We start from the raw sequence: 57,671 nt of genomic DNA, 5'->3' as shown, positions 1-57,671 counted from the left end.
AAGGTTATATTAAGCGCTATACAGAATTAGGAGTTGACGGCTATTGGATAGATTCTTTTGGAAGTTACAATGTAAATGAAAGTCTAGGCATTGATGATGTTCCTAGTACCTTTGATGAAAAAAATGAATTTGTACAAATGATTCGAAAAACAGCTCCCTACGCCACAATAACAACCAACTATGCGAAAGATTATTTTACAGACAGCGAGGGAGATTACTTAAAAGTTGATACGGATGAAATTAAGGAAGATGGTACTGAAGTTGACGGAAATGAAGATGACTATAAAATTATAAAAATGACTGCTATGGATCCATGGTCAGATTTTACGGCAGGACATATAACCCCTTTAGCTACTGGAGCACCACCAAATTCATGGGCCTATGAAGAATTTACTGTAACAGCCATTGAAGAATCTTCGCTGAGCTCATATGAAGACACCAAACAAACTGTAAAACATCTATTTTTACCTATAAGAGCAACTTGGTCTAGTGAAAGATCTGACTTAAGGTTTGATGAAGAACAAGCTTATCGCTTTGTCAAAAGAATTACGGATGCCGGAGGATCAGTCACTTTTTCAAACACTACTGACACAGATGGTACTACCGCAGAAGACGAAGTACCCATACTCACATTTATTGACCAACAACTTGCTATTGATGCGGATCCTACTGTTTACGAACGCCCTAATGGTGCATATCTTGTAGGAGAAGATCCCGTTCTAAGTAAACAATTGTATAAAATAGAAAATTCAATTACGAGCATTCAACCCAACCCCGTAAAAAATTATTTTAAACTATCTAAAGAATTTAGGACTGTCTCTATTTACTCAATTACAGGTGAAAAACTATTGGAGTTTTCAGGAAATCAAAGTACTTATAGCGTTTCAAATCTTTCTTCTGGAGTTTATATTATAAAGGCTTATGATGCTGAAGGAAATAGAGAGCTCACTAGATTTCTAAAAAAGTAATCTGTTTATAGTATATATAATTCTCGAAGGAGACTTCGAGGAGTTGCTATTCAGAATGAACTTATCGGAATAGCCCTATCATTTCAAATTTTTGTACTTTAAAAATGTACGAATATTTACAGAATTACTTATTTGGAATTGTATTTGAAATCTATACGCATAGTTATGAATTAACCTATTCATCTGGAGCTGATTCTAAATAAAAAAACAAAGTAATACCTCATCCTATTTCTCTAACTGTTATACTTTTTATCATTTTAACTATAATAGTTGGAGAATAAGATGCTGCAATTTGAACGAAACAACAAACAGTATAGTTACACTCACCTAAAAAACTCACTACACAATACTTAACAAGAAAAAGAACGTTTTCCTTGTTCTATCATTTTTCATAATAAAGCAAAAATTAGTTGGATTTGAGCAATCAAATCTTCCTAAAAAAAAGAGAGATTCGATATAAAACATAGAACTTTGTAACTAAACCAAATCTCTATAATGAAGAATCAATTTTCTCTATTAATAAGTCTTCTAAGTTTTTTATTTTGTTTTTCTCAAAATAATCTAACGACTGTTAATCAAGATTCTTTCGACAATTACACCAACTCCTACAACTATACCTACTGGAACAACAATTGGAAATCGTCAATTACCGGAGACAGAAGTTTTACGAATTATTCAAGTAGCTATTCTCTAAACATCAACTATGACAAACTCTCTATAAACAGTTTGCTTGTCAATGATCAAGGCTTGTCTAGAAAAGAAGGATTCTCTCTATTAAATTCAGCCATTTTTCCTAGTAATTACAAAGGCGATATTGATTATAAAATTCTTCAAAATGGAGCTGTTGCTTATGACAAAAGCAGTACCCCAACAAATTCTGGAACTCGTGACAGCCAAATGGCAGAATATGGCGTTTGGACTACTAGACGATTTGTAAGCACTAATTTTAATGGAACTCCACCAGTAAATACTTACCATACGGGCATTGATTTCACCAATTGGCACAATCGTTTTAAAATTACCTTTCACCTAAAACCTACCGAAAATATAACTAACGGACAATTGCAATTGTCTTTTACTATCCCTGCAGAATACACGCAATATTACAATTCTGGACAACTACACGCCTATGCATTAAACAACAAAGGTTTTGTTGTAAAAGGAGGTGTCAATGCCGAATCTGTAAGTATCAGCGGAAATAAAATTACGGTAACAAACACACAACAAAATTTAATCGCAGATACCGCTTACCAAATAAGTATCGTATGTGCTGTATTCACGGATAATTTAGACAGTCAATACACAGAAGCTTTTCAAGATGAACAAGAAATAAGCATCACCGCATCGCAAACAACTCCTGTTAATCAAGAAGTAACAGCTATTTCTTATGACGCCAATGAAGCGATACATTATATTGACATTCCTAGGTATGGCATGGGGTATAATAATTGCGCAACAACAGAGCAATTACAGAGTATTGATTTGGTATTTACGAATGCTACTTCCAAAGAAAAAAGGACAAAACTATGTTTCAGACAACTTCCTGCCATTAACGTCGTTGGTTTTAACTCTATCATTTGCAATAAAAACGGAGATCCTTCAGGCTTACCTTTACAGGTTTCTAAAAATTGGCACGATGGTACCTCACAATTTTATTCCGGAGCTTGGATTAAAGAATATACCGAAATAATTATTCCTGCAAACACAACACTTAGTCTAGTTTATAAAAGAACGGGGGCTAAATGGGGAGAAACATATTCGGCATCTTCCCATCAATTATCAGTTGTTGGATCTGGAGTACCTAGAGGAGGATGGTTAGAAGCTGCCTTAGGGAGCTTTGGTGAAAACATGACCCACTCACCGGATTATGAATTTGGAAATACTATAGGTGCAGATCTTCGTCCTTTTTTAGTCACCAATGAAGCTTATGGCGGAACTTCTAAAGAATGCGGTTGGACAGGTAATGTTGGTGGAATTGATTTTCTTATTTATGAAGATGGTACGGGAACTCGAAATTACCATGCACAGGTTAAAACAGACTTTAAAGCCTACTCTCCAAATTTAACTGAGACCTCTATATCAGCAGTATCCGAAGATCAAAAACTAAAATTTGACTATACTTTTTACTTAAACAGATCTGATGACTTTACCCGACTCTATTACAAAATAACTGTTGAAGCTCTTGAAAACACGGCATTTAATCGATTTGATATTTTTCAGCTAGGTGGCGATTTTTACAATGTTCACAATGCCCAAAGTATTGTTTATGGAAATGACACAGGACTAATAGGACAATTTACCCCTACAAATAACGGATCTAACAATTATACAACAAGCGAAATTGCCCTAACAGGAGAAAACCCATGGTTATGGGCTGGTGATGGATTGTACTACAATGGTGCAGACAGTGGTATTGAGATTGATACCAATAACGGAATGATTATTAGAAATTATACGGCAAGTTTTAATGGGACTGTAAATAATACTCCTTATTTAATGGAAAGATCGAGTTCTAAAGGTTTTTCAGCTAATCAAGGAACCAACCCAACATCCTATTGTTTGGTAACACCCCCAGAAATCACCTCTTTTATAGCAGGAGATAAAATAGAATTAGTCGTAGAAGTTGCTGTATTGCCCAAACAAGAAATAGACTATTATGGTCCAAACCAAAACTTTTCAAATGCATTGGCCACTTATGGAAATTCATACGAAGTACTTTACAGAGAAGCTCTTGGGAATAAAATAACCGCAGCATCTTCAACAAATACAATTAACAGCACTTATCCCCTTACTATTGAAACTTTCAATAATACAGCACAAGTTACTCTTACAGGTGGTAGAGGCTATGTTCCTATTGTGTTTTCTGGACTTAGTTCTGTAAGCAATCCAATTCTATGGAAATCCTACAATAATTGTTGGGAACTTGTTGACCAATCTTTACACGGAAAAGATTTTTGGCAAGTAAATTACAATCCCGAAACTGAATTATTCGATTTGGTGTACAACGTAAATCAAGATATTACGGGTGATGGAACAGCTGTAATTAAATACTACTTAGGCACTACCCCACCCCAGACAACCGTAGTGGTGCAATCTAGAATTGATGATGAGGCATGGACTACAAATGCCAATTTAGAAGTTAACACAGATACTATTAACAAAATAACTTTTGGGCCTGCTCTTAAAGAACATGGAATTAGCACGCAAGGTACAAATGAGAATTGGCAATGGGCTGGACCTAATAATTTTACTAAAACAGGAAGAGCTGTTGTATTAACACCCATAACAAAAAATGACTTCGGAGCCTATACCGTAACCTATACCGATGCTTACAATTGTACTAATACAGCAACCTATACCATTTCAGAAGCACCTAAATTAGGTATTACCAAAATAGAAAAATCTAATTTTACGCTTGCACCTATTCCAGTAAAAACTCATTTATTTTTATCTGAAGAAAATTTAAAAACTGAGATTGTAGCTGTAAAAATCTATACTACTTTAGGACAAGTTGTAAAACTTTATGGAGCGGAACATGAATTTAATGTCTCAGATTTAGCTTCAGGTACCTATATCTTTAGTGCTACTTTTCAAGATGGAACAATCGGCAAGGTTCATTTTGTAAAAACGAAATAGCGAGCTCTCTTTTATTGAAACGTATCCATATCAATCTAAAAAACGTGCTTTTATACTCTTTATTTTTCAATAAAAAAATCACATATCCTAATTTTTAGTACAACCTGTTTTTCTTATAAATGAGAAAAACAAGAACCTAATTGCATGATTACAGAACCCTGAAAGTTCCATATTTAAATAGTTTTGTAAACGAACTCGCCTTTTTTCAATTGTACATATTCTAAAAAAAGAATCTGGGTAGCTTGCTAACAAACATAAATTTTAAATCATGAATAAAATATACCTTTTCACCATTTTTCTATTCATCTCGTTTGGGAACAAAGCCATTGCGCAAGAATTCATACAGGGTTCCTGGGGCGTTCGTCTCATCGTTAGTGGTGGTACTAAATTAAATGTTGATGCAGCGAAAAATAATTCGACAGCAAATGATAATGGTTGGGTTGCAGGTGCACAGGAAATTGTAGACAACCTTCCTTCTGTAGGGCATGTAATTACTAATTTTACACACCCTGCTCATGCTTACCTTTATACGCTAAGAACCAATCCTAATGTGGACATTGCCAACGAAATTCACCCCGATTTTGTTCCTTCTCTTGAAAATGAAAAAATCATTTTAGATGTAATTAATACCTTAAAAAACGGAGGAAAAAAAGTGATTCTTTACCTTGCTATTGACGGACCACCTAAAGGAGAAGGTACAGCTCAAAAAGATGAATACGAAGCCGCTTGGGCTAACTATTATAACAATTCTGAATTTAATGGAGATGAAGGTGCGGCTTGGCGAGATTTAATGAAAGGTTTTGCAGAAAGATTTAAAGGATTGGCAGATGGCTATTGGTTGGATCATATAAACGATTGCCCGGGAGGAGTTACGAGTTTTATAGACATGTTAAAAGATGTAGATCCAACCGTAAATATTTGTGCGAATGGTGTTGAGTTTAGAGTAGAAGATCTCCAAAGTTATTTTCAATATTCTGATGGAACGTTTATGGAAATTGAAACAGACGGATTAAACGATCCAGATCCAACAACCTATAAATTAAAAACATATAATTTTTACTCTCCACACGTAGAATATACGGCAGGTCATCCAACTCCTATGGAACATGGTGCACCACCTAATTCTTGGGCTTATGAAGAATTTACATTTCCAGAAATCATTGCTGCAACCACACATTTTAATCCTGAAACAGATATTGTAAAGCACGCTTGGGTTCCCATGAGAAATAACTGGACAAGTACTAGTTTTCCATTGCTATTTGATGTGGAGCAAGCCTATAGATTTGTACGTACTTTAACGGATGCAAACTGTGCTATTACATGGGCTAATGCTAAAACAAATGGTAAAATTATACCCGAAGAAATGGAGATCATGAAGGAAATAGATGCAAGGTTAAGAACATCTCCAATGCCCGATTATATTCCTTACGTAAGACCTGAAGGCTCACTATTAGTTAAAGACACGGAAAAGAGTCTTTATCAAGTTATCTTTGCTCCCAATTATTCCCTAAAAACGCTTGAAGATAATGATTTTACCATAGGAGCTCTTGCTAGTTCTGGATTGCCAGTTAGCACGACTAGTTCAAATACATCTGTTGCTACCATCGTAGCTAACAAAATTCATATTGTTGGAACTGGTACTACAACCATAACTTACAAACAAACAGGGAATTCTAAATATGCTAAAGCCGTAGATGTTACAAGATCCTTAACGGTTGTGGAAGAACTTAGTGCAATTAGTCCTCAAGTTGTAGTTTCCTCAGTTAAAGAAGAGCAAAAATTTGTGATTAATGCAATACCAGATCGTACTATTATTCCAGGAACTTTAGGAATATTTACGGATAATGCTACAAGTTATATTCAACTAAGAGGAACTAATACCCTATCTGATGATATCAATGGTAAAGTGGAATTTTATGTGCAGGCTACTTCAGGTAACAAGAAAGGCACAATAGGTTTTGATGTTAAAACCATAGCAGGAACTCAAGCAACGTTTACGGTTACAGTTGAAGGTTTGACTCCGCAAGTATACAATGTGGTACATACGAACATAGATCTACTAACAAAATCAGGAACCCCCTATGATGAATTTCGTCTTGACTTTACAAATACGGTTAACTTCAGTATGATTCCTACCAAAGTTTCTATAGAAATTAACGATATAGATAAAGCGAATGCAACCACTGTCACTGCCGCTAGATTTTATAATTTTTATTATACAAACCTCGATGAATTATCTGTTACACCTATTATTAAAAACAACCTGACCTATAAAATCAGTCCAAACCCAATACAAAACAGTTTTACTATAATTAAAGGTTCTAACGAAATAATTAAAAGCTTGGAAATTTTTAATAGGAGAGGAGTACTGGTTAAATCATACAAAGATGTGCACAATGAATATAATATAAGTGACTTGACTTCTGGTTTCTATTTAGCTATTGTAAAAACAGAAAATCAAATTACGGTAGTAAAATTAATTAAAGAATAAGGTTTACAACGGAAATGAACTGATAGCGGCGTATAGATTGTTTACTAAAACTACTACAGACCTAAAAAAAAGACAAAACCCTTTTAGCTTTCTCAAAAAACAATAAGATAGCTTGTCCTAATTTCCATACAACAAGTATTTCAAGCACTACCTCCTTCTGTTTGGCAACAAAGGCGGCGGCTCTCCTTTAAAAGGATTGAATCTAGAAAGTGATGTAGCCTCCATACCTACTGCCCTAACAACAGCTCTATCTCCATAGCGTTCTCGCATTTTATCCATGGCTTGGTATAAGTTGAGAATTTTCTCGTCATCATCAAACAAATCTATTTGAAAACCTCCTTCTACCAAATGGCTAAACTTTACACCTATCAATCGTACCAGCATTCGTCTTTCATATAATTTCTTATACAATTCTTTGACCACAGGAATAATTTTATGATCGGCAGAGCTATAGGGAATTCTTTTTTGAACCGTATGCGTTTGAAAATCGGAATAACGAATTTTAAATGTGACGCAAGAGGTTAACTTATTACCTCTACGCAATTGATAAATTAAATTTTCTGTCATAGCCACCAAAATACTTTCCAACTTTACAATATCTGTTGTGTCTTTATCAAAAGTTCTTTCTGTAGAAATGGACTTTCGTTCTCTGTATTGCACCACCGGACTGTTGTCAATACCATTTGCTTTTTTCCATATTGCAACCCCCGATTTGCCAAATACTCTAGCCATCATATCCATGGGCATTTCCTGTACTGTTCTTATTCTTTTTATTCCCAAATCGCATAGAGCACGGTAGGTAACCTCACCAACCATAGGTATTTTTTTTACTGACAAAGGAGATAAAAAAGGAATTTCTGTTCCCTTATTCACTTTAATTTCATTATTTGGCTTAGCCTCTCCTGTTGCAATTTTAGAAACTGTTTTATTTACCGAGAGTCCAAAAGAAATAGGCAAACCCGTTTCTTTTATAATTCGTTGTCGCAATTCTGAAGCTAACTGATGGCATCCAAAAAACTGATCCATTCCTGTAAGATCTATATAAAATTCATCTACCGATGTTTTTTCATACAAAGGAACCGCTTCCTTTACCACATCCATAACCAACTGAGAATATTTTGTGTAAATCCCAGAATTCCCTCGTAAAACAATTGCCTCAGGACACAACTGTCTTGCCATTCGCATAGGCATTGCCGAATGAATACCAAAAGTTCTGGCTTCATAACTACAAGAAGCCACAACTCCCCTGTCAGAAGTCCCGCCAATAAGAATAGGCTTTCCATTTAGGCGACTGTCTAACAAACGCTCACAAGACACAAAAAAAGTATCCAAATCCATATGTACAATTGACCGTTCCATTAACGTACTTTTTTAGGTTTAGGTCGCTGTGCTTTTCTACTATCCGCATAACGAGGATCTTCAATAATTGCCAAACGTTCCATGCTACTAACCTCTATAGAAACACAGTCAAACTCTACAATAACTTTTCCTATTAATCGATAAATTCCTTTGCCCCTAAAAGGAAATTTTTCTGCCACAGGTGGAAAATGTACCGTATCTAAAAAGTCGCCATCGATGTCTAAAAAAGTTCCAAAAAACATGTATTTCCCATTCGATGTTTTTGTGTTTTTTACCGTAACTAAATAGCCTTCAATGCAGACATTTCTTTTGGTAAAACGATGGAGATTTTTCGCTCTAAAAGAAGTAGACAACTCTTCTACCAACAAATCAAAAGGAGAACACAAAGGATAGCCTAACAATTCTATTTGGTCAAAAGCATCTTCTAACTTTGAGGATACTAATTTTGGCGTTTCATAATTAATTTTTTCTGTCTCAAACAAGGTGGCATACACCTCTTCAAAAACTACCTTTTTAATTTTCATATGGGCTTCCCACAATAATTCTCGTTTAGGAATTCCGGTAAAACGAAAAGCATTTATTTTGATTAAAATTCGTATTTGCTCCATAGAAATAGGGACCCGCTCAATAAAATCATCCAAACTTTTAAAAACACCTTTAGCTCTTTCTTCTAAAATTCGTTCTCTAGTTTTAAATTCTAAGGACTGTAAAAAGACAAAGCCTATAAAAATATTTTTACCGTAAATCACCGTACTATCTTGACTTCTATTTACACAAGGAGCATGAATGACACCTCCGTGCATTCTGGCCTCATGTACATATAATTCTGTTGCATAGAACCCTCCAAAATTATTAATTGTTGCCACCATATATTCCAAAGGATAATAGGCCTTTAAAAACAAACTTTGATAACTTTCTACCGCATAAGAAGCCGAATGTCCCTTGGCAAAAGCATAGCCCGCAAAACTTTCTATTTGCACCCAAATTTCTTGAACCAATTGTGCGGATTTACCAGATTGTAAACAATTTTTAAAAAATTGGTCTTTTACTTTAGAAAACGCTTCTCTAGAACGAAATTTCCCTGACATAGCACGTCGCAATACATCTGACTCGTCTAAACTTAGGCCACCAAAATGGTGCGCTACTTTTATCACATCTTCCTGGTACACCATAACACCAAAAGTTTCTGGCATAATTTGCAACATGATTGGGTGTGCTTCTTTTCTTCTTTCAGGAAAACGGTAACGCAAAATATATTCTCGCATCATTCCTGATTTTGCTACTCCAGGACGAATCACAGAACTGGCCGCTACCAAGCCCAAATAATTATCTACCTGCAATTTCTTCAACAACATACGCATGGCAGGCGATTCCACATAAAAACAACCTATGGCCTTGGCATTCCTCAACAAATCTTTTATTTTTTCATCCTCTTTAAATCGCTGAATATCATGAATGTCTATTTCTGGTTCTTCTGGGTGATTTTGACGTACTATTGTTACGGCATCTTTAATTTTTCCAAGTCCACGCTGACTTAAAATATCGAATTTATACAACTGGCTGTTTTCAGCAACCACCATATCAAATTGCGTTGTAGGATATCCTTTTGGAGGTAGAAAAGTAGCCACATAATGATGCACTGGTTTTTCAGATATTAATATGCCCCCTGCATGAATTCCTAAATAATTTGGAAAACCTTGTATATACCGACTGTAAATTAGTACCAATTGCGAAAGACGGTCTAATTTTTCATAGGTATACCTATGTTGGCATAAAGCATCTATTTCTGATTTTGGCAAACCAAATACTTTTCCTAATTCGCGTACTGAAGCTTTGTGTTTAAAGGTATTGTAAACAGCTATTAAAGCTGTGTTTTTAAAACGTTCAAAAATAAATCGAGTAATATCATCTCTATCTTTCCACGAGAAATCCAAATCAAAATCTGGTGGTGTTTTTCGATGTAAATTGATAAAGCGCTCAAAATACAAATCCAACTCCACAGGATCTACATCTGTAATTCGAAGTAAATAAGCCAAAATACTATTCGCGCCACTTCCTCTTCCTACATAAAAATAACCTTTGGAACGAGCATATTTTAAAATCTTCCAATTGATTAAGAAATACGAAACAAAACCTTTTCTCTTTACAATTTTTAATTCCTTTTCTATTCTCGTTAAAATGGCTGTATCTACTTCTTTAAAACGATACGAAATTCCGTCATATGCTAATTTTCGCAACAACCTAAAATCCAAATTTTCATTTACTGTATACGCTTTTTGATTGCTTGTCCCCTCTTCAGAAAACTCGAAATTAATACCACAGACTGCCAATATTTTTTCTGTGTTTTTTACAATTTCAGGATATTCAGAAAATAAGGCTTTTAATGTTTTTATAGGAAGAAGCATATCCACCTCACTACCCTGTTCTGACACTGGCAACTTGCTTAACAAGGTGTTATTGGCAACGGCACGCAACAAACGATGTGTATTAAATCCTTTTTTATTTTCAAAAGAAACCGTTTGTAGCACTACCATCTTAGATAGCAAATGTGTACTTTTTAAAAACTTTAAAGTGTGTAAATCCTCTTTTCGAACACCGATAAATTCATGAGCCTCCAATTCAAAACCTTCATAGTTTTGAAAAGGATAAATCACCAGCGTATCTTTTATCTTTTTTGCTCGCTTCGGAATTTCAAAAACAGCCGCGTGTAAAAATTCTGACAAGTATGCATTGATCTTTTCAAAACCAAAATTATTCTTTGCCAATAGCACAAACTCTTGCCGCGCTCCATTCCTAAAATCAACGCCTAAAATGGGTTTTATATTATTCTTTTTAGCCAAATTCACCAACTCTAAACTAGCAGAAGTACTATTAATATCGGTAAAAGCCATTGCCTTTACACCTAACTCTTTTGCTAGTAATAACAAGCGCTCCGGAGCTATTGTTCCGTATCGTAAACTAAAGTAAGTATGTGCATTCAAAAACATTTTACAAAATTAGCTACAAATAATAGTTTTTATTGCTTACGTTTGTAGTATTATGAATAATATCGCAAAAAACATCCGACACCTACGAAAAATAAAAAGCTTAACACAAGAGCAACTATCAGAAGAACTGGGTATTACTCGTTCCAAAGTTGGCTCTTATGAAGAAGGTCGCTCTGATCCTCCAATAGATATGCTCGTCACTTTTTCTAGTTATTTCAAACTTCCAATAGATGTTTTAATTAAGAATGATTTGACCTATGCTTCAGATACTTCCTTTATAGAAATTGGTAACCAGCGTGTTTTATTTCCTATTACCGTTGATGCTGATAATGAAGATTTAATTGAAATAGTACCTATAAAAGCCTCTGCTGGTTATTTATTAGGCTACAACGACCCCGAATATATAGAGCAGTTAGATAAAATAAAATTGCCTTTTTTACCTACAGGAAAACACAGAGCCTTTCCTATTAAAGGAGATTCTATGTCGCCTATGAAAAATGGTTCCTATGTTGTTGCAAAATTTTTAGAAGACATTAGAGATATTAAAAACGGTACCTCTTACATCATCGTTACTTTAAATGATGGTATGACCTACAAACGTGTGTATAATAAAATTGAAGAAAACAAAACCCTGCTATTGGTTCCTGACAACAAAAACTATGATTCCTACGAAGTCCCTTTAACGGAAGTTTTAGAAGTTTGGGAATTTACTTGTAGCATCAATACCCAAGAATATGACGAGCGTGATTTAAAAATAAGCAGCATCGCTTTGATGCTAAATCAGTTGGGAGTTGAATTAAAAGAACTTAAAAAAATGGTTTCATGAAATATGCTATTGTCGATATAGAAACCAACGGAGGTGTAAAAATTACAGAGATTAGTATTTTTGTTTTTGACGGAGAAAAGGTTATAGATGAATACACTACTTTAATTAATCCGGAATGTAATATCCCTGCTTTTATCACCAATCTTACCGGAATAACCAATACTATGGTAAAAGAGGCTCCTAAATTTTATGAGGTAGCCAAAGATATTTTTGAAGCAACTGAAGATTGCGTATTTGTTGCACACAATGTCAATTTTGATTATAATATTATTTCAAAAGAATTTAAAGAATTAGGTCTTTCTTACAAACGTAAAAAATTATGTACCGTCCGTTTGTCTAGAAAATTATTACCTGGTAGAAAATCTTATAGCCTAGGCAAGCTTTGCCTCTCTGAAGGAATCCCTTTAGTTGACAGACACCGTGCACGTGGTGATGCAGAAGCTACCACCATCTTATTTGAAAAATTGCTTAAGGCAGACAATGGTTCTGTTATTGCCTCTTTTTTAAATCCTCGTTCAAGAGAAGCTACTTTACCTCCACTGCTTCCCAAAAAAGTATTTGACAATTTACCCGAAAAAGAAGGTGTTTATTACTTTAAAAATGAAGACAAAGAAATTATCTATGTCGGCAAAGCCAACAATATAAAACAGCGTGTACTCAGTCATTTTTACGACAAAAAGAAGAAAGAAATTTCTATGTGCATGGCCACTGCAGATATCGATTTTACCGAGACAGGAAGTGAACTTTTAGCCTTGCTATTAGAATCTTCAGAAATAAAAAAACATTTTCCCAAATACAACCGGGCACAACGTAGAACCAAAGAAGGTATTGGCCTTTTTTATTATGAAGACAGAAAAGGGGTTTTGCATTTGGCATGGAATCAATTAAAAAATGTACCCAATCCTATTGTAAAATTTTATAGCGCTGCTGAAGCACGTACATTTGTAGAAAAGCTATGTGAAAGTCATGAGCTTTGTCCCAAATACTGCAACTTACAAACCAATGTTTCTAGCTGTTTTCATTATCAAATAAAACAATGCAAAGGAGTTTGCAGAGAAGAAGAAACAATTGAAAACTACAACAAGCGCGTCAAAGAAGCAATTCAATCCTTGCGTTTTTCAACCGAAAATTTCATTATTAAAGAATCTGGAAGAAAAACAAATGAATTCGCCTATGCCTTAATTTTAAAAGGCTCTTATATGGGTTTTGGCTATTTAGAAGATTCTACCAAAAATAGATCTACAGATACTTATTTAGAAGCCATACAACATCAAAAGGACAATAAAGATGTAAATAGAATAATTACGAGTTACTTAAAAAACAACAGCACAAATTTAATGGCTTTGGAATAGAAGAGCCCATAACTATGTATTTACTAAGTAACAAAATATTTATAAAAAGGATGAGCCCGATTAAAAATCGGGCTCATCCTTTTTTAGCAACTACTGCTATTAAACCTAATTATGAACAGTATTTTTTCGCCATTTTTATTCAACAACAATTTTCTTTGTAATTTGTCCCTGATTCGTATACACCCTAACCAAATATATACCACTTGCCATAAAATCTACAGCAGTTCGTATCTCTTCTTGTTCAGGAATTGAACTATTTCCTAGAATTTTTGCACCCACCATAGAATAAATTTCAAAGCCAAGAATCTTTGCTTCTTTACTATGAATCACTAATTGTTTAGTGCTTCTTTCCGTATATACAAGCATACTTTCTAACAATACATTCGTACCAATACCCAGTGTGCTTTTATGTTTAAAAAGAAGATTGAACCTGTCGGAATAAATTCCTTTTTCTAAATTCAAAGAAACCGTATTGTCTAGATCATAAATTCTTCCATTCAATAAATCTACCATATACACATCATAATCCTCCATTTCTACCTCTTCATCAATCATCAACTTAACAGTTTGAGCACTGTTTACATTAACACCTAAAGGAACTTGCATCTTGTCTTGAAGTCCATCAACACCGGCAATGACTAGGTTTACCTCTATTTGTGGAATATCCCAATAAACATCCGTTGTTTGAATATCGAAAGTAGCACTATCATAACCACTGTCATAATTTTCAGTTGTATTTCCTTCTTTAAAATTAATTCCCAACTGTCTATGAATCCCTACATTGTTGTCATTTGTATAATCAAAACCTAGTTTTAAATTAGGAAGTGTTGGTGACAAACTAGTTGATTTATTCTTCTTTTTAGACTTAAAGAAAACCTCACTTATTGCTTCTGTATCTACTCTTTGACTATTTTGAAATTTTAACACCCCGCCTTTACTTGAAGGAGCTGAAACAAAGAAACCTTGTCCAACAGGAACATATTCAGGGGGTGCCGTATAGGATGCAATACCAAATCCTGCCGTTCCTTCCGTAGCAGTATATGCATTCGCCGCTACTCCCATACCTGAGTTTCGCTGAGAATAACCACCTAAATATCCAAATTTACCATGTCCCTCAACACTTCCTTCCGTAGTGCTTTCTCCTGTGTGTTCCCAAAAATAAATTGTTCCATCAATAACTTCACTGTTTTCACTTATAAAAGTATCGGCCGACAAAGCACTTGGGTAAGGATTCCCTAATAAAGAAGTGGTATTTGCCACAATTGTCTTTGAAATAAGTCCATCATTAGGTGTACCTGCAAAAGTAAAATACTGAGGTACCCTTCCTGTACTTTTCATTGTAAAGCCTTCCGCAATATTTATTGTACCATCTTCCTTTTTCTGAACCCAATCATCTCTTGAGGATCCATTAAAATACGTATAAATCCAGTAACCAGCAATCAAAGCCTCACCACTACCCCCTACTTCTCCATTCAACGAAGCAATACTTCCATCATAGGTTTTAAAGCCAATAGGAGTAGCTACAGAAGCCTCAGTGGTTCTTAACGTACCATCAAACATTACATCCTCAACCTTAAAATTTGTGTTTCCAAGGGTTTCAATAACAGGTGACGACCAATAGTGGTAACGATATGGATTTGGAACACTCGCTTTTTGATCTCTATACACTTTTCCATTTCCTTGAACATTAGACAAACCTGTGTGAGATTGAATCAACTCTCCTTCACCAACCAATCTTATTTCTCCATCTAAAATAAATTCACCTTCAATTTCTAAAAATTTATCATCACTAATCACTAATTTTGAATCTTCTCGAACCCAAGCACAGCCAACATTGGCACTTTGAGTCATAAAAGCATTTGTCAATGAAGATTCGGCATCAATAACTAACACTTTATCTCCATCTGCAGCTGAGTTTACATCATCTGTAGCAGGTGCATCCAAAGCTCTTGAACCTCCTACCCATTCACTAGAATCTCCATTCCAAAAAATACCATTGATTTCACAAAAAGTAAAATACTTCGTCCCATCAAAATCAACAGTAGCTGATTTGTGCGAAACACCATTTATTGATTTACCATCTATCAAAGGAATGTATTTTACATTCGTTGTAAATGTAGGGTTATCTGCTATTTTTAATACTTTAACGGTATTTTCCGTATCTAACACGGTTTCAAAAACAAATCCAATCCCATTATCCTCAATAACTGCCAATTCAACTTCACCTATAGAACCCGTTTCAACAACTTTCCAAACTCTATCCATTTGTTGTTCTGGTGAGCATAAAAGAGATTTAGAAGAAGTACTTGTCAAAGATGCTCCATTATTACCCCACATTAAAAAAGATTGATTGCTGTTGATGTTGTTTGCATTCAAAATGTTTGAATTAGCAATACTTCCCATACCAATCGTGACAATAGCATCAGAATTAATTGATTTAGATTGTTTTTGCAACAAAGCCATATTATCATCTCTACCTACTCCAGCAACATCGTTATGATAGGCTGTATTACTTGCGTAATCCCAAACTACCGTAGACAAATCTTCAAGTAAATAATTTCCCTGGATAACATCAGGATTACTACCTCCAAAATTATCATCTCCATCAGAATCCGTTTTATCTAAGGTAATTCCATACTTAATTGCCAAATAAGATTGAATTTGCTGTTGTTTGTTTTTATCAGGTACCTCATCAGAAATAATAATTTCTGCTATTTCACCATTAAATAAATTACTGCCAGCTGTTTGCGCTCCAATAAACATTGTCTGATTATTCCCTCCTTCAGTGGCTGTGCTAGTTTCTGTATGAACCGTTAAACCATTTTTTGAAATAAGCCTAGAATTTCCAGTTGGAGTAATGGAAGCATTATTAGAAGCTCCAAACGTATACATGCCAAATTCATTGTTCGTTACCACACTCCCTGTATCATTTGTTGTACTTCCTGCGTGCTGAAAATTTATGTTACTATTTATGGTTCCGGTAGTTAAATTCATCGCTAACCTATCGCTATCATCTTCTGCCTCACTAAAAACATACTTACTTTGATTTACATCGGATTTAATAACTGCATACGACCAAATTTCCGTATACTCCGCATTGCCTAAAACACTTGTTGTAATTTGCATATAATCATTAGCACCATCAAACTGAATGGTAGGATTAAAGTTTACTCCTATATCCACCTTTGTTGGTCTTGCACTTCCTGAGGCCGTAGCATCTTCAGTTCCGCTTTGATCATCCCAACCACTAACATTTGTAGTTCCCGTCACTTCCTTATCTGCTCGTAACCATAAAATAGTTCCTTCAGTACTAACAGGAGGTGGGTCATTATTTACATCTCTATAATCTACATCATTTGCTCCATCGGTATTTGGCAAATCTAAAGAAGGATCATTTATTTGATCATTGACATCGGAATCATTGACTTCACTTCCTTCAAAATTATCATCCAGTCCATCTCCATCCGTATCTGTACCACTTAAAGTATTGTCCAGATCTCCATTTTCTGAAATATCCGCCACACCATCATTATCAGAATCACTATCTAAATAATCAGGAATCGCATCATTAGCACTGTCCGTATTTACTAAATTAGAAAAAATATCCGTACCTGTAGTTCCGCCAGGTACAACAGTATCATAATTATCATCCAATCCATCACCGTCATCATCTCTCATACTTAAGCCAATACCACTTGGTGCAATATAGCCTACAGTAGGCTGTGCCTCAATATTATCAGGAATCCCATCATTATCAGAATCAATATCTAAATAATCAGGAATTCCATCTGAATCACTATCTAAATCCGAACCTACGCCTTCATCCGTATCTAAAATACCATCATTATCGTCATCAACATCCGTTGCATTCGGAACTCCATCTCCATCTGTATCTAAATCAGAACTGGTATCTCTATAATCTAAATCTCCCAAAGCATTGGCATCGCCATCACTATCTGTTAATTCTGTTAAAGGAGAAGTAATATTATTATGGGGATTGTAACCTACTAAATCGGCATCGTATTTATCTATCAGTCCGTCATTATCACTATCCGCAGTACTTGAACCATTTAAAGTATCCGCTAAGCCACTTTCATTTGTATCAAGAATTGCATCTCCATCCGTATCTGTAGATCGAAAATCATAAGCTCCCGATCCCGTAAAATTATTAGGATCTATAGCAGTCACAGATGTGTACCCATCATTGTTTTCATATGCAGAATCTACTCCATTTGTTCCATAAACAAAATTTGGTACGATATAACCTTGTGTTGATTGTCCTTCAATATTATCAGGAATACCATCATTATCAGAATCAATATCTAAATGATCATCAATAGAATCTCCATCAGAATTAGTTCCAGTAACAATAGAAGTCGTTTCACTAACGTCTTCATATACCTCAAATAAACCAAAAGTATTTACACTTCCTGAAGGAGCTATATAAGTCCCTGATTGTCCCTCAATATAATCTAGTATTCCATCATTATCAGAATCTAAATCATACGCATCTGCTACACCATCGCCGTCTGTATCTCCTCCACAAGGATTGTTAAAACTTTGATACGAAACATTATCAATTCTTACATTTCCTGAATTTCTTACAGACAATGTCAATCGAATAAATCTACTATCTAAAGTTAAGGTATAATTGTAAATTTTATCTGTATCAATAGGATCACTTGTAAACGATATAGATTGCGTATTGCTAAAATCTATTGCATTGGTTGATTGCTCAATATCCAAAACATTGGCAATATGATCTGTTTGAGCTTCAATTTGAATAATCGTCCCTGAAACAACATTTAAGCCTAGATCTAAAACAAGATAATCATTTGTATTATTTAAATTTGCTCGAGAATTATCGGAACCAATACTAGCAGTAGCTCCTGCACCAGCAATAGAATTTTCAGCTTTTACCACCAATGCATTGCCAGCTGCAACAGAAACAGAAAAACATTCTTGACTGTCTAACAAACCATCATTGTCATCATCAATATCGGTAATATCAGGAACACCATCACCATCTGTATCTATACCATCTACATCATCACGATAATCTACATCTCCACCTGAGTTTACATCAACATCGGTATCAGGCAATGTAAAAGATGGATCATCTAGTAAGGCATTCGAATCAAATGCAAAACCACTTCGATCAAAATTATCATCCAACCCATCATTGTCATCGTCATTTCCGCTTAAAGAATCTGACATTCCATTTTCCAAAATATCATTCACTCCATCCGCATCCGAATCAACATCTCTAAAGTCAGGTTCACTATCTCCATCCGTATTCGTCAATAACAATCCTGAAGAGCTATAATTATCCGTAAAATCGTATGCATCATCTAAACCGTTTACACCTACCACCCCTGAAGGTGTCACATAGCCCAAAGTTCCTTGCGCTTCCACATTGTCAGGAATACCATCGTTATCCGAATCAATATCTAAATAATCATCAATAGTGTCACTATCTCCATTATACGGATCAATTCCATTAGAACCACCTGCTCCACCACTAACAGTATCGTCATAAGCATCATCTAACCCATCTCCATCTGTATCCGTTCCTGTGGGAGCAGAAAAACCAGCTGTCGATTGAGCTTCCACATTGTCTGTAATTCCATCATTGTCTGAATCTAAATCTAAACTATCTGGAACACCATCTCCATCTGAATCTAAACAAGCCGCCAAATCAAAACTAGAAAAACTCACATTATCAATTTGAATAGCCCCAGACCCATTATCTGTCTGCATCAAAATTCTGACATAGCGGGCACTTGCTGTTAAAATATAAGTCTTGTTATAGTTTGTATTTTTTGAAGCAAAAGTATAAGTTGAAGCTGCCGCAGGAAAAGTGGTCCCATCAATAGATTCTTCTACAGACATTACATGGCTCCCATCATTATTCCTTCTAGACTTAAAAGTAATTGTTTCACCAGAAGGAACAATATGCCCCAAATCAACAATCAACACATCAGAAACACTATTTAAAGATGCTCTTACATTATCATCTCCAACAGCACCATAAGCATTTCCTATACTTACAGCTGTAAGCACACCAGCTGCATTACCTGCTGGAATTGTTGTACCCGGACATTCGACAGTATCTAAAATCCCATCATTATCATCATCTATATCATCTGCGTCAGGAATTAAGTCACCATCCGTATCTGGTCCATTTACATTGTCACGGTAATCAACCTCATCATCCGTTCCACTATCTGTATTAATTAAATCATCGGCAGGTACATTAATATCGTCATTTACATCTAATACTCCCGTCGCAAAATTTGTTGTTACAGTATCAAAAGCATTGTCAAGTCCATCACCATCCGAATCGACTCCTGTCAAACTATCTGCTCTAGTTGTGCCTCCGTCCTTATCATTTTCTAAAATATCATTGACACCATCTCCATCTGAATCTGAATCTCTATAATCAGGAGTACCATCTGCATCTGTATCAATTAAAGTAATTCCTGAAGGCGCAAAGGTGTCTGCATTTTCATAAATATTATAAACACCATTTTCCCCTACAGTATCCATTCCAGAAGGTGTTTCATAACCTGCTGTTGTTTGTGCTTCCACATTATCAGGAATCCCATCATCATCCGAATCTATGTCAAGAAAATCGGGTCCATCATTTACATTCCCATCAGTTTCATGACCGATTAATAAAGAAGTTAAGTCATCTCCGTCTTCAAAAACCTCATACAAACCATTCGTATTGACAGAACCAGTAGCAGAAATAAAACTGCCGTCAGTTGGTGCTACAGATTGTGCTTCTATCGTATCTAATATTCCGTCATTATCCGCATCTAAATCCAAATGATTTGGAATCCCGTCACCATCAAAATCAAAAACATCTGGAACTCCATCCCCATTAAGATCTGCTAAATCACTAAATCCAGAAGGAAATTTATCTAAATAATTGGGAATTCCATCAGCATCTTCATCTCCACTAGGATCCGTCCATTGTCCATGAGGGTCCGTTAATTCATTAATATCAAGAATCCCATCATTATCATCATCAATATCTTCATTATCATCAACACCATCACCATCTGTATCTAAGATTTCCAAAGCTTCCACACCATTGGCAATAGAAATATTAACACATTGCAATCGTTCCGATCTATTATCATCAGTAGCCGAACCGTAGCCCGAATCATCACCTGGCAATAAGGTAAAGACTGCCTCACCAGAACCAGCCGTGTTACTATCATCAAAAATAAATACAAAGGTAGTTTTAGACCAAACATCTCTTTGTAAAACTTCTAAAGACTGAATAGGATAGCCTTCAATTTGATATTCAAAAAAATCTTCTAATTCTCCTGCATAGTATAGTCCTCCATTCAAATCAGCTACCGATCCATCATTTTCAGAAATACTTGTCATGGTATACATGGTCAACTTATACAACTTCCCATCCACAAGTCCAGTAATGGTGGTTTTTACTGATTCTTGACTATAATCTTGACCGACATCTCTTAAGGTAATCCAAGTGGACTGACCTGTTGGTGGTAAATCCAACTGCGTTCCTCCTAGCTCTATGTCCCAACTTGCTGTATGACCAATATTATTACCTGGCGCTCCACCGCCTGTAGTAGTCCTATTTGAAATATCAGGCGTACCTGTAGCAATACTCCAACCATCTGGAGCACATTCCCCACAAATGCCATCTCCTCTAGTAGAACCAGCAATTGTAGCTTGTGAATAAATTAGATGACAAGAAAATAGCAAAGCACATAACAAGAGTGCTTTTACGTTTTTTGGTTTATATTTAAAAAGCTGATTACAAACACTTTTAATCATTACAGAATCTTTCAAATTAAGAGGGGTAGTTTTAATTTATGAAATACAAAAATACAAAATCTCTTGCTTATATAAAGAGTTCCTTTCCTTTCAGCCCATATTAAGCTATTGAAAATCAATGATTTTATAAAGAAGCCAAATCACTTAAAAGGGCAATTAATCAGTCATATGGTAACTTGCACTCTTATTTTATTTTTATTTCTTTTAGTTTGATAATTCAAAATTAAATCTAAATTTTGCCCCCACATACTTCATAACAAAACCTCGAATAAAGTAAGTGTACCTAAAAGTCATCAACAAAAAAAATGAGCCCGATTAAAAAATCGAGCTCATCTTATTTATTATTATTGTGAATCCATTTTAGAAAAAAAATCGCTTTCCGATAATTATTCAACAACAATTTTCCTTGTAATTTGTCCCTGATTCGTATACACCCTAACCACGTATATTCCACTCGCAATAAAATCTATAGAAGTCTGTACTTTGCCTAGATATGGAATTGAATTTTTTCCTAGAATTTTTGCACCCACCATAGAATAAATTTCAAAGCCAAGAATCTTTGCTTCTTTACTATGAATAATTAGTTCCTTCTGTTTATTAGCATAGACAATCATGTTTTCCGATAAAAAATTATCTTCTACGCTCAAAGCATCTACATTTTTAAACAAAAGATTAAATCGATCCGTATACGATCCTTTTGCTAAATCTAATTCTAATTTAGTTTCTAAATTAAATATTTGCCCCGTAAATAAATCTACCAAACTAACATCATAATCATCCAAATTATTTTTTTCATCAACTCCAATAGTCACTGGCAGATCTGAATCTATAACAAAGCTAAACGGTACTTGTAATTTTGTTCCAATTTCTTCAACTCCTGCAATAATTAAATTTGTTTCAATTTCTGGAAAACTCCAATATACATCGGTAGCTTGTAAATCAAAAATAGCGCTATCATACCCACTATCATAAACAGACATTGAATTCCCTTGTTTAAAATTAAGTCCTAACTGCCTATGTATACTTATATCATTTTCATTTACATAATCAAAACCTACTTTAAACGTTGGAATGGCTACATCTGTCGCTTGTTTCTTCTTTTTCCCTGATTTAAACAACACGTTATCCGTACTAGCCGCTCTATGAGAATTTTTAAAGGTTAGCATACCTCCTTTGTTGGCCGGTGCAGAAACAAAAAATCCTTGTCCTACCGCAACATACTGTGAAGGTTCTTTATAAGTAGCGTCTCCAAATCCAGCAGTTCCATCTGTTGAAGAGTACACACTTGCCGCAACCCCCATGGCTAAATTTCGCTGAGAATAACCACCTTTATACCCATACTTACCATGACCTTCAACACTTCCTTGTGTTGTTTCTTCACCAGTATGCTCCCAAAAATACAAAGTAGCATCAATGGCCCCATCATTGTCTTCTAAAAACTCACTCGCATTTAAAACACTAGGATAAGGGTTTCCTAATAAGGATGTTGTATTAGCTGTTATTGTTTTTGAAATCGTTCCATCATTAGGTGTACCTACAAAAGTAAATCCTTGTGGACTTCTACCTGTACTTTTCATAATAAAACCTTCACCCGTATTAATACTTCCATTGTCTAATTTTTGAACCCAATCCTCTCTACTAGATCCATTGAAATAGGTGTAAATCCAGTAATTTGCAATGGTAATAGGATCCGTAGTATCGCCATTTAAAGAACTAACATTTCCGTTATAAGAAACAAAATTGATCTCTTTTTCTAATGAATTTTCTGAAGTAGGTGTTGTTCCATCATTAAGAACTTCATTTACTTTGTAACTAATATTTCCCAAAGCATTTACAACCGGTGAACTCCAGTAATGATATCTATAAGTATTAGGTACTGAAGCTTTTTGATCTCTATAGACCTTTCCATTTCCACTTACTTTAGAAACTGTTGTGTGCGATTGAATCAGTTGCGCATCTCCAACCAAACGAATTTCTCCTTCCAAATACAAATCATCTTGCATCTCTAAATAAAGCGCATCATTAACAACTAATTTAGAATTCGGTTTTACCCATGTACAAGAAACATTGGCACTAGCCGTGATAATAGCATTTGTTTGAGAAGATTCAGCATCAATCACCAATACTTTACCTCCATCTATCCCATCCACTAAATCCGTGGAAGGTGCTCCGGCATTCCCTGCTCCTCCTGTCCAAGTAGCAGCATCTCCATTCCAAAAAATACCTAGAACTTCTGTGTATGTAAAATACTTGGTTCCATCAAAATCAAAATCTGCTACATAATGAGCAACTCCATTAATGGTTCTGGTTGTTACGGCAATATGCTTTACATTAACCGTAAAATTGGAATCATCTGCTACCTTTAGTAAAATAACCTCACTAGTAGGTGTTGTTAATGCGGCATCTATAGTTGATTTTATTGCGGCTACCTCAACACGCCCCACAGATCCTGTCTCCACTATTTTCCAAACCCTATCCAATTGTAATTCGTCTTCACAAAGAAGTGTTGAAACAGTGGTGTTTGTATTATTTACCGTTACTCCATTATGCCCCCACATTAAAAAAGATGCATTCGTTACCGTATTACTATTGTTCGCATTGTTTACTTCTATTGCATTCAAACCAATGGTTACTATTGAAGTACTGTTTATCGACTTTGATTGTTTTTGATTTAAGAACTTCCCGTCATCACGTCCAATACCCGCTACATCATTATGATAAGCACTATTAGAAGATTGATCCCAAACAATTAAATCGGGACTTCCATCAATTACATAATCTCCCTCTCCAATACTATTGTCGTTATTGGTAACATCCAAAGTTATTCCATATTTTATCGCTAAATAAGAATGTATTTCTTGCTGTTCATTACTTGTAGGAACTGTATTAAACACCATAACTTCCGCTATCTGACCGTTAAAAAAGTTAGCCCCATTAGGATCTGAACCAATAAAAGTAGCACTGTTATTTCCGCTAAAACTTCCATTATTCGTATTTGAACTATTTAGCTCTTCTCCATCCCTATAAATAGCATTTCTAGTTCCAGATGGTGTACTTGTTCCTGTACTAGAACCTCCATTCCAAATATTAAAAGTATTGGTAGAACTTCCCCAAGTATTCGATAGCGTTCCACCTGATGGTGTTTGATAAGACAATTGACTACTTGTATTTGGAGCTTGTAAAGAAACACTTCCTCCTGATACACTATTTGAAAACAGGTAAGAAGCATTGGAAGCTGAAGTAGAACTACTTACTCCATACACCCATAAATGACTGTAAGTAGAATTTCCTAATATACCGTTTCCGCCTATTTCTAAATCCTCACTAGAACTCTCTATAAATTCAATAGTCGGATTAAAGTTCAAACCATCAGTGGCAGTACCATCTCCTAATTTTTCTGGTCCATTACCGGTATTTGTTGCATCAAATCCTGAGCCAGATTGATCTGCCCAATTGGTAACCGTTCCTGAACCTGTTACTCCAATATCTGCACGAAGCCATAAAATATTACCTGTAACCGAAGGTGGTGCTCTATCATCGTCAATATCTCTATAATCTACATCATTGTATTCTGCAGCATCTGGTTGTGCTCCATCTGTGGTATTTACATCTGAATCCAAATCGGGTAAATCTGTTGCCGGATCATCGATATCATCATTTACATCGGCATCTATTAAAACACCTTCAAAAGCGTCATCATAACCATCTCCATCTGTATCAGTTCCCGATAAACTATTGGCATTTCCATTCTCTAAAATATCATCAATACCATCCCCATCGGAATCGGAATCTAAATAATCGGGTAAAGCATCTGAATTATTTCCTGTTATGTCGTCTGTATTTACAGCAGTTAGCCCTCCCAAATAAGCAGAATTCACTCCATTATTAGCTAAGTACGTAGCTGCGTCATCATTGTTAGGGGCAATATAGCCAACTGTTAATTGCGCCTCCACATTATCAGGAATACCATCGTCATCAGAATCAATATCTAATGAGTTTTTTATTCCGTCTGAATCTGCATCTGCAGCGGCATCTTCAACAGTATCCAAAATACCATCATTATCATCATCTAAATCTAGATCATCTGTTACTCCATCACCATCAGTATCGGGTACAGAGCTTACATCTCTATAATCTACATCACCTGTTGATCCTCCATCAGAATCGGCATCTAAAAGATCATTTACAGGATCATCTATTTCATCATTTACATCATAACTTTCTCCAGCTGTATAATCAGATCCTTCATAAATATCTAACAATCCATCTCCATCAGAATCTGCTGTTCCGCTAGCTCCATTTGGTAACGAAATACTCTCGTCTGTATCACTAGTTCCGTCTCCATCTGTATCTGTATTTCTGTAATCAGCCTCTGTAGCACCATTAAAATTATAAGGTGACAATCCTGTTGCTGTAAAAGTACCGTTACTTTGGTAAGCACTGTCCACACCATTTAAACCAACATTTCCAGTTGGCGCATCGTAGCCTTGAGTTGACTGTGCTTCCACATTATCAGGAATTCCGTCATTATCTGAATCTATATCTAAATAATCCGGTAGGGTATCTGAATTTGTAAGTGCTCCATCTGTATTTGTAAGATTAGTTAATCCAATAGAATTCGCAGAAGTCGTTGTTCCTGAATTTGTATTGCTATCATACGCATCATCCAAACCATCATTATCCGAATCAACTCCTGATTTGGCAGTATATCCAGCTGTACTTTGAGCTTCTATATTATCCAAAATACCATCCCCATCAGAATCCATATCCAATGAATTGATAATACCATCTCCATCAAAATCATTATTACAATCTAAGTATGTTAAAATTTGAGCTTCTATAATCTCAATTCTACCACCAGCTCTTACAGTCATTTCAATTTGAATATATCTTGTATCCGTTGATAATGTATAATCAAAATTCGTTACACTAGAATTAGTCGCGATATCGGCTCTTTCAACAAGTTCTGGGTTGGTACCACCACCAAGTGATACAGTAGAATTTGATAATTGCGCAATACGTATTGTTCTATCATTATTATTAGTATTTCTCCATAAAGTAAACCTTACATCCACACCAGAAGGAATTACACTTCCCAAATCAACGACAATATATTCTCCAACACGATTCAATTGTATTCCATTATCCGCATCAAGGTTTCCATCATTGATTAATGTTAGTGCACCTCCTGTACCAGAGCTTGCCACAACTGGCCCCGAAGCCGCTGTTGGAATTGTTAAACAGCTAGCTTCATCTTCTACAGTATCTAATATTCCATCATTATCATCATCAATATCTATTGTATCAACGATACCGTCACCATCTGTATCTTGACCAAGAAGTGTATCTCTGTAATCAACATCACCACCCGTACTTACATCCGCATCCGCATCAATCAAACCACCTGTTTCTGGATCTGAAATATCGTCATTTACATCAAAGATACCTGTTCCAGAAGTATCTACATTGTCATATCCATCATCCAATCCATCTCCATCTGTATCAGTTCCTGTAAAACTAGGTGTTCCTGTTCTACCTTCAGCAGCATCATTCGTTCCATCTCCATCTGCATCAACTTCTCTATAATCATAATCGCCTCCAGCCCCAACATCTCCATCCGTATCAACAAGCGTTAAAGATAAACCGACCGAGCTATAGGAGTCTGTAGCATCATAAGCGCTGTCCAAACCATTAACCCCAGGCATACCCGTTGGAGCCACATAACCTGTGGTTGTTTGTGCTTCTATATTATCAGGAATTCCATCATTATCCGAATCAATATCCAAATAATCTGGAATTGTATCTGAGTTCGTTAATCCACCATCTGAATTCGTAGGGTTGCTAATTCCTATGGATGTCCCTTCTGTAGTCGTTCCAGAATTGGTGTCGCTATCATAAGCATCATCCAAACCATCATTATCCGAATCAACTCCTGATTTGGCAGTATATCCAGCTGTACTTTGAGCTTCAACATTATCAGGAATACCATCATTATCTGAATCTATATCTAAATAATCAGGAACTCCATCTCCATCTGTGTCGGTGGATGAAGCACATATAGGAACAACCGTAACCGTATCTAAACCAACATCTTTATGCCAAGTTGTCCCCCCTGAACCTTGTGTAATTACAAGTCTAAACCTTGTCGAATTTCCACTTATTAATCCTGTTAAATCTACTGTTTTTTGAATCCAAGCAAATGTGGCATTTTGAGCTAAACCTTGTTGATCTAACACTTCTGCATTACCTCTAGGTACCCAACCTGCTCCGTTTTCATTAGATTCTAACTGTATCGTTCCATTATTACCATCTCCTCTATATCCAAAGTAGTAACTAAACATAAAACTGCTTGCACTTGCATCAAAATTCACATCTAATTCTGCAGTAAATACATCTCCATTAACACCAGATGAAGACATTTCAGTATACACATAGCCTGCATCTCCTTGTCCGGTATTTGGACCAACACCACTTGAGCTAGTATCATTATTATCCCAAGACCATTGGCGAGCTGTGTTGGCAGTTTGTAGACCCGTTTGACCTGAAGGAGAGCTAAAATTCCAATTAGTTTCAGCATCTGCCAAGTTTGTAAAATTATATGTTGTAGTCGATCCACAACTAACAGCACCTTCATTTATATCTAAAATCCCATCATTATCATCATCAATATCAACAATATCAGGGACCCCATCTCCATCGGAATCAAGTCCTGTAACATCATCTCTATAATCAACATCTCCACCAGAATTTACATCACTATCTGCATCTGGCAAATCGGTTGCCGGAGTTGTTATGCTATCATTTACATCGTAATTAGAGTTGTCTGAATCAAAATTATTATCCAATCCATCTCCATCCGTATCCGAACCACTTAAAACATTGCCTTGGCCATTTTCATTGATATCTGTAGTACCATCATTATCAGAATCTGTATCTCTATAATCAGGTGAACCATCGGTATCTGTATCTGTAATTGTTATTCCTGTTGGAGAATACGTATCTACATTTTCATAAGCTGCATCTAATCCATTTTCTCCTACATTTCCAGTCGGAGCCGTATAATCCAATGTAGTTTGTGCTTCTACATTATCAGGTATACCATCATCATCTGTGTCAATGTCTAAATAATCTGGAGTTGTGTCATCATTTGTTTGTCCAGAATCAAAAATAGTTGGGGTGAAATTCGGTGTTCCAGAATCGGTTCCTGCCACAGATTCATAAATATCATAATATCCATTCGTACCAACACTCCCCGAAGGAGCCGTATAACCAGCATTGGTTTGCGCTTCTACATTGTCTAAAATCCCGTCATTATCACTGTCTAAATCCAAATGATTGGCTATACCATCTCCATCAAAGTCATAAACATCTGGCAAACCGTTACCATCATTATCTTGATAACTTGTGGTTGAATTATCTGTTCCTGTTCCATTATCAAAAATATCTAAATAGTTTGGCACACCATCACCATCTTCATCTCCATTTGGATCATTACCATCACTTTCCTCAGTATCTAAAATCCCATCATTGTCATCATCAATATCTATAAAATCATCAATACCATCTCCATCCGTATCCAAAATTTCTATCGCATTGATATCATCTACTGAGAAATGCAGTAGTTCAAAATAGACAGCACGATCATTGCCTGTTTCACTACCTTGATTGACATCAGCATCATCATTAGGGAAAATAGTCAAATCTACACTTCCTGGCGAAGCAATTGTTCCATTATCCGCCACGAATACAATGGTAACCTTTGCCCATTGATCTTGGTAGGTGGATGAATTGATATCAACATTTACTCTTGCATTCGTTCCTACCTGATACCCAAAATTATCCATATAGGCCCCTCCGTAATACTCGCCTCCTATAGTTCCGGATTTAGCGGACATTACCCAAACAGTCAATTTATACAGTTTCCCTTCAATTAAATCTGATATAACCGTTGTAACACTTTCGTCTATTTGTGTATTGAAATTCCCAACATCTCTCATCGTAATCCAATACACATCATTTGTTGGAGGTAACGGAAGTGGTGCATTCGCCCAAGGAGCTCCTCCACCTAAAGTTCCTTGTCCACCCGCATTGTTTCTATCAGAAATATCGGGGGTTCCTCCAATATCCTCCCATCCTTCTGGGGCACAAGTACCACAAGTACCCGCTACCTCACCTACTGGAGGATTGTCTGTACCAGGAATAGATTGAGAATAAATAGATTTGTTCGAAAGAACAACAAACAAAACAAAGAGGCTTATAACTTTAAAACTATTCTTTTTAAGATTTACAAAATGGAGAAGAAAGCTGATTGACCTATAATTTTTCATAAAATACGGGGTAGAACATTTAACAATTCACGAAAATACAAAATCTCTAACTTATATGTTTACTAATTTTAACATTAGGACTTAAATTTTCAACAGTACAATAAACTGTTTTGTTCATAAGCCGTTGTTTTTAGTTAACAACTATTCAAACGTATAAACAACTCGGCTCTTATTTTATTTTTATTTTTGTGCCTTCAAATTCCTAACTAAATAATAGTTTTTATTAATGAGAACAGATTCATTTGTATCAAGACATATAGGACCTCGTCAAAATGACATCCTTGAAATGTTAAATACTGTAGGCGTAGAAAGCATAGAAGAGTTGGTCAAAAAAACAATTCCATCTGATATCCTACTCAGTAAAAACCTTGACTTATCCAAAGCCATGAGCGAGCAAGAGTATTTATCGCACATTCATGAACTTTCTATAAAAAACAAACTGTTTAAAAATTATATTGGTTTAGGATACCACCCAACCATTACTCCTTCTGTTATTCAAAGAAATATTTTAGAGAGTCCAGGTTGGTACACTGCCTACACTCCTTACCAAGCAGAAATTGCACAAGGACGTTTGGAAGCTTTGCTAAACTACCAAACCATGGTCACCGAATTGACCGGAATGGAATTAGCCAATGCTTCTTTATTAGATGAAGGAACTGCTGCTGCTGAAGCTATGATTATGTTGTACAATACTAGATCTAGAGCTCAAAAAAAGAACAATTCAATGCAATTTTTTGTATCTGAAAATGTACTTCCACAAACCTTAGCTATTTTACATACACGAGCTACCCCTTTAAATATTGAATTACTTATTGGTGATTATAGTACCATTCAATTAGATGAAACTTTTTTTGGTGCCTTGTTACAATATCCAGGTAAAAACGGACAAGTTTTAGATTATTCAGAATTTGTAAAAAATGCCAACGAAAAAGAAATAAGAGTTGCTGTGGCAGCCGACTTATTAAGTTTGGCTATTTTAACACCTCCTGGAGAATGGGGAGCTGATGTAGTTGTTGGAACAACCCAACGTTTTGGTATTCCAATGGGGTATGGCGGTCCACATGCTGCTTATTTTGCCACGAAAGAAGCTTACAAAAGAAATATTCCGGGGCGTATTATTGGTGTTACCAAAGATATGAATGGCAACAGAGCTTTGCGAATGGCTTTGCAAACTCGCGAGCAACATATCAAAAGAGAAAAAGCTACTTCCAATATATGTACTGCACAAGTCTTATTAGCCGTTATGGCTGCGATGTATGGCGTATACCACGGACCTAATGGTTTAAAATACATTGCTAACAAAATTCATCAATTAACCTACACATTACATGATGCATTGACAAAGCTTGGTATTCATCAAATTAACAATACCTTTTTCGATACCATTAATGTAATTGTTCAGGATAGTGAAAAAGTTAAGTTTAATGCTGAATTATTGAATGTTAACTTCTTTTATACAGCAAAAAACACAATTAGTATTTCTTTAAATGAAACAACAACGTTAAAAGATGTGAATGAAATTGTTAAAATACTTGCCAAAGCAGCAGGCAAAGTTTTTACAGAAATCACTTCTATTAATCCACAAATTACAATCCCTCAAAATCTTTCAAGAACTTCTACATTCTTGACAAACCCTGTTTTTAATAGCCATCATTCTGAAACAGAAATGATGCGTTATATTAAAAAATTAGAAAGAAAAGATTTATCCTTGAATCATTCTATGATTTCTCTTGGCTCATGTACGATGAAATTGAATGCCGCTTCAGAAATGCTTCCTTTAAGTTGGGCAAATTGGGCAAATATTCATCCATTTGCGCCTATAGAGCAAGCTGCAGGATACCAAGAAGTTTTTAGACAGCTAGAAGCGGACTTGAATATAATCACAGGCTTCCATGCAACTTCCCTACAACCTAACTCAGGGGCACAAGGAGAATATGCTGGTTTGTTGGTTATAAAAGCCTATCATGAAGCGAGAGGTGATGCACATAGAAACATTTGTTTAATTCCTTCTTCAGCCCACGGAACCAATCCAGCTTCTGCGATTATGGCCGGAATGAAAGTAGTGGTTACGAAAGCCACTCCTGAAGGAAATATTGATTTCGAAGATTTAAAAGAAAAAGCTTTATTACACAAAGACAAGCTTTCTTGTTTAATGGTTACCTATCCATCTACACATGGCGTGTTTGAAAGTGGAATTAAAGAAATTACACAACTTATTCACGATAATGGTGGACAAGTATATATGGATGGTGCAAATATGAATGCACAGGTAGGCTTAACAAACCCAGCTACTATTGGTGCCGATGTTTGTCACTTAAACTTGCACAAAACATTTGCCATTCCTCATGGTGGCGGTGGTCCTGGAGTTGGACCTATCTGTGTTGTAAAGCATTTAGCTCCTTTTCTACCTTCCAATCCTGTAATTTCAACTGGAGGAGAATCTGCAATTACCGCAGTCTCTTCTGCTCCATGGGGATCTGCATTGGTATTGCTTATTTCTTATGGATATATAAAAATGTTAGGTGCCAAAGGGTTGAAATCCGCTACTGAAATAGCAATCTTAAATGCAAACTACATCAAAAACAAACTTGAAACGAGCTATGATATTTTGTATACAGGCGAAAATGGTTTTTGTGCCCATGAAATGATTGTTGATTTTAGAGACTACAAACAAAAGGGTATTGAAGTCGTTGATGTAGCGAAACGTCTTATGGATTATGGCTACCATGCTCCTACTGTTTCTTTTCCTGTAGCAGGAACTTTAATGATTGAACCCACAGAAAGCGAAAGCAAGCCTGAATTGGATAATTTTATAGCTGCCTTATTAAGTATCAAAAATGAAATTGACGCTATAGAACAACACGACGCAACATCGATTTTAAAAAACGCTCCACATACGCAACAAATGCTAACCGCAGATGTTTGGGAACAAAATTACACAAGAAAAGAAGCAGCTTTTCCAATGGAATCTATTGCGGAAAATAAATTTTGGCCAACCGTTAGACGAGTTGACGATGCCTTTGGGGATCGTAATTTAATTTGCTCATGTACACCAATTGAAGATTATATGTAACTACTGGAATGCATGTTTAATACTGAGCATGGCCATTCCTATATCTATATAAAATACAGGTAGATATTATCAATAACCAAAAAAGCCAAACAAAAATGTTTGGCTTTTTGGATTTTAAACGCCAAAAATTATCATATTGAAAGTTATGCGCATACATTAGAAAAAAAGTACACTGAATACTGTAATTTTTATTCCTAATATGTTATTTTTGCGGTCATACTTTGAATATACATTAAAATTCATCATGAAAGAAATTACAAAAGAAACCTACATCAAGTGGTACGAGGATATGTTATTTTGGAGAAAGTTTGAAGACAAACTAGCTGCAGTATACATCCAACAAAAAGTAAGAGGATTTTTACATTTATACAACGGTCAAGAAGCTATTTTAGCTGGAGCATTACATGTAATGGACTTAAGTAAAGATAAGATGATCACGGCTTACAGAAATCACGTACAGCCAATTGGTATGGGAGTGGATCCTAAAAGAGTGATGGCAGAATTGTATGGAAAAGTAACAGGAACTTCTCATGGTATGGGAGGATCTATGCATATCTTCTCTAAAGAAAAAGGATTTTATGGTGGACATGGAATTGTTGGTGGACAAATACCTTTAGGTGCTGGAATGGCATTTGGAGATAAATACCACAATACTGGAGCCGTAACTATTTGTTGTTTTGGTGATGGAGCTGCACGTCAAGGTTCATTACACGAAACTTTTAACATGGCAATGTTATGGAAATTACCTGTAGTGTTTATTGTTGAAAACAATGGATATGCAATGGGAACTTCTGTAGAACGTACTGCCAATCATGATGATATTTGGAAATTAGGTTTAGGATATGAAATGCCTTCTGGACCCGTTGACGCGATGAATCCAATCAAAGTAGCAGAAGCTATGGACGAAGCAATGGAAAGAGCTCGTAGAGGTGATGGACCAACTTTCTTAGAAATGAAAACTTATAGATATAGAGGTCACTCTATGTCAGATGCACAGCACTACAGAACAAAAGATGAAGTTGCTGAATACAAAAAAATTGATCCAATTACTCAGGTTTTAGATGTTATTAAAGAAAATAGCTATTTGACTGAAGAAGAAATCAAAGCAATTGACAAGGACGTAAAAAAACGAGTTTTAGAATGCGAAAAATTTGCAGACGAATCTCCATATCCAGAGGTGAATCAATTGTATGACGTAGTTTACGATCAAGAAGATTACCCTTTTATCAAACCTCTTAACAAAGACAATTAATTTAGAAAGAGATTTATTTAAAACTCCATCTAATTACATAATATATAATTCAGAAAAAATATGGCACAAATTATAACAATGCCCCGTTTAAGTGATACAATGACAGAAGGTGTCGTTGCGAAATGGCTAATCGCTGTTGGTGATAAAATTGAAGAAGGAGATATCCTTGCTGAAATTGAAACTGACAAAGCAACCATGGAATTTGAATCTTTTAACGAAGGCTATTTATTACATATTGGATTGCAAGAAGGAGAAACGGCTCCTGTAGATTCTTTGTTAGCAATTATTGGTGATGAAGGTGAAGATTTTTCAGCTTTATTAGCTGGAGGCGCTACAGAAGTAGCTGCAAGTGAAGAAGCTCCTGCCGTTGTTGAAGAAACTGCCGCTCCTGCTGAAGCTGCACCAGCAACTCCTGCATTTGTAGTTCCTGATAATATTACAGTGGTTACCATGCCTCGCTTAAGTGACACCATGACTGATGGTACGGTTGCTGCTTGGTTAAAACAAGTTGGTGACGAAATTACAGAAGGAGATATTCTTGCTGAAATTGAAACTGACAAAGCGACTATGGAATTTGAATCTTTTAACGAAGGTACTTTATTGTATGTTGGTTTAAAAGAAGGTGAAACTGCTCCTGTAGATTCTTTATTAGCAATTATTGGTGAAGCGGGTACAGATGTTTCTGCTGTCGTTTCTAATTTCGGTTCTGCTCCTGCTGCTGCAGAAGCACCAAAAGCTGAAACTACTAAAACGGAAACTCCAAAGGCTGCCGCTCCTGAAAAGAAAGCTGCTCCTAAACAAGCAACAGGTACAACTGCTAGTCCGACAAAAACGGTTAGCAATATTCAGTCTCAAAACGGAAGAATTGTTGCTTCTCCATTAGCAAAAGCTCTAGCGGAAGAAAAAGGAATCAACTTGGCAAAAGTTGTGGGTACTGGTGAAGGTGGACGTATTGTTAAAACAGACGTTGAAAACTTTACGGATGTAGTTATTTCTGATGCTCCTGCTACTGCAACAGTTGTTGCTGCACCTGCTGGAGAAATTAGCAAGACGGAAGTTAAGAATTCTCAAATGCGTAAAGCAATTGTAAAAGCGCTTGACAATTCTCAAACGACTGCAGTTAACTTTACAGTAACTATGGACATTGACATGGATAATGCCATGGCTTCTAGAAAAATAATCAATGCAATTCCTGATACAAAAGTTTCATTTAATGATTTAGTGGTAAAAGCTACTGCTATGGCATTAAAGTCACATCCACAAATTAATACAGAGTGGACTAATGAGCAAACAATTTACAACAACCATATTTCTATTGGTGTAGCTGTTGCTATAGAAGATGGATTGGTAGTTCCTGTAATTCCTTTTACAGATACTAAGAGTTTAACTCAAATTGGTGCCGAAGTAAAAGATTTAGCGATCAAAGCGAAGAACAAAAAGTTAACGCCTGCTGAAATGTCTGGATCTACTTTTACTGTTTCTAACTTAGGTATGTTTGGTGTAGATAGTTTTACTTCTATCATAAACCAACCAAACTCAGCTATTTTATCAGTTGGAGGTATCAAACAAAAGCCAGTTGTAAAAAACGGAGAAATTGTTGTAGGAAATGTAATGACCTTAACTTTAGCTTGTGATCACAGAACTATTGACGGTGCTGTAGGTGCTGCTTTCATGAATACTTTAAAACAGTATATTGAAAACCCAGTTACGATGATTGCTTAATAGCTTCTGAATAATATATAAAAGCCTTTGTAATTAATTTTACAAAGGCTTTTTCATTTAAAACCTGTCTTCAAGACATTATTATTTATTGATAAAATAATTAACAAACATTAAAGACCTAAAAGGTTTTGAAAACCTGTTAGGTATAAACATGTAGTACTTCTTAAATAGTATAGACCAAAAAAAACACCTAATAAATTAGGTGTTTTTTATTCTATAGACAATTTAAAAACTTATACGTTAAATCTAAAGTTCATAATATCTCCATCTTCCACCACATATTCTTTTCCTTCTACACCTAATTTTCCGGCTTCTTTAATTTTTGCTTCAGAACCAAAAGTAATATAATCGTTATACTTAATTACTTCTGCTCTAATAAAACCTTTTTCAAAATCGGTATGAATTACTCCGGCTGCTTGTGGTGCCGTATCTCCAATATTGATTGTCCAAGCTCTTACCTCCTTTACTCCTACTGTAAAATAGGTTTGTAAATTCAATAATTTATAAGCACTACGAATCAATTTTGCAGAACCTGCTTCCGTCAAACCTATATCTTCTAAGAAAACCTGACGTTCTTCATAATCATCTAATTCATTGATATCAGCTTCAATGCCTACTGCTAAAATTACAATTTCGGCACCTTCATCTTTTACAGATTCTTTTACCTTCTCTACATATGCATTCCCTGAAACCGCAGCACTTTCATCTACATTACAAACATACATTACTGGTTTTGCCGTAATAAATTGCATCGGTTTTACAAATTCATCTTCTTTTTCTGTAAATTCTAAAATTCTAATGGACTTCCCTTCTAAAAGAGTCGATTGAATTCTAGACAAAACATCAAATTCTGCTTGTGCTTCTTTATTTCCTGTTTTGGCATTTCGTTTTACACGCTCCAATCTCTTCTCAACAGTTTCCAAATCTTTCAGCTGCAACTCAATGTCAATTGTTTCTTTATCTCTAACAGGGTCAATAGACGCATCAACATGAATAATATTATCATCATCAAAACAACGCAATACATGAATAATGGCATCCGTTTCACGGATATTTCCTAAGAACTGATTTCCCAATCCTTCTCCTTTACTTGCTCCTCTTACCAAACCAGCAATATCCACAATTTCTACCGTTGCAGGCACCACTCTTTCAGGGTTTACCATGCTTTCTAATTTGGCAACTCTTGCATCGGGTACATTTACAACCCCAATATTAGGCTCAATAGTACAAAATGGAAAGTTCGCACTTTGTGCTTTTGCATTAGACAAACAATTAAATAAAGTTGATTTTCCTACATTAGGCAATCCTACAATTCCAGCTTTCATGGTGATATATATTCAAAATTCGAGTGCAAATATAGTGTTTATTTAAAAACGAAATGAGCAATAATTTGTGTTTTCATATAGCAATATTCAATTAAGAGCAACAAAAAACCCCTTTAGAAAACTAAAGGGGTTTTGTAGTATACATGCTGAAGAAATTATTCTCCGTGCATAAAGGCTTTCTTTCCTAAAAGCTCTTCTTCTGTTTCAACAACATCTTCATCAGGAACACAACAGTCTACAGGACATACAGCCGCACATTGAGGCTCATCATGGAAACCTTTACACTCTGTACATTTATCTGGAACGATGAAATATACTTCATCATCTACTGCTTCTTGATCGTCATCAGCGTTTGCTTTTTTACCATTTGGTAGTACAATATCACCTGATAACTCAGTACCATCTGAATAACGCCAGTCTTCTGCACCTTCATAAATTGCATTGTTTGGACATTCTGGTTCACAAGCCCCACAGTTAATACATTCGTCTGTTATTATAATTGCCATTTTTGTGTCTTCTTAAAAATTATAAGCTACAAAAATAGCAAAAGTTTATCAAACCATTCAAGCTTTTTAAATCAAAAAAAATATTTTAAGTATTTTTATTTTCCACATCCTATTTAGCCTTCTATCTAACTCTTATTAAATAGACTGCTTCTTTATTTATTCAACAACAAACAAAACATGAATTGCGGAATTATTAACCATATGCTCTATATAAAGACACATTCCATACAAAGTATAACTTATTCATTTCCTAATTTTGAGAACCATATGATTCAACATCTAAGAGCAAAATGTTAAATACAGTTCTTATAGAAATAAGTGAGCCTAAAAATCAGTAAATTCAAGGTCTAAAAAATTCTAAACGAAAGCCAATGTCACAAATTACCAGAAGATCATTTATAAAAAGTACTACCGCCCTTTCTATAGGGACTTTATTTATTCCTAATTTATTAAGAAGCTCTCCTAACAGTCGCTTAAAATTTGCCGTTATTGGTGTTGGAGGCCGTGGAGGAAGTTGTTGGAATCAAGTACCAAAAGAAGATATTGTTGCCATGTGTGATGTAGATGATCGCATGACGGCTAAAGGAGATAAAGCTTGTCCGGATGCAAAAAAATACAAGGACTTTAGAATAATGTTTGATGAAATGGCAAAAGATATTGATGCCGTGATCATCGCAACTCCGGACCATACACATTTTCCTGCCGCTATGGCCGCCATGGAATTAGGGAAACATGTATTTGTAGAAAAGCCTTTGGCGCATAATATTTGGCAATTACGAACTTTAAAAAAGGCCGCAGCATATTATGGTGTCATTTCACAAATGGGAAATCAAGGACACACCACTGATGGTATTCGCTCTATAAAAGAATATTATGATGCGGGTATTTTAGGAGAAGTAAAAGAAGTGATTGCTTGGCAGCCTAAAGTAAACGTTGCCAAGAGCAGGTATTTTGCCAATGGTAAAAATGCTGATTTAAGTGCTCAACAAATACCTGCGGAACTTAATTGGGATGCTTGGTTAGGTCCGATAGCAGACAGGCCCTATAATGAATTGTATGTTCCAAGAAAATGGAGATCGTTTTATGACATGGGGCATGGGCAACTTGGAGATTGGTTTTGCCACACCTTAGACGCTCCCTTTTGGAGTTTAGATTTAGGAATTCCTCATACCATTACTGGAGAACGAAAGGATGCTGCAGCTGACCATAGTTATATGCCTTCAGAATCAAAAGTTACTTGGGAATTTGCCGAACGCAAAGGCAAAGCGCCCGTAAAAATGGAATGGATTGAAGGATACGAAACACCTGAGGTACGACCAGAATGGGGTATAAATAAATTACCTAAAAAAGGAATGATAATGATTGGAGATAAACAAACGCTAATTACTGGAGGCCGTCCTGATACCTTTAAATTAATAATGCCCGACGAAGAATGGAATGAGTTTCAAAAAAATGCTCCTGAAAAAACAATTCCAAGAGTGCAGGAAAATAAACCTGTTTTAGAATGGATAGATGCTATTAAAAACCATCGTTTGCCCGGGTCAAACTTTAACTATGCCACAAAATTCAATGAAATGGGGGAATTGGGTGTATTGGCACAACGTTTTGGAGGAACTATTAACTATGATGCCCATAAAATGAAAGCCGTTGGTAGACCAGAATTGGACATTTACATCAAAGAACCTGCAAGAAAAGGTTGGTCTTACGGAGAAGGTTTATTAGACAAATAACTCAAAGTAGATTTTCATTTAATGATTCAAACTAAAAAAAATTACTTCCTTGCATTTTTTATAATTGCAATTCAAATGAGCTTCGGACAAAATAGTAAAAACAACGCTATTTTGTCTGAATATTATCATTCGAAAGACAGTATTTTAAATGCATACGAAATTCAGTATCACAAAAACACTGAAGCAAAAGACACCATAAAAGCTATCAGAACCCTTTTGAATATTGCCCTAGTTCACAGTCATAACCTTGAATACAACAAAGCATACGACTACAATTGGAAAGCCTTATTGTTAGCCGAAAAAACAAAAAACAAAACATCTATCGCTAAAGTTTATGAAAGTTTAGGTTGGCTCTATAGTTATTTCAAAAGAGATCAAGCTGCTCTAAAATACTTTAATAAATCGATAAGACTAAATAAAGTAGTATTTCAGAAGAAACCTACTAAAAACATTCCGCTGCGAAATAATTATTTTTCGCTTACCAATTTTTACCGTGTTAGAAAAGATTATGTTTTCGCTAAAAAATATTTAGACAGTGCTTACCAAATAAACAAAGCAGGCATAAATATTGGAAGAACCTTTTACCTAGATGTTGAGAACGGCTTTATAGAAGCAATGCAAGGAGATTTACAAAAAGGCTTGGCCATCCTTCAAGAAACAGAAGCATTTTTCAAAGAAAGCAACCCGAGTTATTTTATCATATTAGAAGCTCTCTATGGAGATATTTATAAGTCTAAAAACAATTTTACAAAAAGTGTTTTACATTATAAAAACTCATTGGCACTTGTTTACAAATATAGAAAACACTTAGATTACAAAATTCATGTACACGAATCTTTGGCGGCAGTTTTTTTTCAACAGAAAAAATTAACACTGGCCTATAAACATCTATCCATTGCCAAAGAATACAACGACAAAACCTTTGGTAGTAGAAGTAAAAACAACAGGCAATTATTAAATATTAAGGACAAATACCGAATTAAAAAAGAAGAACAGGAAGCACTGGTCAAACAACAACATATTAAAGAACTAGAACATGAAGATAAAGTTTGGTTTTTACAAACGCTTTTATTGAGTATAAGCCTAATTTCCTTAATTGGTTTTGGATTGGTCTTTTTCAAACATTTAAAAAACAAGCACAAAATTGAAAAAAAGATACTCCGAGAAAAACAAATGCTGCAAATTCAACAAAAAAATGAAGTCCTTGAACTAAAAAACAAAGAACTGACTGAATCGGCATTGAGGATCATAGAAAAAGATGAAATGATTTCCAATCTTAAAAAACTTATTTCTTCATCCAAAGAAAACATCGATGCTTCAGATTTTAAAAAAATGGTGGCTACTATTGAAGGAAACCCAGAAAATAATTGGAAAGAATTTGAAGCACGATTCACCTCTATTCATAAAAGTTTTTACAAACGAATAAAAAACAAACATCCAAAAATAACCGTAGCCGATCAAAAAATATGTGCATTAATTAAACTTAATTTTTCAAGCAAACATATGGCGCAATTATTAAATATTTCTGTTGAAAGTGTGCACTCTTCTCGATACCGAATTCGAAAAAAAATGAACCTTGAGCGTAGTGATAACCTTGAAGAATACATTCATTCTTTTTAGCAAAACATTTCCTACTGTTGAATTCTCAAAACCAAATACTAAAGCAAATGGTTTTTATTTTATCCCGTTTGTCTTTTTTATACATGTTACTGCTGTTTATCTAGTTTTTGTCTAGTACCATTGCTATAGAATTCTATAATATTTTTCAATATTTGTTTCGATTAAATTTTAAACGTTACAATTATATGAGTATTCAGAAATTAATATCAAGTATTTTTATCCTGCTTTGTTTTATAACAAATGCACAAAAAGAAAAAGAACAAAAGATAAGTTTTCCTTTTAAAATGCCTCATGAAAAACCAAACATTCCATTGAGCCATTCTATGGAACGAAATTATGATGCCTACCTAGGAATTCAACCAAAATACAACGAGTTGTATTCTCAGTTTAAATATACGCCTTTAAAGGGTTTGGATTATAGCAATCACGACGGAACCATTACTAGAAGAGATCCTTCTAAAGTAATTTTTGAAAATGGTAAGTATTATGTTTGGTATACGCACCGCCAAACTCCTACTCCACCAAAAGGGGCTAAATTATCTAGTGAAATCATTCCATCAAGCGATTGGGATTTATGTGATATTTGGTATGCCACAAGTAAAGATGGTTTTACTTGGGAAGAACAAGGCGTAGCCGTTCCTAGACCGCCAAAACCACAAGTTGGATGGCGATCTGTAGCCACCACTGATATTTTAAAATGGAAAGGAAAATATTATTTGTACTACCAAGGTTTTATGGAAGCTAGTGGAAAACGCGGTGACGATTGTCCGGTAGCTGTTTCCTATTCTGATTCACCTGATGGTCCTTGGACACCTTACAACAAAGTTGTTATTCCCAATGGTCCTGAAGGACAATGGGATCAATTTTCTATTCACGATCCTTACCCATTGGTTTACAAAGGAAAAATATATTTGTATTACAAATCAGACTTTGGAGAAAAAGGAAACCTAATTCGTATGCAAGGTTTGGCTACTGCTGACAATCCTTTGGGGCCTTTTACAAAAAATCCTACCAATCCAATAATTACTTCAGGTCATGAAACAACCTTGTTTCCTTTTAAAGGAGGAATTGCAGCCTTGGTTATTCGTGATGGAAATGAACACAACACCATCCAGTATGCTGAAAACGGAATCGATTTTAACATCGCAGCCATTTCTAGTTTGCTTCCAAATGCAGGCGGCCCTTTTATTCCTGATGCTTTTACAGATACCAAAGATGGTAGAGGAATTACTTGGGGAATTTCTCATTTTACCAATGTGACCAAATGGAGTGAAAATCATTCAATACTTACACGTTTTGATTGCGATTTGAGTCAGGATATTGATGACCAAAGCATGAAAAAATCACATAATTATTACAAACCTGAATTTTATTTTAAACACGGGTTAAACGGCAACCAACGTAAAAGAATAGCAGAAGAAAACAAGAAACTTCAAACTAAGTAAACCTTTATACAAAATTGCTATGTTTAAAAAAGTTATTAGTTTCCTTTTATTTATAAGCTTCGTTTCGACTAGCTATGCTTCAAAAAACAGTAGCTATAGTTCTAAAAAAATACACCTTAAAAAATGGGAAGTTGTCCATATAGAATTTAAAAGTACAGCCACTAAAAATCCGTTTGAGGTAAAATTTGAAGCCATTTTTTTACAACCGAATGGTAAAGAATTAATTGTCCCTGGTTTTTACAACGGCAACAATACATATGTCATTCGTTTTTCAGGAAATCAAACTGGTGATTGGAGTTATACAACTAATTCTGATATTAAAAGATTGCACAATAAAAAAGGGCATCTGCATATTTCTTCTGAAGCCTTCAATAACTGTCATGGTGGAATTATTATTGACAAAGAAAATCCGCAGTATGTAAGTTATGAAGACGAGCATCCTTATTTTATGACGGCCTATGAATTTGATTGGTTTTTTGCATTGGATTATGGCAAAAAAGAACAAACAGAAACCGTTCAAATTTTAGATAAAATAGCCGAAAACGGATTCAATCAAATGGTGATGAATGTGTATGCTTATGACATTCGATGGAAAAAGGACCCTAAAATAATTCCTGCACATGAATATGGAAAACCAAACTTTTTTCCTTTTTTAGGCTCTAATACAGATCCTGATTTTAGTTCCTTAAATGTAGATTTCTTCAAAAATTTAGATAAAAAAATTGAACTTTTACATGAAAAAAATATTGTCTCACATTTAATGATTTATGTTTGGAACAAAGAAGTCAACTGGCCTGCCATGAATTCTTTGGAAGACAATCGTTATTTTGACTACATTATAAAAAGGTACCAAGCTTATCCTAATATTATATGGGATGTGTCAAAAGAAGCCTTGGCTTATGGTAGGTGCGATGAGCCTTATTTAAAAGAAAGAATTTCAAGAGTTCGAAAATTAGATGCTTATAAAAGATTGTTAACGGTACATGATTTTAAATTCTGCAGAAAAAACAGTGAGTTGGTCGATTTTATTTCCATTCAAAATTGGAATACTGAATTGTACCATGTTATGACCAAATGCCGAGCTGATTTTCCGAACAAACCTATTTTTAATATTGAACATGGAGGCTATGAAAAAAGTCCTTATGAGGTTTTTATAGGAAGTTATGACGACCCTAAAACCTGTTTGAGAAGAAATTATGTTTGTGCCTTTGCAGGCACTTATTCTACCTATTATTGGCAAGCAAATTCATGGAGTGTTATTATTACAGACATTGATGCTTTGCCCAAAGAGCAGCAGCCGAAATTGAACTACTACAATCATTTTATCAATTTCTTTCAAAAACACGAATTCAAAAAATTTAAACCCTCAAACGCAAGTGTTAGTTGGAATTTAACCGATGGAAATGGAAAATATATTATGTTTCATCCTTCAGAAAACAATAGTGTCAGAATTCATGTTCCGAAACCGGCGAACGGTCATTTAAACCTAACTTGGTTCAACCCACACACAGGAAATTATTCAAAAACAGCACCCTTAAAATGGGCGAGTTATTTATGGGCTTACCCTCCAAAACTAGGACAAGATTGGATTTTACTTGCCGAATAATTACCGATACTAAATAGACAATTATGAAAAAATATTTTTTACTAGCACTCTTATTCATAGGTTTTTCAACTTCCTTATTGGCCGATCCTCCTGTTCCTCCTGTTGGAAAACGCTGGGTAATTAACGAAACTTTTTCTGACGAATTTAATGGAACAAAACTAGACGACACCAAATGGTACGATTACCATCCAAAGTGGATTGGTAGAGCACCTGGAATATTTCTTCCTTCACAAGTTTCTGTGAGTGATGGATACATGAAAATTAAAGGTGAAAAATTAAAAAAAGACACCCTAGTGAAAGCCTACGGAAGAGAAATTACTTTTACTATTGCTGGAGGTGCGGTAATTTCCAAAAGCAATGATGCCTTTTATGGCTATTACGAATGTAAATTTAAAGCTGCCAAAACAACCATGTCAACTACGTTTTGGCTTTCAACAGACCAATCCTCAAAAGGGCCAAATGGTTGCGACACCTATGGTTTAGAATTAGACATTCAAGAATGTATTGGCCGAGAAGGAGATTTTAATGGAAAATATTTTGCCAAAGGAATGAATTCAAATTCCCACTTTTGGTACAACAGCTGCGATAAGGAAAGACAAGATTTACGCGCTCCACAATCTAAAATAGAAACAAAAACTTTGCCTTCCGAAGATTTTTACACCTACGGTGGCTGGTGGCATGATGCCAGCAAAGTAAGTTATTATTTAGATGATCGGATTGTAAAAACAGTCGACTTCTATTCGGACATAAAAAAGAAACCTTTTGACAACCCGATGCACGTAAACATGGTTTCTGAAACCTATCCTTTTCCTTGGATTTCTTTGCCAACCGACGAAGAATTAGCAGATCCTGCAAAGAATACTTGTTATTATGACTGGGTAAGAGCCTATAATTTAGTAGATGTAGATAAAAAAACGAAAGCAAGTACTTATAGTCATCAACAGCTATTTAACGAGAATATTTATTTTACAGAAAAACCAAAAAAACTTTCTGCTAAAGAAAAATTGGAATTGGAATTTGTATATCAAGCCAATCAAGACCGACAGTTATTGGTAAAAGTTTTCGATAAAAAGAAAAAAGCTGTGCTCAGTTCTACTCAAAAAATATTGTCAGGTTTTGGAAGAAAAATAATTCATTTAAACATCGACAAAAAACTAAAAAACAAAAAGGACTATACCATCCGAATATTTGTAAAAGAACTTAACGGGAAAAAAACCTTTTCAACAGACGAATTTAATTTCAGTTATACAAACAACTAATTACTATGCGCATCCCTATTAAAAAAATCTTACTAGCCACTCTTTTACTGAACATTTTTTTTATATGTAAGGCTCAAACTGTAGATTTCTCGTTTCAAAACCCAAATCTTTCCATTGAAGAAAGAGCTGAGATTTTAGTCTCACAAATGACCACGGAAGAGAAAATGAAACAATTGCTAAGCTCGGCGCCTGGAATAGACAGACTGGAAGTGCCTAGTTATGATTGGTGGAATGAAGCCTTGCATGGCATTTCTAGAAATGGAAAAGCAACTATTTTTCCTCAAGGAATTGCCATTGGTGCTTCCTTTGATCCTGTACTTGCCAAAAAATTGGCTTCGGCAATTTCAACAGAAGCTAGAGCCAAATATGTAATTTCTCAAAGCATGGGCAACCGAGGTAAATATGCAGGCTTGACTTTTTGGACACCCAACGTAAATATTTTTAGAGATCCTAGGTGGGGGCGCGGACAAGAAACGTACGGAGAAGATCCTTATTTAATGTCTAAAATTGGAGTTGCTTTTGTTAATGGCTTGCAAGGTGAAAATTCAAAATACATGAAATCAACTGCTTGTGCCAAACATTTTGCTGTCCATTCAGGACCAGAAGAATTACGTCATCACTTTAATGCAGAGCCAACAAAACAAGATTTAGAAGAAACCTATTTCCCTGCCTTTGAAGCTTTGGTAAAAGAAGCCAAAGTTGAAGGGGTCATGAGTGCCTATAATGCCGTGTATGGAAAAGCAGCGTCAGGAAGTGCGTTTTTACTGAAAGAAACTTTAAGAGATCGATGGAATTTTGACGGCTATGTTGTTTCCGACTGTGGTGCCATTGGTGATATTTACAAAGGACACAAAACGGCGAAAACAAAAGAAGAAGCCGCCGCCATTGCACTAATAACAGGCGTCAATTTAAATTGCGGCCATAGTTATCGTTTGTTGCACAAAGCCTTGCAACAAGGGTTGATATCAGAAGAATTAATTCATGAAAGAACCAAGCAGTTATTTAAAACCCGTTTTCGTTTAGGAATATTAGACAAAAAAGGAGCTCCAAATCCGTATGCTCATTTAGGTCCAGATAAAATTCATTGTGAGGAACATATTGCTTTGGCTAGAGAAGCAGCACAAAAATCGATTGTATTATTGAAAAATAAAAACAATGTATTGCCATTGTCAAAAAATATCAGAGTACCCTATGTTACCGGACCTTTTGCAAATTCTGCCGATGTACTTATGGGAAATTATTATGGTGTGAGTCCAAATTTAGTAACTGTATTGGAAGGAATTGCTGATGCCGTTTCTTTAGGAACATCTTTAAACTATAGAAGTGGAGCTTTGCCTTTTCAAAAAAACTTAAACCCTTTAAATTATGCTCCTGTAGTTGTTGGACAGTCAGATGCTACTATTTGTGTAGTCGGAATTTCTGCGGATATGGAAGGAGAAGAAGTGGATGCCATTGCTTCGCCTAGCAAAGGAGACCGCGTAAATTTACGTTTACCAAAAAATCAAGTAGACTATGTAAAAACAATGATTGAAAAGAAAAAAGACCGTCCCCTTATTTTGGTAATAGCCAGTGGTAGTGCTGTTTCTTTAGAAGGAATTGAAGAAGGTTGTGATGCTATTTTACAAATGTGGTATCCAGGTGAACAAGGAGGAAATGCAGTCGCCGATGTTTTATTTGGAAATATTTCTCCCTCAGGACATTTGCCGATTACTTTCCCTAAGAATGTAGCTCAGTTACCTGCATTTGAAGATTATTCAATGAAAGGAAGAACCTATAAATACATGACGAAAGAACCAATGTTTCCCTTTGGTTTTGGCTTGACATATTCTTCTACAAAATTTGACAACTTGGTTTTATCTTCAACAAAAATTAGAAAAAATAAAGAGTTGACAATTAGCGTTGATGTTGCTAATACAGGGAATTTTGATATGGATGAAGTTGTACAATTGTATGTGAGTCCTTTAAAAAACACAGAAAATTTACCATTGACTAGCTTAAAAGGATTTCAAAGAATTTCTTTAAAAAAAGGAGAGAAGAAAAATATTGTGTTCAACTTAAGTCCTGAGGATTTAAAAGTAATCAATAAAAAAGGTGAAAAAGTTTGGCTAAAAGGAACGTATGAAATTCTTATTGGCAACTCCTCTCCTAGTCCATTGAGCCAAAAATTAGGAGCTGCGATACCTTTAAAAAACACCATTACCTTGCGTTAAATTTTAGCAATGTCATTTTATTTTAAAGCGAAAAAACTCTTTTGCGTAATAATTTAAAGCACGTCATAATTAGTTTCCATTCTGTAGCAACCATTATTGCAGTTATTTGTAACTTTGCCCTATTAAATTCGATTCGGAAATGTCTGAAAACACTGAAGTAAAAGAAAGAGTTGCAAAACCGAAATGGCTTAGAGTTAAGTTACCGGTTGGAAAAAAATATACAGAACTAAGAGGATTAGTAGACAAATACAAATTAAATACAATTTGTACGAGTGGTAGTTGTCCGAATATGGGAGAATGCTGGGGAGAAGGAACGGCGACCTTTATGATCTTAGGAAATACATGTACCCGTTCTTGTGGTTTTTGTGGTGTAAAAACAGGAAAGCCAGATACGGTAGAATGGGACGAACCAGAAAAGGTAGCCCGCTCCATCAAATTGATGAGTATCAAACATGCCGTGGTTACTTCTGTTGACAGAGACGACTTAAAAGATGGAGGTTCTATTATTTGGGTAGAAACAGTAAAAGCCATAAGAAGAGCCAATCCTACAACGACCTTAGAAACATTGATTCCAGATTTTCAAGGAATTGAAAAAAACATTGATCGTTTGATAGCCGTTGCTCCTGAAGTAATTTCTCATAATTTAGAAACGGTAAGAAGACTAACTCGTGAAGTTAGAATTCAGGCTAAATACGATCGTAGTTTAGAGGTTTTAAAATACCTTAAAGACAACGGTCAAAAAAGAACTAAATCTGGTATTATGTTAGGTTTAGGAGAAACTGAAGAAGAGGTTATTGAAACCTTACACGATTTAGCAAAAGCAAAAGTTGATATTGTTACTATAGGTCAGTATTTACAACCAAGTAAAAAACATTTGCCAGTAAAAGAATTTATTACGCCAGAGCAATTTGAAAAATATAAAAAAATAGGATTGGATTTAGGATTTAGGCATGTAGAAAGTGGCGCCTTGGTAAGATCTTCTTATAAAGCACAAAAACATTTAGAATAACAAACTTTGGCACGATACTTGTGTTTATGTTTTATGAAGGGGGTGGTTTCCTTTCATTTCATAAAATTAAGTTTGGTTAATAAAAAAAAGCTCCTTCTCAGGAGCTTTTTTTATACAATATGCTCAAATAAATTTCAATATATTTGTTTCAATTAAACACTTTTGCATTACTTTGATTTCAAAAAAAACACTTTTCTTCTTCATTTTATTTGTACTTCTGCAAAAATTTAGTGCTTTTGCCCAAGGTAATTTCTCTAAAGAAATAGGAATTATTAGTGACAATGATTTGTATGTAACCACTTTCCGAGATCGCTATTATACCAACGGTACCTTTCTTTATTTTAAATATTTAGGAAAATCTACCCAGCGAAAAAGAATCCATGAGTTTCAAATTGGGCAAAGAATGTATACCCCTAACCAAGTCTATGAAAGCGAAACAGGTTTAAGAGACCGACAATATGCGGGTTATTCTTTTTTAAAATACAGTGGGCTTTCATTCTTAAAAAATAAAGCCGCCCTAAAAATGAGTATTGAAATTGGTGCCATGGGGCCAAATTCATTAGCTAAGGAATTTCAAAATGTAATTCATGATTTGTATGGTTTTCAACGATCTGAAGGTTGGGCCGATCAAATAGCCAATCGTTTTGGTTTTGGAATAGAAGCAAATTATACCCAGCCTTTATTGATAAAAAAAAGGTTCGACCTACATTTTACGGGACAAGTCATTGCCGGAACTATTTTTACAAATTCAAGCATTGAGCTAACAAATAGGTTTAATTTATTTAACAAAGCCTTAGACCCGCTCAACAATTCTGTAGCCTTTGGCAGCCATTTAACAAGAAATTCCAAAAACAGTTCCTACCGTAATGAACTTTTTCTTTTTTTCAGCCCATCATTAAATTATGCATTTTACGATGCTACCATTCAAGCCAAATCGGCTAACCCATATTATACTGACACCTATAATTTGGTTCCATTTACCTATACCTTACAAATTGGAATTCAATATGCCATCAAACGATTTTCTATAGAGTATTCTATTCTTAAATACTCAAAAAAAGTCAAGGAAATGCATGATAAAACCAATACCTATGGCAGCATCAAATTAGCTTATCGATTCAATTAGTCTTCTTGGAAAGCTTCTTTTTGAAAACCAATTAAATACAATTTCTTTTTTGCTCTGGTAACTGCGGTATACAGCCAACGTAAATAATCTACATTTTGTCCTTCTGGTAAATAAGGCTGTTCTATAAAAACCGTATTCCACTGTCCACCCTGCGATTTATGACAGGTCATGGCATAACTAAATTTTACTTGTAGCGCATTGAAATACTTGTTGTTTTTTATCTCCAACAATTTTTTATATTTCGATTTTATATGTTCAAAATCTTTGGCTACCTCTTGGTACAATTTATTAGATTCGTCATAAGACAAGGACGGGCTTTCTGCAGTTAAGGTATCCAATATCAAAACCGTTTCTAAAGGTGGTTGCGAAGGATAATCAATCATTCTCATTTTAACTTCTGCAAAACGAAAATCGTACAAATCTTTGATGCTAAAAATTTCTAGTACTTCAAAAGTATCTCCATTGGCAATAAAACTAACTTCCGAAGAATCTTTCATCCAATAGTAGTTATTTTTTACTACCATCACATGATCTCCGACAGAAATATCATTTTCCTGATCGCGAATACGCGTTCTAATTTGTTGGTTGTACTGATTTGCTCTTTTGTTGGAACGCACAATAATAGCGGTATCCTCTACACCGTCTTCATCATAGGCCGTTGTTATGGCATCTTGAATATCATAACCGTCTACCAATCTCGTAATATCAGGAAAATTTAAATCGAATTTAAAATCACCAAATCCATCAGCGCCTAATATCAATCTTAATTCTGTGGCATTGGTTAAAATTCCAGAGTTCTTATGCTGACGCATCACTTCATCCAATTCAACCAAAGAAACCTCCTTATTATAATCGTAATACAACTTATCTTCATCCAAGGCCGGACTGATATCTAACTTTACAGGAGGTAGCTGTGCTGTATCACCAATTAAAATAAGTTTACAATTTTTACCAGAGTATACGTATTCCATCAAATCATCTAACAAAGAACCATTGTCAAATAATTTAGAATTACTTGGCGCATCAGGCACCATAGAAGCTTCATCCACAATAAAAAACGTATTGGTATGCTTGTTTATTTGCCGAACAAATTCTACACCACCATTTCCTGTTTTTTTAGGATGGTAAATTTTTTTATGAATGGTAAAGGCTTTCTTTTTAGCATACAAAGAGATTACTTTTGCTGCCCTACCTGTTGGGGCTAACAAGACTTCTTTTTTCCCAATTTTCCATAAATTATTAACTACGGTACTAATAATTGTCGTTTTTCCAGTTCCGGCATATCCTTTTAATAGAAATATGGCCGACTTTTCTGTGTCAAAAACAAAATCAGATAATTTTAATAACAGTACATTTTGAGTCTCCGTAGGCTCAAAGGGAAAGGATTTTACAAGTTCTTTGTAAAAATTAGAGGAAGTTTTGATCATATAGCGAAATAAAGTGCAAAGATAGGAATTGATTTAGCCTTAAAAATTTTTACCATTGAAAAAAAATTGTAGATTTGTCTAATTCAAAATTAAAACTTAGACAAAATGATAATTACATTACTTGCAGGTATTATTGGAACAGTGTTACTGGCTTTTCTAATTATAAAATTTGTGCCTTTAAAACTTAGATGGTTAGTCTCTTTATTACTGCTATCATTAGCCGGATATTTAGGATATTCTATTTACGACAGTATTATGGGACCTATCCGATTTAATATTGAGAAAAAAGCTAGATATGCAAAAGTAATTGAGCATTTGAAAATGATCCGTGATGCTGAAGATGCTCACAAAACAATTACTGGGTACTACCAAAAAAATGGTGAGCGATTGATTAAGTTTTTAGATACTGCACAATTTGCCATTATCAATACTCGTAATGAAGTAGTTGAAGTAAATAAAGGAACAAAATGGCAACCAATTATGGTTGAAGTAGAGCAAAAAGTTATTGATACTACTGGATACGAATCTGTAAAAGAAACTTTATTTAAAGGAAGAGATTATACAAAAATGTTAGCTGTTCCTGGAACGTCTGTTAATTTTGAAATCAATACAGGTTTTATACAAAAAGTTGCAGGATTACAAGTTCCTGTATTTGAAGCCAAAGTTGACAAAGCTATTTTATTAAAAGGAATGGATCCTTCTTTAGTAAAACAAGAAAGAGAAGCTATTGGTGGAGATGAAGTAAAAGGAGCTTTCTTAGCCGTTGGATCTTTAGAAGAAGTAAATTCTAATGGAAACTGGCCGCCTTTCTATGACAAAGCCAAATAACAAAACACATAGTAAATCATTAGAAAAAAATGATTTAAAAGAAACTTATCTATCCATCCAAATTAGTTTGGATGGATTTTCTTTTTGTATCTATGATCGTACTTCCTCAAAATACATTGCCTTTGAAGCCTATTCATTAGAGCATTTGGAAATTCAAAATCCAGAAAGCCTATTAGCACCTTTGCAAGCAATTTTTGAAGAAAATGTATTGCTACAGCAAAATAATTTTAAAAAAGTAAGCGTTCATTACAACAATGAGCTCAGTACAATTGTACCTCAAAAATACTTTTCAGAAGACAAACTAGACAGCTACCTAACACATACAATTAAGGTTTTAGCGACCGATTTTATTGCTTTTGATGAAATTGATGCTTTGCAAGCCAATGCGGTTTATATACCTTATGTGAATATCAATAATTATTTATTTTCACTTTTCGGAAGTTTTGAATACAAGCATAGCTCTTCGGTATTGCTAGAAACGCTTTCAAACAAATTCAAGGCTACACAGGCTAAAAAAATGTGTGTCAATGTAAGTTCATCTAGCTTTCAAATTGTTGTATTAGAAGAAGGAAAATTGCTTTTTTTTAACGCGTTTCACTACCAAACCGCTGAAGATTTTATCTATTATATTTTATTTGTTTGTGAACAGTTACAATTGGATACAAATAGTATAGATACCCTTTTATTTGGAGACATAGAAAAAGAATCTGAACTTTTCCGAATCGCGTATCAATACATCCGAAATATCAATTTCTACCAAGAGATTAATGAAAAAACCTCGGAACTAGAAATAACGAGCAAACATGCTCATTACACTTTACTAAATCAATTTTAATGAGAATTATCTCTGGAAAACACAAAGGAAGAAGATTAACGGCTCCTAAAAACCTACCGGTTAGACCGACAACCGATATGTCTAAAGAATCGTTGTTTAATATTCTAAACAATCTCTATTATATTGAAGACCTAACGGTTTTAGACCTGTTTACAGGTACGGGAAATATTAGTTTTGAATTTGCCTCAAGAGGTGCTGAAGGTATTACTGCTGTAGACCAACATTTTGGCTGTATTAAATTCATCAATCAAATAAATAAAGAATTGGATTTTTCAATAAACACCATCAAAAGTGATGTGTATAAATTTATTGATAAAACGGCTATTTCTGCAGATATTGTATTTGCCGATCCTCCTTATAATTTTACAGATGAGCAGTTTCTTAAAATTGCCACCACTATTTTTGAGAAAAATATCTTAAAAGAAGATGGGCTATTAATTATTGAACACTCTAAACAAACTAAACTAAACGAGCATCCTAACTTTAGTTACGACAAACGTTATGGAGGAAACGTATTTAGTTTTTTTGAAGCTCAAACAAAAGATTAAATTACAACAAAAAAAGAGACTGTTTTACAAACGGTCTCTTTTTTTTATTCCTTGATTTATTCAAATCTTACAAATAGACTTGCTTCGCTTTGAATTCTAAATCGCTTTCAATTTCTCTTAGCCTTCCTAATTCCGTTGCGGTAACAAGTGCCATAGAAACTCCTTTCTTCCCTGCTCTTGCAGTTCTACCACTTCTATGTGTGTAATATTCTAATTGTTCAGGCAATTGGTAATGGATCACAAAAGCCAAATCTTTTACATCAATTCCACGAGCAGCAACATCTGTAGCAATCAACAATTGTTTGCTTCCGTTTTTAAAAGCACGCATGGCTTTGTCACGATCTCTTTGTCCCATTTCACCTTCTATACCTGCTACAGAAAATTCATCTTCTAATAAATACTCTGTTAGGTTTTGTACACCAGCTCTTGTTCTACAAAAAACAATCCCTCGTCCTTCAGGATTGTTTTCTAAGAAAGAAACCAAAGCGTTGTATTTTTCTTTTCCATTAACTACAGCGTACTCGTGCGTAATGTTTTTATTGATCAACGTATCTACATCTACTGTTACTTTTACAGCATCTGGCGACATATAAGTTGCAATTATTTTCTGAATTTCTTCAGGCATGGTAGCTGAAAACAACCATGTTTTACGAGTTCCGTTTGTATAATTAAGTATTCTATTCAAATCTTGTTTGAATCCCATACTCAACATTTCATCTGCTTCGTCTAAAACAATGGTTTTAATTTTTGTCAAATCCAAACAACCACGTTCTATTAAATCGACCAATCTACCTGGAGTCGCCACAATAAAATGTGTGGGTCTTTTTAAGTTGGCAATTTGAATGTCAATTTTCACTCCTCCGTATAATTCCTCAGAAAATATTTTGGTAGGTGCATATTTAGTAAAACGAAACAACTGTTTGTTAATTTGTTGTACCAACTCACGTGTTGGCGACAAAATTAATGCTTGAATTTCGTTTTTTGTAGGATCTATATTCTGTAAAATAGGCAAACCAAAAGCGGCTGTTTTTCCCGTTCCTGTTTGAGCTAAACCAATAAAATCTGTTTCCTGATTTAATAAAGTAGGAATTGATTTTACTTGAATATCTGTAGGCGCTATTATTTTATTTTCCTTTAAGGCTTGGTGGAAGTCTTTTGAAACTCCCAAACTTGCAAATGTTGTCAAAATGTTGTGTTTTAGGCTGCAAAGATAGCTTTTATTCTAATTTTTAGAACACCTCTTTGCTTTTAAATGATTTTTTTTAATCTTCAATATTTTACTTCCCCTTTTAGGAAGTCGCATAAATAAAAAAAGCTTGGCGAAAAATCACCAAGCTTTAAAATATCAATTTACAAAAAGAATTAAAGCGCTGTATCTAATTTGATATAGTCTAAAAATTCTCTTTTTGTTTCTTTGTTTTTGAACATCCCCCCATACTCTGCTGTTACAGTACTACTTTCAATATCTTTTATTCCTCTAGAATTTACACAAAGGTGTTTTGCATCAATAACACAAGCCACATCATCGGTTCCTAAAGCTTCTTGCAAAGCCTGAACCACTTGCATGGTTAAACGCTCTTGTACTTGTGGACGTTTGGCAAAATGTTCTACAATTCTATTCATTTTAGACAAACCTATAACTCTACCTTTTGACATGTAAGCTACATGAGCTCTACCAATAATTGGCAACAAATGGTGCTCACAAGTAGAATAAACAACAATGTTTTTTTCTACCAACATTTCACCATATTTATAACTATTGTCAAAGGTTGACAACTCAGGTTTGTTAGCCGGATTTAATCCTGCAAACAATTCTTTTACAAATGCTTTTGCCACTCTTTTAGGTGTTCCTTTTAAGCTATCATCGCTTAAGTCCATACCCAAAGTGTTCAAAATATCTTTTACGTTTTCTTGAATACGATCAATTTTTTCTTGATCAGACAATTTAAATGCATCCTCTCTTAAAGGAGTTTGAGCAGAAGTCCCAACATGGTTCTCTCCTATTTCGTCTATATTTTCGTAACTCATTCCGTTCTTACCTTCAAACATTATGTTCTAATTATTTTGCAAATTTACGAATTAATCACCACTTGAAGTAATTCTTGCAAACTACATTCTTGTTGATTACCAGTTTGCATATTTTTTAAGACAAACTGTTCGTCTTTATTTATTTCTGAAACAACAAATTCTATTTCTCTATCGATAGCATATTTCCATTGTTTTTTGATTTTCTTATTCGAAGAACCAAAATCTGGATACAACTCACTATTGATACTTTCATTTCTCAATTCTTTAATGGCTTTTAATTTCAACACATCAAAATCGTCAAAATTTAAAAACAACACTTTCGGTTTGGCTAAGGCCACTGGCGCAAACAAACCTAATTCTTCCATCACCAAATAAATTCTATCCAAACCAAAAGAGATCCCCACACCACTTACATCATTCAATCCAAAAATGCCTGTAAGGTCATCGTATCTTCCTCCACCACCAATAGAACCCATTTTCACTTCTTTGGGTGCTGCCACCTCAAAAATAGCCCCTGTATAATAATTTAAACCTCTGGCCAAGGTCACATCAATTTCTAATGCCGCAGAAGTTAAACCAAGAACTTCAACTCTATCAATAATACTTTTTAACTCTTCAACTCCTAACAAACCTTCTTCAGAATTTGCTAACATTCCTTTTAAAGAATCTAGTTTTTCTGAATTTGAACCTGTAAACCCAAACAATGGATCTACTTTTTCAATAGCTTCTTCGGTAATTCCTTTCGACAACATTTCCGTAACTACGCCATCTTTACCAATTTTATCTAACTTGTCTAAAGCTACGGTAAAATCGATTAATTTATCTTTTGCACCGATGACTTCTGCAATTCCAGAAAGTATTTTTCTGTTATTGATTTTTATAGTCGTACCCGCAAGACCTAACTTACTAAATACGGTGTCATACAATTGAATAAAATCTACTTCTTGTAAAAGCGACTTAGAACCTACCACATCTGCATCGCATTGGAAAAATTCGCGAAAACGTCCTTTTTGCGGACGATCGGCTCTCCATACAGGTTGAATTTGGTAACGTTTAAAAGGAAAAGTAATTTCATTTTGATGTTGTACAACATATCGTGCAAATGGCACGGTTAAATCGTAACGCAAGGCTTTTTCTGAAATTTGACTGGTTACTTTAAGGCTGTTTTTTTCGTCTAATAAAGTCGCGTCTGCTTTCTTTAAATAATCTCCTGAATTTAGTATTTTAAAAATCAAACGATCTCCTTCTTCTCCATACTTTCCCATTAGAGTTGCTGAATTCTCAAAACTTGGAGTTTCAATAGGTTGAAATCCGAAAAGTTGAAATACTTTTTTTATCGTTCCAAAAATATACTCGCGTTTTGCGACTTCAACAGGTGAAAAATCTCTTGTTCCTTTAGGTATGCTTGGTTTTTGTGCCATTGTTTTAAAATAAGCTGCAAATATCTGAAAAATTCAGGCTTCTTGTATCTAAATATCACGGAAAAATTTTAGAGCGTTTTCAAGAATCTATCAGAGAAAATATCCTCCTAGTAAAAACAACAAAACTCCAATATTCGCCAAAAAATTGTTCGCTTAATTTCAAAAAAAAGCCCACTAAACCCCTAGGAATCAGCAGGCTATTTATTGTGTTTTATTCGTCGTTATATAGACTTAGTATGCGCTATTTATTTTTTGTTTACCAATTCTAACTGGGTTTCAAAAGGAACATTAAACTGACTTTCCAATTCGCTTTTAATTTTTTTGAAAAATTTGGTTTCTGGTGGCATCACTAAGTTGTGCCAAAATTCAGCACGGTACGGAATAGCAATCTTCTTTTTATAACGCTTTATCCCATCGGAACCAGTAGTTCTTACATCCACAATTTTGTCCATTTTTTTCTTATCCGAAATCACATCCAATACAATAAATTCATAACGTATAGAAATTTTTAATTTTTCAGGATTCTTATGTCCTTCCGATTTTAAATGGGCAATAATATTTGGACTTTTTAAAGTTTTATGCGTATTCCATTCTCTTTTATGATAGGTCAAATGCATTTTACCGTTTGGATCTCGATTATAAATAAAAAGCATGTCTCCTTTTTGAACTCTGTAAATTCCATAATCATTTAAGCCTACATAAATTTTTACATGTTTATTGTTCTCTAAAATCAAAACATCTTCATCCCCATAATTTGTGTCTCCAATTTTTTTCCATGTATACTGCTTAAATTCGTGCGCATTTCTAATTATATTGAAATTGGTAAGGTTTTCAAAAGTACCTATATTCTCTTCCGATTTGTCAATTCTATAGTCTGCAGATTGTCGACGTTCAGCCAATTCATACCTTAAAAAATTTGGCACCGAAGGTCCCATGT

General features: G+C 34.9%; 30 protein-coding genes and 1 pseudogene (2 of these 31 cut by a window edge). 20 read left to right on the top strand and 11 right to left on the bottom strand.

Annotated elements, in window-relative coordinates:
- From FGM02_RS13045 to FGM02_RS13035, 4 genes and pseudogenes are all read left to right on the top strand, one after another.
- Positions 1-968, top strand: the 3' portion of a protein-coding gene (locus tag FGM02_RS13045; RefSeq protein WP_139958823.1) for a T9SS type A sorting domain-containing protein. The gene continues 1,045 nt to the left of window position 1, outside the view; the window shows 968 of its 2,013 coding nt (coding positions 1,046-2,013); the start codon falls outside the window, past its left edge; the stop codon is at positions 966-968.
- Between the two features lie 131 nt (positions 969-1,099).
- A pseudogene (locus FGM02_RS18430) lies at positions 1,100-1,171 on the top strand (glyoxalase); the annotation flags it as partial.
- 292 nt (positions 1,172-1,463) lie between these two features.
- Positions 1,464-4,604 (top strand): T9SS type A sorting domain-containing protein, encoded by a 3,141-nt coding sequence (locus FGM02_RS13040; protein ID WP_139958822.1) that lies wholly within the window; start codon positions 1,464-1,466, stop codon positions 4,602-4,604.
- Positions 4,605-4,872: 268 nt separating this feature from the next.
- Positions 4,873-7,095, top strand: coding sequence for a T9SS type A sorting domain-containing protein (locus FGM02_RS13035; protein WP_139958821.1), 2,223 nt, complete (start codon positions 4,873-4,875; stop codon positions 7,093-7,095).
- Between the two features lie 147 nt (positions 7,096-7,242).
- On the opposite strand, the gene dinB is transcribed toward FGM02_RS13035, so the two are convergent.
- On the bottom strand, positions 7,243-8,454 hold the full coding sequence (dinB, locus tag FGM02_RS13030) for a DNA polymerase IV (protein WP_139958820.1): 1,212 nt from the start codon (positions 8,452-8,454) through the stop codon (positions 7,243-7,245).
- Positions 8,454-11,441, bottom strand: a complete 2,988-nt coding sequence (locus tag FGM02_RS13025) for a DNA polymerase III subunit alpha (protein WP_139958819.1) — start codon at positions 11,439-11,441, stop codon at positions 8,454-8,456. Before FGM02_RS13025 ends, dinB begins: the two co-directional genes overlap by 1 nt.
- Before the next feature lie 52 nt (positions 11,442-11,493).
- Between FGM02_RS13025 and FGM02_RS13020 the strand changes: the two genes are divergently transcribed.
- Complete coding sequence (locus FGM02_RS13020) at positions 11,494-12,267, top strand: XRE family transcriptional regulator (RefSeq protein WP_139958818.1); 774 nt, start codon at positions 11,494-11,496, stop codon at positions 12,265-12,267.
- Positions 12,264-13,619, top strand: a complete 1,356-nt coding sequence (locus tag FGM02_RS13015) for an exonuclease domain-containing protein (RefSeq protein ID WP_139958817.1) — start codon at positions 12,264-12,266, stop codon at positions 13,617-13,619. Before FGM02_RS13020 ends, FGM02_RS13015 begins: the two co-directional genes overlap by 4 nt.
- A 135-nt stretch (positions 13,620-13,754) precedes the next feature.
- On the opposite strand, the gene FGM02_RS13010 is transcribed toward FGM02_RS13015, so the two are convergent.
- Together FGM02_RS13010 and FGM02_RS13005 are read right to left on the bottom strand one after the other, a co-directional pair.
- Entirely contained in the window at positions 13,755-21,437 is a 7,683-nt protein-coding gene (locus FGM02_RS13010; RefSeq protein ID WP_139958816.1) for a T9SS type A sorting domain-containing protein, read from the bottom strand.
- Between the two features lie 386 nt (positions 21,438-21,823).
- A complete protein-coding gene (locus FGM02_RS13005; protein WP_139958815.1) occupies positions 21,824-29,680 on the bottom strand; it encodes a T9SS type A sorting domain-containing protein in 7,857 nt (2,618 codons plus the stop codon).
- A 310-nt stretch (positions 29,681-29,990) separates the two neighbouring features.
- Between FGM02_RS13005 and gcvP the strand changes: the two genes are divergently transcribed.
- The 3 genes from gcvP (at position 29,991) to FGM02_RS12990 (ending at position 35,811) form a co-directional block, all read left to right on the top strand.
- Positions 29,991-32,837: an aminomethyl-transferring glycine dehydrogenase gene (gene gcvP, locus FGM02_RS13000; RefSeq protein ID WP_139958814.1), complete on the top strand. Its 2,847-nt coding sequence runs from the start codon at positions 29,991-29,993 to the stop codon at positions 32,835-32,837.
- 244 nt (positions 32,838-33,081) lie between these two features.
- On the top strand, positions 33,082-34,089 hold the full coding sequence (gene pdhA / locus FGM02_RS12995) for a pyruvate dehydrogenase (acetyl-transferring) E1 component subunit alpha (RefSeq protein ID WP_139958813.1): 1,008 nt from the start codon (positions 33,082-33,084) through the stop codon (positions 34,087-34,089).
- Positions 34,090-34,149: 60 nt separating this feature from the next.
- Positions 34,150-35,811 (top strand): dihydrolipoamide acetyltransferase family protein, encoded by a 1,662-nt coding sequence (locus FGM02_RS12990; protein WP_139958812.1) that lies wholly within the window; start codon positions 34,150-34,152, stop codon positions 35,809-35,811.
- Between the two features lie 233 nt (positions 35,812-36,044).
- Here FGM02_RS12990 and ychF read toward each other — a convergent pair whose 3' ends face one another.
- Positions 36,045-37,136 carry a redox-regulated ATPase YchF gene (gene ychF, locus FGM02_RS12985; protein WP_139958811.1) on the bottom strand — a complete coding sequence of 364 codons (1,092 nt, stop codon included), beginning with the start codon at positions 37,134-37,136 and terminating at the stop codon, positions 36,045-36,047.
- A gap of 155 nt (positions 37,137-37,291) precedes the next feature.
- Positions 37,292-37,642: a 4Fe-4S dicluster domain-containing protein gene (locus FGM02_RS12980; RefSeq protein ID WP_139958810.1), complete on the bottom strand. Its 351-nt coding sequence runs from the start codon at positions 37,640-37,642 to the stop codon at positions 37,292-37,294.
- Positions 37,643-38,013: 371 nt separating this feature from the next.
- Here FGM02_RS12980 and FGM02_RS12975 point away from each other — a divergent pair, with 371 nt between their 5' ends.
- From FGM02_RS12975 to FGM02_RS12940, 8 genes are all read left to right on the top strand, one after another.
- On the top strand, positions 38,014-39,372 hold the full coding sequence (locus FGM02_RS12975; RefSeq protein WP_139958809.1) for a Gfo/Idh/MocA family protein: 1,359 nt from the start codon (positions 38,014-38,016) through the stop codon (positions 39,370-39,372).
- A 75-nt stretch (positions 39,373-39,447) separates the two neighbouring features.
- The gene (locus FGM02_RS12970) at positions 39,448-40,992 is read left to right on the top strand and encodes a tetratricopeptide repeat protein (RefSeq protein ID WP_166461183.1); all 1,545 of its coding nucleotides are present in this window, start codon (positions 39,448-39,450) and stop codon (positions 40,990-40,992) included.
- Positions 40,993-41,177: 185 nt separating this feature from the next.
- Positions 41,178-42,437, top strand: coding sequence for a glycoside hydrolase family 117 protein (locus FGM02_RS12965; protein ID WP_139958807.1), 1,260 nt, complete (start codon positions 41,178-41,180; stop codon positions 42,435-42,437).
- A 19-nt stretch (positions 42,438-42,456) separates the two neighbouring features.
- Entirely contained in the window at positions 42,457-44,043 is a 1,587-nt protein-coding gene (locus tag FGM02_RS12960; protein ID WP_139958806.1) for a DUF5060 domain-containing protein, read from the top strand.
- 23 nt (positions 44,044-44,066) lie between these two features.
- Positions 44,067-45,302: a family 16 glycosylhydrolase gene (locus tag FGM02_RS12955; RefSeq protein ID WP_139958805.1), complete on the top strand. Its 1,236-nt coding sequence runs from the start codon at positions 44,067-44,069 to the stop codon at positions 45,300-45,302.
- A gap of 5 nt (positions 45,303-45,307) precedes the next feature.
- The gene (locus FGM02_RS12950) at positions 45,308-47,512 is read left to right on the top strand and encodes a glycoside hydrolase family 3 C-terminal domain-containing protein (RefSeq protein ID WP_139958804.1); all 2,205 of its coding nucleotides are present in this window, start codon (positions 45,308-45,310) and stop codon (positions 47,510-47,512) included.
- Between the two features lie 139 nt (positions 47,513-47,651).
- A complete protein-coding gene (gene lipA, locus FGM02_RS12945) occupies positions 47,652-48,521 on the top strand; it encodes a lipoyl synthase (protein ID WP_139958803.1) in 870 nt (289 codons plus the stop codon).
- A gap of 172 nt (positions 48,522-48,693) precedes the next feature.
- On the top strand, positions 48,694-49,647 hold the full coding sequence (locus FGM02_RS12940) for a lipid A deacylase LpxR family protein (protein WP_166461182.1): 954 nt from the start codon (positions 48,694-48,696) through the stop codon (positions 49,645-49,647).
- Here the strand turns inward: FGM02_RS12940 and FGM02_RS12935 are convergent.
- A complete protein-coding gene (locus FGM02_RS12935; protein ID WP_139958801.1) occupies positions 49,644-51,074 on the bottom strand; it encodes an ATP-dependent DNA helicase in 1,431 nt (476 codons plus the stop codon). The two genes, FGM02_RS12940 and FGM02_RS12935, sit on opposite strands and share 4 nt — an antisense overlap.
- A gap of 105 nt (positions 51,075-51,179) precedes the next feature.
- Here FGM02_RS12935 and FGM02_RS12930 point away from each other — a divergent pair, with 105 nt between their 5' ends.
- From FGM02_RS12930 to FGM02_RS12920, 3 genes are read left to right on the top strand one after another with little or no spacing between them, the layout of a single operon-like run.
- Positions 51,180-51,902 carry a hypothetical protein gene (locus FGM02_RS12930; RefSeq protein WP_139958800.1) on the top strand — a complete coding sequence of 241 codons (723 nt, stop codon included), beginning with the start codon at positions 51,180-51,182 and terminating at the stop codon, positions 51,900-51,902.
- The gene (locus FGM02_RS12925; RefSeq protein WP_139958799.1) at positions 51,865-52,737 is read left to right on the top strand and encodes a DUF3822 family protein; all 873 of its coding nucleotides are present in this window, start codon (positions 51,865-51,867) and stop codon (positions 52,735-52,737) included. Before FGM02_RS12930 ends, FGM02_RS12925 begins: the two co-directional genes overlap by 38 nt.
- Positions 52,737-53,285: an RsmD family RNA methyltransferase gene (locus FGM02_RS12920; protein ID WP_139958798.1), complete on the top strand. Its 549-nt coding sequence runs from the start codon at positions 52,737-52,739 to the stop codon at positions 53,283-53,285. Before FGM02_RS12925 ends, FGM02_RS12920 begins: the two co-directional genes overlap by 1 nt.
- A 67-nt stretch (positions 53,286-53,352) precedes the next feature.
- Here the strand turns inward: FGM02_RS12920 and FGM02_RS12915 are convergent, their stop codons facing one another.
- The 4 genes from FGM02_RS12915 to FGM02_RS12900 form a co-directional block, all read right to left on the bottom strand.
- A complete protein-coding gene (locus FGM02_RS12915) occupies positions 53,353-54,471 on the bottom strand; it encodes a DEAD/DEAH box helicase (protein ID WP_139958797.1) in 1,119 nt (372 codons plus the stop codon).
- Between the two features lie 176 nt (positions 54,472-54,647).
- Positions 54,648-55,334: a GTP cyclohydrolase I FolE gene (gene folE / locus FGM02_RS12910; protein WP_166461181.1), complete on the bottom strand. Its 687-nt coding sequence runs from the start codon at positions 55,332-55,334 to the stop codon at positions 54,648-54,650.
- Between the two features lie 23 nt (positions 55,335-55,357).
- Positions 55,358-56,734, bottom strand: coding sequence for a histidine--tRNA ligase (hisS, locus tag FGM02_RS12905; RefSeq protein WP_139958796.1), 1,377 nt, complete (start codon positions 56,732-56,734; stop codon positions 55,358-55,360).
- A 245-nt stretch (positions 56,735-56,979) separates the two neighbouring features.
- Positions 56,980-57,671: the 3' portion of a carboxypeptidase-like regulatory domain-containing protein gene (locus FGM02_RS12900; protein WP_139958795.1), read on the bottom strand. It continues 496 nt past the right edge of the window; only the last 692 of its 1,188 coding nucleotides appear in the window; the start codon falls outside the window, past its right edge — the gene reads right to left on this strand; its stop codon occupies positions 56,980-56,982.

The organism is Flavicella sediminum (assembly GCF_006381105.1).
Lineage (GTDB): Bacteria > Bacteroidota > Bacteroidia > Flavobacteriales > Flavobacteriaceae > Flavicella > Flavicella sediminum.
This window is presented reverse-complemented; position numbering and strand designations above follow the sequence as displayed.

Coding starts and splice junctions, on each gene's coding strand:
- lipA (WP_139958803.1), top strand. CDS start 47,652: ATGTCTGAAAACACTGAAGTAAAAGAAAGAGTTGCAAAACCGAAATGG.
- FGM02_RS12925 (WP_139958799.1), top strand. CDS start 51,865: ATGGAAACTGGCCGCCTTTCTATGACAAAGCCAAATAACAAAACACAT.
- FGM02_RS12975 (WP_139958809.1), top strand. CDS start 38,014: ATGTCACAAATTACCAGAAGATCATTTATAAAAAGTACTACCGCCCTT.
- pdhA (WP_139958813.1), top strand. CDS start 33,082: ATGAAAGAAATTACAAAAGAAACCTACATCAAGTGGTACGAGGATATG.
- ychF (WP_139958811.1), bottom strand. CDS start 37,136: ATGAAAGCTGGAATTGTAGGATTGCCTAATGTAGGAAAATCAACTTTA.
- gcvP (WP_139958814.1), top strand. CDS start 29,991: ATGAGAACAGATTCATTTGTATCAAGACATATAGGACCTCGTCAAAAT.
- FGM02_RS13015 (WP_139958817.1), top strand. CDS start 12,264: ATGAAATATGCTATTGTCGATATAGAAACCAACGGAGGTGTAAAAATT.
- FGM02_RS13035 (WP_139958821.1), top strand. CDS start 4,873: ATGAATAAAATATACCTTTTCACCATTTTTCTATTCATCTCGTTTGGG.
- dinB (WP_139958820.1), bottom strand. CDS start 8,454: ATGGAACGGTCAATTGTACATATGGATTTGGATACTTTTTTTGTGTCT.
- FGM02_RS13010 (WP_139958816.1), bottom strand. CDS start 21,437: ATGATTAAAAGTGTTTGTAATCAGCTTTTTAAATATAAACCAAAAAAC.
- FGM02_RS13020 (WP_139958818.1), top strand. CDS start 11,494: ATGAATAATATCGCAAAAAACATCCGACACCTACGAAAAATAAAAAGC.
- FGM02_RS12935 (WP_139958801.1), bottom strand. CDS start 51,074: ATGATCAAAACTTCCTCTAATTTTTACAAAGAACTTGTAAAATCCTTT.
- FGM02_RS12990 (WP_139958812.1), top strand. CDS start 34,150: ATGGCACAAATTATAACAATGCCCCGTTTAAGTGATACAATGACAGAA.
- FGM02_RS12965 (WP_139958807.1), top strand. CDS start 41,178: ATGAGTATTCAGAAATTAATATCAAGTATTTTTATCCTGCTTTGTTTT.
- folE (WP_166461181.1), bottom strand. CDS start 55,334: ATGTTTGAAGGTAAGAACGGAATGAGTTACGAAAATATAGACGAAATA.
- FGM02_RS12980 (WP_139958810.1), bottom strand. CDS start 37,642: ATGGCAATTATAATAACAGACGAATGTATTAACTGTGGGGCTTGTGAA.
- FGM02_RS12950 (WP_139958804.1), top strand. CDS start 45,308: ATGCGCATCCCTATTAAAAAAATCTTACTAGCCACTCTTTTACTGAAC.
- FGM02_RS12930 (WP_139958800.1), top strand. CDS start 51,180: ATGATAATTACATTACTTGCAGGTATTATTGGAACAGTGTTACTGGCT.
- FGM02_RS12960 (WP_139958806.1), top strand. CDS start 42,457: ATGTTTAAAAAAGTTATTAGTTTCCTTTTATTTATAAGCTTCGTTTCG.
- FGM02_RS12970 (WP_166461183.1), top strand. CDS start 39,448: ATGAGCTTCGGACAAAATAGTAAAAACAACGCTATTTTGTCTGAATAT.
- FGM02_RS12920 (WP_139958798.1), top strand. CDS start 52,737: ATGAGAATTATCTCTGGAAAACACAAAGGAAGAAGATTAACGGCTCCT.
- FGM02_RS13040 (WP_139958822.1), top strand. CDS start 1,464: ATGAAGAATCAATTTTCTCTATTAATAAGTCTTCTAAGTTTTTTATTT.
- FGM02_RS13025 (WP_139958819.1), bottom strand. CDS start 11,441: ATGTTTTTGAATGCACATACTTACTTTAGTTTACGATACGGAACAATA.
- hisS (WP_139958796.1), bottom strand. CDS start 56,734: ATGGCACAAAAACCAAGCATACCTAAAGGAACAAGAGATTTTTCACCT.
- FGM02_RS12955 (WP_139958805.1), top strand. CDS start 44,067: ATGAAAAAATATTTTTTACTAGCACTCTTATTCATAGGTTTTTCAACT.